Origin of the sequence: Streptomyces tendae (assembly GCF_008632955.1) — a bacterium.
Lineage (GTDB): Bacteria > Actinomycetota > Actinomycetes > Streptomycetales > Streptomycetaceae > Streptomyces.
In genome coordinates this window covers 3,193,719-3,250,835 of the sequence record NZ_CP043959.1, presented here as the reverse complement: position 1 = coordinate 3,250,835, position 57,117 = coordinate 3,193,719, and the positions used below count along the sequence as shown (strand labels likewise).

General features: G+C 73.2%; 47 protein-coding genes and 1 pseudogene (2 of these 48 running past the window's edge). 21 read left to right on the top strand and 27 right to left on the bottom strand.

What is annotated here, in order from left to right:
- The 5 genes from F3L20_RS14920 to F3L20_RS14900 form a co-directional block, all read right to left on the bottom strand.
- Window positions 1-951: the 5' portion of a BCCT family transporter gene (locus F3L20_RS14920; RefSeq protein ID WP_150154806.1), read on the bottom strand. 771 nt of this gene lie to the left of the window's left edge; 951 of the gene's 1,722 nt are visible here — the first part of the coding sequence; the start codon lies at window positions 949-951; its stop codon lies off the left edge, out of view.
- Window positions 952-1,033: 82 nt separating this feature from the next.
- On the bottom strand, window positions 1,034-2,320 hold the full coding sequence (locus tag F3L20_RS14915) for a M14 family metallopeptidase (protein ID WP_150154805.1): 1,287 nt from the start codon (window positions 2,318-2,320) through the stop codon (window positions 1,034-1,036).
- The gene (locus F3L20_RS14910) at window positions 2,317-4,272 is read right to left on the bottom strand and encodes a Xaa-Pro dipeptidyl-peptidase (protein WP_150154804.1); all 1,956 of its coding nucleotides are present in this window, start codon (window positions 4,270-4,272) and stop codon (window positions 2,317-2,319) included. The genes F3L20_RS14915 and F3L20_RS14910 overlap by 4 nt, the downstream gene beginning before the upstream one ends.
- A gap of 72 nt (window positions 4,273-4,344) precedes the next feature.
- Window positions 4,345-4,821, bottom strand: coding sequence for a macro domain-containing protein (locus F3L20_RS14905; RefSeq protein WP_150154803.1), 477 nt, complete (start codon window positions 4,819-4,821; stop codon window positions 4,345-4,347).
- Between the two features lie 38 nt (window positions 4,822-4,859).
- Window positions 4,860-6,299 carry an amino acid permease gene (locus tag F3L20_RS14900; RefSeq protein ID WP_150154802.1) on the bottom strand — a complete coding sequence of 480 codons (1,440 nt, stop codon included), beginning with the start codon at window positions 6,297-6,299 and terminating at the stop codon, window positions 4,860-4,862.
- Window positions 6,300-6,595: 296 nt separating this feature from the next.
- Between F3L20_RS14900 and F3L20_RS14895 the strand changes: the two genes are divergently transcribed.
- On the top strand, window positions 6,596-7,312 hold the full coding sequence (locus tag F3L20_RS14895; RefSeq protein ID WP_145826208.1) for a MerR family transcriptional regulator: 717 nt from the start codon (window positions 6,596-6,598) through the stop codon (window positions 7,310-7,312).
- Between the two features lie 36 nt (window positions 7,313-7,348).
- On the opposite strand, the gene F3L20_RS14890 is transcribed toward F3L20_RS14895, so the two are convergent.
- The 4 genes from F3L20_RS14890 to F3L20_RS14875 form a co-directional block, all read right to left on the bottom strand.
- Window positions 7,349-9,529, bottom strand: coding sequence for a 3-hydroxyacyl-CoA dehydrogenase NAD-binding domain-containing protein (locus F3L20_RS14890; protein WP_150154801.1), 2,181 nt, complete (start codon window positions 9,527-9,529; stop codon window positions 7,349-7,351).
- Between the two features lie 34 nt (window positions 9,530-9,563).
- Entirely contained in the window at window positions 9,564-10,778 is a 1,215-nt protein-coding gene (locus F3L20_RS14885; RefSeq protein WP_150154800.1) for an acetyl-CoA C-acetyltransferase, read from the bottom strand.
- Window positions 10,775-11,935: a CaiB/BaiF CoA transferase family protein gene (locus tag F3L20_RS14880; RefSeq protein ID WP_150154799.1), complete on the bottom strand. Its 1,161-nt coding sequence runs from the start codon at window positions 11,933-11,935 to the stop codon at window positions 10,775-10,777. The genes F3L20_RS14885 and F3L20_RS14880 overlap by 4 nt, the downstream gene beginning before the upstream one ends.
- A 139-nt stretch (window positions 11,936-12,074) precedes the next feature.
- The gene (locus F3L20_RS14875; RefSeq protein WP_150154798.1) at window positions 12,075-12,479 is read right to left on the bottom strand and encodes an MmcQ/YjbR family DNA-binding protein; all 405 of its coding nucleotides are present in this window, start codon (window positions 12,477-12,479) and stop codon (window positions 12,075-12,077) included.
- Between the two features lie 90 nt (window positions 12,480-12,569).
- Between F3L20_RS14875 and F3L20_RS14870 the strand changes: the two genes are divergently transcribed.
- Window positions 12,570-13,748, top strand: coding sequence for a saccharopine dehydrogenase family protein (locus F3L20_RS14870; RefSeq protein ID WP_150154797.1), 1,179 nt, complete (start codon window positions 12,570-12,572; stop codon window positions 13,746-13,748).
- A 54-nt stretch (window positions 13,749-13,802) separates the two neighbouring features.
- Here F3L20_RS14870 and mmpA read toward each other — a convergent pair whose 3' ends face one another.
- From mmpA to F3L20_RS14850, 4 genes are all read right to left on the bottom strand, one after another.
- Complete coding sequence (mmpA, locus tag F3L20_RS14865) at window positions 13,803-13,985, bottom strand: morphogenic membrane protein MmpA (RefSeq protein WP_150154796.1); 183 nt, start codon at window positions 13,983-13,985, stop codon at window positions 13,803-13,805.
- A gap of 12 nt (window positions 13,986-13,997) precedes the next feature.
- Window positions 13,998-14,702 (bottom strand): endonuclease V, encoded by a 705-nt coding sequence (locus tag F3L20_RS14860; RefSeq protein ID WP_150154795.1) that lies wholly within the window; start codon window positions 14,700-14,702, stop codon window positions 13,998-14,000.
- A 45-nt stretch (window positions 14,703-14,747) separates the two neighbouring features.
- Window positions 14,748-15,071: a hypothetical protein gene (locus F3L20_RS14855; protein WP_024888125.1), complete on the bottom strand. Its 324-nt coding sequence runs from the start codon at window positions 15,069-15,071 to the stop codon at window positions 14,748-14,750.
- Window positions 15,072-15,163: 92 nt separating this feature from the next.
- Window positions 15,164-16,219 carry a WD40/YVTN/BNR-like repeat-containing protein gene (locus F3L20_RS14850; protein WP_150154794.1) on the bottom strand — a complete coding sequence of 352 codons (1,056 nt, stop codon included), beginning with the start codon at window positions 16,217-16,219 and terminating at the stop codon, window positions 15,164-15,166.
- A 344-nt stretch (window positions 16,220-16,563) separates the two neighbouring features.
- On the opposite strand from F3L20_RS14850, the gene F3L20_RS14845 reads away from it, so the two are divergent.
- On the top strand, window positions 16,564-16,977 hold the full coding sequence (locus F3L20_RS14845; protein WP_150154793.1) for an SsgA family sporulation/cell division regulator: 414 nt from the start codon (window positions 16,564-16,566) through the stop codon (window positions 16,975-16,977).
- Between the two features lie 96 nt (window positions 16,978-17,073).
- On the opposite strand, the gene F3L20_RS14840 is transcribed toward F3L20_RS14845, so the two are convergent.
- Window positions 17,074-17,709, bottom strand: a complete 636-nt coding sequence (locus F3L20_RS14840; protein ID WP_150154792.1) for a GOLPH3/VPS74 family protein — start codon at window positions 17,707-17,709, stop codon at window positions 17,074-17,076.
- 326 nt (window positions 17,710-18,035) lie between these two features.
- Between F3L20_RS14840 and F3L20_RS14835 the strand changes: the two genes are divergently transcribed.
- The 4 genes from F3L20_RS14835 (at window position 18,036) to F3L20_RS14820 (ending at window position 24,053) form a co-directional block, all read left to right on the top strand.
- Complete coding sequence (locus F3L20_RS14835) at window positions 18,036-19,661, top strand: ABC-F family ATP-binding cassette domain-containing protein (RefSeq protein WP_150154791.1); 1,626 nt, start codon at window positions 18,036-18,038, stop codon at window positions 19,659-19,661.
- Between the two features lie 10 nt (window positions 19,662-19,671).
- Window positions 19,672-21,936 (top strand): ATP-binding cassette domain-containing protein, encoded by a 2,265-nt coding sequence (locus F3L20_RS14830; RefSeq protein WP_150154790.1) that lies wholly within the window; start codon window positions 19,672-19,674, stop codon window positions 21,934-21,936.
- Between the two features lie 152 nt (window positions 21,937-22,088).
- Window positions 22,089-22,865, top strand: a complete 777-nt coding sequence (ddaH, locus tag F3L20_RS14825) for a dimethylargininase (protein ID WP_150154789.1) — start codon at window positions 22,089-22,091, stop codon at window positions 22,863-22,865.
- A 213-nt stretch (window positions 22,866-23,078) separates the two neighbouring features.
- Window positions 23,079-24,053, top strand: a complete 975-nt coding sequence (locus tag F3L20_RS14820; protein WP_150154788.1) for an acyl-ACP desaturase — start codon at window positions 23,079-23,081, stop codon at window positions 24,051-24,053.
- Between the two features lie 18 nt (window positions 24,054-24,071).
- On the opposite strand, the gene F3L20_RS14815 is transcribed toward F3L20_RS14820, so the two are convergent.
- The 4 genes and pseudogenes from F3L20_RS14815 to F3L20_RS14800 form a co-directional block, all read right to left on the bottom strand.
- On the bottom strand, window positions 24,072-24,320 hold the full coding sequence (locus tag F3L20_RS14815; RefSeq protein ID WP_150154787.1) for a WhiB family transcriptional regulator: 249 nt from the start codon (window positions 24,318-24,320) through the stop codon (window positions 24,072-24,074).
- 138 nt (window positions 24,321-24,458) lie between these two features.
- Window positions 24,459-25,252 (bottom strand): annotated as a pseudogene (locus F3L20_RS14810) (VOC family protein).
- A gap of 109 nt (window positions 25,253-25,361) precedes the next feature.
- Window positions 25,362-26,402, bottom strand: a complete 1,041-nt coding sequence (locus tag F3L20_RS14805) for a LacI family DNA-binding transcriptional regulator (protein WP_150154786.1) — start codon at window positions 26,400-26,402, stop codon at window positions 25,362-25,364.
- A gap of 87 nt (window positions 26,403-26,489) precedes the next feature.
- Complete coding sequence (locus tag F3L20_RS14800; protein ID WP_150154785.1) at window positions 26,490-27,479, bottom strand: multicopper oxidase domain-containing protein; 990 nt, start codon at window positions 27,477-27,479, stop codon at window positions 26,490-26,492.
- Between the two features lie 201 nt (window positions 27,480-27,680).
- Here F3L20_RS14800 and F3L20_RS14795 point away from each other — a divergent pair, with 201 nt between their 5' ends.
- Window positions 27,681-30,188, top strand: coding sequence for a ThuA domain-containing protein (locus F3L20_RS14795; protein ID WP_240810911.1), 2,508 nt, complete (start codon window positions 27,681-27,683; stop codon window positions 30,186-30,188).
- Window positions 30,189-30,202: 14 nt separating this feature from the next.
- On the top strand, window positions 30,203-32,389 hold the full coding sequence (locus tag F3L20_RS14790; RefSeq protein ID WP_150157342.1) for an OmpL47-type beta-barrel domain-containing protein: 2,187 nt from the start codon (window positions 30,203-30,205) through the stop codon (window positions 32,387-32,389).
- 27 nt (window positions 32,390-32,416) lie between these two features.
- Here F3L20_RS14790 and ligD read toward each other — a convergent pair whose 3' ends face one another.
- Window positions 32,417-33,439 carry a non-homologous end-joining DNA ligase gene (gene ligD / locus F3L20_RS14785; protein ID WP_150154784.1) on the bottom strand — a complete coding sequence of 341 codons (1,023 nt, stop codon included), beginning with the start codon at window positions 33,437-33,439 and terminating at the stop codon, window positions 32,417-32,419.
- 104 nt (window positions 33,440-33,543) lie between these two features.
- Between ligD and F3L20_RS14780 the strand changes: the two genes are divergently transcribed.
- Window positions 33,544-34,611, top strand: a complete 1,068-nt coding sequence (locus F3L20_RS14780) for an ATP-dependent DNA ligase (RefSeq protein WP_150154783.1) — start codon at window positions 33,544-33,546, stop codon at window positions 34,609-34,611.
- Between the two features lie 16 nt (window positions 34,612-34,627).
- On the opposite strand, the gene F3L20_RS14775 is transcribed toward F3L20_RS14780, so the two are convergent.
- A complete protein-coding gene (locus F3L20_RS14775) occupies window positions 34,628-35,818 on the bottom strand; it encodes a zinc-dependent alcohol dehydrogenase (protein ID WP_150154782.1) in 1,191 nt (396 codons plus the stop codon).
- A gap of 201 nt (window positions 35,819-36,019) precedes the next feature.
- On the opposite strand from F3L20_RS14775, the gene F3L20_RS14770 reads away from it, so the two are divergent.
- Complete coding sequence (locus F3L20_RS14770) at window positions 36,020-37,036, top strand: DUF3048 domain-containing protein (protein WP_150154781.1); 1,017 nt, start codon at window positions 36,020-36,022, stop codon at window positions 37,034-37,036.
- A gap of 303 nt (window positions 37,037-37,339) precedes the next feature.
- On the opposite strand, the gene F3L20_RS14765 is transcribed toward F3L20_RS14770, so the two are convergent.
- Window positions 37,340-40,027 carry an ATP-binding protein gene (locus tag F3L20_RS14765; RefSeq protein WP_150154780.1) on the bottom strand — a complete coding sequence of 896 codons (2,688 nt, stop codon included), beginning with the start codon at window positions 40,025-40,027 and terminating at the stop codon, window positions 37,340-37,342.
- A 274-nt stretch (window positions 40,028-40,301) separates the two neighbouring features.
- On the opposite strand from F3L20_RS14765, the gene F3L20_RS14760 reads away from it, so the two are divergent.
- The gene (locus tag F3L20_RS14760) at window positions 40,302-41,282 is read left to right on the top strand and encodes a DUF2510 domain-containing protein (protein WP_150154779.1); all 981 of its coding nucleotides are present in this window, start codon (window positions 40,302-40,304) and stop codon (window positions 41,280-41,282) included.
- 144 nt (window positions 41,283-41,426) lie between these two features.
- Here F3L20_RS14760 and F3L20_RS14755 read toward each other — a convergent pair whose 3' ends face one another.
- On the bottom strand, window positions 41,427-42,041 hold the full coding sequence (locus F3L20_RS14755) for a TetR/AcrR family transcriptional regulator (RefSeq protein WP_150154778.1): 615 nt from the start codon (window positions 42,039-42,041) through the stop codon (window positions 41,427-41,429).
- A gap of 229 nt (window positions 42,042-42,270) precedes the next feature.
- Between F3L20_RS14755 and F3L20_RS14750 the strand changes: the two genes are divergently transcribed.
- Both F3L20_RS14750 and F3L20_RS14745 read left to right on the top strand, forming a co-directional pair.
- Window positions 42,271-43,062, top strand: coding sequence for a phosphatase PAP2 family protein (locus F3L20_RS14750; RefSeq protein ID WP_150154777.1), 792 nt, complete (start codon window positions 42,271-42,273; stop codon window positions 43,060-43,062).
- The gene (locus tag F3L20_RS14745) at window positions 43,059-44,144 is read left to right on the top strand and encodes a hypothetical protein (protein ID WP_240810909.1); all 1,086 of its coding nucleotides are present in this window, start codon (window positions 43,059-43,061) and stop codon (window positions 44,142-44,144) included. The genes F3L20_RS14750 and F3L20_RS14745 overlap by 4 nt, the downstream gene beginning before the upstream one ends.
- Window positions 44,145-44,524: 380 nt before the next feature.
- Here the strand turns inward: F3L20_RS14745 and F3L20_RS14740 are convergent, their stop codons facing one another.
- From F3L20_RS14740 to F3L20_RS35610, 3 genes are all read right to left on the bottom strand, one after another.
- A complete protein-coding gene (locus F3L20_RS14740) occupies window positions 44,525-45,400 on the bottom strand; it encodes a glutathione S-transferase C-terminal domain-containing protein (protein WP_150154776.1) in 876 nt (291 codons plus the stop codon).
- Between the two features lie 439 nt (window positions 45,401-45,839).
- Window positions 45,840-47,120, bottom strand: coding sequence for a sulfite oxidase (locus F3L20_RS14735; RefSeq protein ID WP_150154775.1), 1,281 nt, complete (start codon window positions 47,118-47,120; stop codon window positions 45,840-45,842).
- 177 nt (window positions 47,121-47,297) lie between these two features.
- Entirely contained in the window at window positions 47,298-47,381 is an 84-nt protein-coding gene (locus F3L20_RS35610; RefSeq protein WP_356791366.1) for a putative leader peptide, read from the bottom strand.
- 394 nt (window positions 47,382-47,775) lie between these two features.
- Between F3L20_RS35610 and F3L20_RS14730 the strand changes: the two genes are divergently transcribed.
- The 7 genes from F3L20_RS14730 (at window position 47,776) to F3L20_RS14700 (ending at window position 54,219) form a co-directional block, all read left to right on the top strand.
- The gene (locus tag F3L20_RS14730; protein ID WP_150154774.1) at window positions 47,776-48,345 is read left to right on the top strand and encodes a winged helix-turn-helix domain-containing protein; all 570 of its coding nucleotides are present in this window, start codon (window positions 47,776-47,778) and stop codon (window positions 48,343-48,345) included.
- Between the two features lie 13 nt (window positions 48,346-48,358).
- Window positions 48,359-49,588 carry an acyl-CoA dehydrogenase family protein gene (locus F3L20_RS14725; protein WP_150154773.1) on the top strand — a complete coding sequence of 410 codons (1,230 nt, stop codon included), beginning with the start codon at window positions 48,359-48,361 and terminating at the stop codon, window positions 49,586-49,588.
- 39 nt (window positions 49,589-49,627) lie between these two features.
- Window positions 49,628-50,410: a sulfite exporter TauE/SafE family protein gene (locus tag F3L20_RS14720; protein WP_150154772.1), complete on the top strand. Its 783-nt coding sequence runs from the start codon at window positions 49,628-49,630 to the stop codon at window positions 50,408-50,410.
- 66 nt (window positions 50,411-50,476) lie between these two features.
- On the top strand, window positions 50,477-50,935 hold the full coding sequence (locus F3L20_RS14715; protein ID WP_150154771.1) for an RrF2 family transcriptional regulator: 459 nt from the start codon (window positions 50,477-50,479) through the stop codon (window positions 50,933-50,935).
- 443 nt (window positions 50,936-51,378) lie between these two features.
- On the top strand, window positions 51,379-52,485 hold the full coding sequence (locus tag F3L20_RS14710; protein WP_150154770.1) for an aliphatic sulfonate ABC transporter substrate-binding protein: 1,107 nt from the start codon (window positions 51,379-51,381) through the stop codon (window positions 52,483-52,485).
- 38 nt (window positions 52,486-52,523) lie between these two features.
- Window positions 52,524-53,321: an ABC transporter ATP-binding protein gene (locus F3L20_RS14705; protein ID WP_150154769.1), complete on the top strand. Its 798-nt coding sequence runs from the start codon at window positions 52,524-52,526 to the stop codon at window positions 53,319-53,321.
- Window positions 53,308-54,219, top strand: a complete 912-nt coding sequence (locus F3L20_RS14700) for an ABC transporter permease (protein ID WP_150154768.1) — start codon at window positions 53,308-53,310, stop codon at window positions 54,217-54,219. The genes F3L20_RS14705 and F3L20_RS14700 overlap by 14 nt, the downstream gene beginning before the upstream one ends.
- A gap of 59 nt (window positions 54,220-54,278) precedes the next feature.
- Here F3L20_RS14700 and F3L20_RS14695 read toward each other — a convergent pair whose 3' ends face one another.
- Both F3L20_RS14695 and F3L20_RS14690 read right to left on the bottom strand, forming a co-directional pair.
- Entirely contained in the window at window positions 54,279-56,441 is a 2,163-nt protein-coding gene (locus F3L20_RS14695) for a discoidin domain-containing protein (protein ID WP_150154767.1), read from the bottom strand.
- A gap of 48 nt (window positions 56,442-56,489) precedes the next feature.
- Window positions 56,490-57,117: the final stretch of a glycoside hydrolase family 13 protein gene (locus tag F3L20_RS14690; RefSeq protein WP_150154766.1), read on the bottom strand. Its footprint extends 950 nt past the window's final position; 628 of the gene's 1,578 nt are visible here — the last part of the coding sequence; its start codon lies off the right edge, out of view; its stop codon occupies window positions 56,490-56,492.

Below are 57,117 nucleotides of genomic sequence, written 5' to 3'. Positions count from 1 at the left end.
ATAGGCGAAGATCGACGTCGGCACCAGGTCCAGGATGAGGACGGTGGGGCCCGCGACGAACACGAACGCCGCGAGGATCACCGCCAGCACCATGTTGATGTTGGACAGCCACTGGATGCCCTTCTCCACACCGGACACCGCGGAGGCCACGAACGCCACGGTCAGCACCGCGATGATGCTGACCAGTAGTCCCGTGCCGACCTTTTCCAGCCAGCCGAGCTTCTCCACGCCGGAGCCGATCTGCAGCGCGCCCAGGCCGAGGGAGGCCGCGGAGCCGAAGATCGTCGCGATGATGGCGAGCACGTCGATGACCCGGCCGCCGGCCCCGTTGGCGTGCTTCTCGCCGATGAGCGGGGTGAACACGGCGCTGACGGTCTGCCGGCGGCGCCGGCGGAAGGTGCTGTAGGCGATGGCGAGGCCCACCACGGCGTAGACGGCCCAGGGGTGGAGCGTCCAGTGGAACAGGGTGGTGGCCATGGCGGTCGCCATGCGGTCCCCGTCGTCGGCCGGGCTGGTGCCGGGCGGGGGTGTGACGAAGTGCGCGAGGGGTTCGCTCACTCCCCAGAACATCAGGCCGATGCCCATGCCGGCGCTGAACATCATGGCGATCCAGGACACCGTGCGGAACTCCGGCTCCTCGCCCTCGGCGCCGAGGTGGATCCGCCCGTACCGGCTGGCCGCGAGCCACAGCGCGAAGACCACGAAGCCGGATGCGGCCAGCATGAAGCCCCAGCCACCGTTGTGCATCAGTCCGCCCAGCATGCTGGCGGACGCGCTCTCCAGGGAGTCCGTCCCGATGGCTCCCCAGAGGACGAAGGCCAGGGTGAGCACGGCGGTGACGCCGAACACCACCCGGTCGGTGCTGGGACGATTCCGCCCGGGCAGGCCCGCCTCGGAGCCGGGCAGCGGGCCTGCCGTGGAGTCCTTGTCGCTGTGGTGGTCCTGCGTCACAGGCGGCACCCTTTCGTCCGAGCCGTCGGGCGGAGATCCCTCCTCCCGATAGCCCCTTACCACCGATGGCGCAAAACTCACCTCATCGGCAGGATGTGACCGCCTGTCCTACGGCCAGGTGGTAGGTGGCACGGCCGTCCAGGAGCAGCGGGACGAGCGCCCGCAGCGACTGCCGCAGCGGCACGAGCACCCCGTCCCCGTCCTTGCGGACGTGTACGCCGTGCAGTGCCAGCTCGTCGCCCACGTCGGCGTACTGAGCGGCCGTGAGACGGTAGGCGCAGGGCGGGTCGGCGATCACCTCGTCCGGCTCCGCCGGGTCGTTGTCGGCGCCGCCCAGGTGGACCGGGCCCCGGTCGGCGTATCCGGCCACGCGGGCCCGGGTGGTGACCCTCTCGACCGTGGCGCGGTGGCCCCCGGCGAACCGGACCAGGCCGTCCAGCGCGGCGAGGTGGGACTCCACCCTGCGCCGGTTGTTGAGCGCCTCGTCGGCCTTCTCCGCCTCGGTGAGGGGGTCGACGCGACTCTCGATGAGCAGGCCCACACCGTGCTTGACGCCGGACATGTTGCGCAGGATGCGTTCCTGGCCGTCGCCCGCGGTCTGGCGGATCGGGTCGCCGGTGGCGGGGTCGGTCCAGATGCCGTAGGTGCCGGTGGAGTACCCGGCGGCCCCGGCGGCGGGACGGACGTGGTCCTCGGACAGGGACCGGGCGGTGTCGTGGACGGCCGGGTCGGTGTTGAGGTTGCGCGGCCAGAGGTCGAACAGGTCCTTGTCGTAGTACGGCGGGGTGGCGCCGTACTCGTGCAGGTCGTAGATCACGTCGGGCCGCCGGTCCCGGACGACGGCGGCCAGGGCGCGGCCCTCGGCGGTGGCGAGGGCGACGTGGTCGCGGTTGATGTCGACGCCGTCGCTGTTGCCCCGGGTGTCGGCGGCCCGGCCGTCGGGGTTGGCGGTGGGGACGACGAGCACCGTGGTGCGCTCCAGGAAGCGCCGGGTCGCCCGGTCCTTCGCGTACGCCAGGTCGCGGATCGTGGTGAGGCAGGCCTCCCGGCCCGAGGGTTCGTCACCGTGCTGGCTGCACACCAGGAGGACCTTGTTCGGGGTCCGGTCCGCGCCGATGCGGACGAGCCGCAGCGGGCGGTCCTGGGCGGTCGTGCCGATGCGGGTGACGTGGACGCGGGCGCTCGCGCGGTCGACGGTTTCGAGGAAGCGCCGCTCCTCGGGCTGGGTGGTCCAGCGGGCCCCGTTGCTCTGTTCGAAGCCGGTGCGCGGCGGGGCCGCGGTGTCGTGGGCCCCGGCCGCGGGCGCGGTGACGAGGGAGGCGGCGAGGGTCGTGAGGGCGGTGGCGGTGAGGATCGCGGCGCGTTTCATCGGGTCTCCCCCGGGACGCGGTGGGCGGTGGCGGCGGGCGGGCGGACGCCGTCCGGGTCGGCGTGCGGTGTCGTGACGGGCGGTCCGGACGTGGCGCGGGTGAAGGCGGCCGGGCCGCCGGTGAACGGGACCCGGGCGGTGGTGCGGGCAAGGTCGAGGGTGAGTGTCGGGGTGTCGGCCGGCGGGTCGATCAGGCCCCGGTCGGTGCCGGCGACGATCAGTGCGAGCCGGTGGCCGCGCGGGACGACGTGGTCGGTGGCGGCCAGGTCGAGGGTGAGGGTGTAGCGCCTGCCCGGGACCAGGGGTTCGCCCCGGCCGGTGCCGGCGTGTTCACCCAGGTCGGCCCAGCCGCGGCTGACGACGGTGTGGCCGACGTCGACGGTCGCGGCGCGGGTCTCCCGGTAGCAGGAGCTGTCGCCCTCGGTGCTCGGTCCCCAGCAGGTGCGCTCGGGCAGGGTGGTGATGCCTTCGCCGGATCCGGCGTAGTCGCGGACGGTGTCGGGGCCGAGGTCGACCAGGACGGCGGAGAGATGGGCCGTCGGCGCGCTGGGCGTGACGGTGACGGTGACCTCGGAGGAGCCTGCCAGGCGCAGGTCACGGGTGAGCGGGCGGGTGACGAAGCCCGCCTTGTCGGGCGTCGGGGTGTCGATCCGGGCGGCCCAGTCGGTCTCGCTCAGCCTCGGGTCGTCGGTGAAGGAGGCGGTGCCGCCGTCCCGGCGCAGGCCGAGGGTGCCGACGCCGTCCTGGGTGCCGCGGGCGGGGCGCAGGGTCACGGGGTGCGTGCCGCGCGGGGGCCAGGCGGTGGAGGTGACCCACTGGTCGGGGCCGCGTTCGATGTCGGCGACGGGTTCGCGGTCGATGCCGTTGTCGATGCCCTTGAGTTCGTGGTCGAACCAGCGGTGCAGGGTGCGCACCCACTCCGCGCGGCGGAAGTCGAAGGGGTCGACGTGTCCGGTCTGGGAGAGCCATATCTTGCGCCGTACGCCGTTCTTCGCGAGGGCGTCCCACCAGGGGCCGACGTGCCCCATGCGCACGTTGAGGTCCTGCATGCCGTGCACCAGGAAGACGCTGGCCCGGACCTTCTTCGCGGCACGCACGTAGTCGCGTTCGGTCCACAGCGGGGTGCGGTCGCCGGTGCGCGGGGCGCCGTCGACGAGTTTCCGGGCCACCTCGGCGCAGTTCTCGCGGGCCTCGGGGGTCTGGACGTAACGGGCGAGCCAGTCCGGGCCTGAGTCGTAGAGCGGGGCGCCCTGGGAGAAGTAGTAGTCGTACCAGGTGGAGATGGCGGCGATCGGGACGATGGTCTTCAGTCCCTTGACGCCGGTGGCGGCGACGCCGTTGGCGATGGTGCCGTCCCAGCTCTTGCCGATCATGCCGGTGCTGCCGTCGGTCCAGTCGGCCCGGACCCGTTCGCTCCCGGTCCGGCTGCTGTACGCCTTCGCGCGGCCGTTCAGCCAGTCGACGACGGCTTTGGCGGACTGGATGTCGGAGCGGCCGCCGACGTCCACGCAGCCGTCGGAGCGGCTGGTGCCGGCGAGGTCGACGCCGACGACGGCGTAGCCGCGCGGCACGAACCAGTTGTCGTAGAACAGCGGCATCCGCACGATGTCGCCGTGTCCGTCGTAGGTCTTGGTCTGGCTCTCGTTGCCCCGCCCGCAGCAGGAGTAGTACGGGCTGGCGTCCATGATGACGGGGACCTTGCGGCCCTTCCGGTCGGCCTCGCGGGGCCGGACGATGTCGACGGCGACCCGGTCGGTGCGTCCGTCGCGGTCCTCGTCGAGGCCGGTGTCCACCCAGACGGCCTCGCGGATCGCGTCGGCGTAGGAGTGGACGGGGCGGCTCTCCCGCGGAGCGGCGTCGGCCGCGGCGGGGGTGAGCAGAGTGGCCGTCAGGGCGGCGGTGGCCGCCGTCGCGAGCGTTCTCCAGGTCGTGGGGCGCATGCGTATCGGCATGCGCCGGACGGTACCCCGGTGAACGCCGGTGCAGAAGAGGGCGTCTGACGGTGCGTGAGGCCGGTGGGGGCGTCAGTCATGGTCGTGGACCGTGACCGGTATGCCCCGCCTGACCAGGCGTTCCTCGACGAGCGGCTCGACGCGGGACCACGTGCCGCCGGCGAGGCCGCAGCCGATGCGGGGTATGGGGACCGACGCGCCGAGTTCCCGCGCGTGAACGGCGAGGCGGTCCAGGGCCGTGTCGATGGCCTCGTGGCGGACGGGGACGCCCTTGCTGCCGGTGCGGACGCCTCGCTGGCCGATCATGTCGGCCACCCACACGTACCGCTCGACCTGGACGAGCTGCACCGCGCCCAGGCCGAAGTCGTTCGCGGCGCGGTCGCGGTGCCAGGCGCGGTACGCCGCCTCCGGCTCGGGCCGGCGGCGGGACAGGGCGAGGACGAAGCCCTTGCCCCACCCGCCGATGTCGTTGCACACATGGGCGATCACCTTGACGCCCTTCACCGACGGAACGGTGGCGTCACCCCGCACGTACCTGATCTCGGCCATGGCGGCACCGTACCGGCCGGCACCGCGCCGCCGGCCATTCACCGCCCGGCCGCGACCTTGCGGCGGACGCCGCCGTACCAGCCGGCGACCAGCGCCACGGCGATCAGCGGCACCAGCAGCAGCGTCCTGCGGCCCACCTCCGGGTCGTTCCACATCAGCACGATCACGGACGCCAGGAAGGCGATGGTGACGATCTCGGTGACCGGGCTGCCGGGCAGCCGGAACGAGGGCCGGGTGAGCAGGCCCGCGCGGGCGCGGCGGACGAACACCAGGTGGCAGATCATGATGATCACCCAGGTGCTGATGATGCCGAGGGAGGCGACGTTCAGCACGATCTCGAAGGCCTGGGCCGGCACGAGGAAGTTGAGGCCCACGCCGAGCACGCACACCGCGCAGGTCAGCAGGATGCCGCCGTAGGGGACCTGGCTGCGGTTCATGCGGGCGGTGAACTCGGGCGCGGAGCCCGCCGCGGCCATCGAGCGCAGGATGCGGCCGGTGGAGTACAGGCCGGAGTTGAGGGACGACATGGCGGCGGTGAGGACGACGAGGTTCATCACGTCACCGGCCGCCGGGACACCGATCTTCGACAGCACGGTGACGAAGGGGCTCTCGCCCGCCGAGTACATCGAGCCGGGCAGCAGCAGGGCGAGCAGGACGACGGAGCCGACGTAGAAGAGGGCGACGCGCCACATGATGGAGTTCACCGCGCGGGGGACGACCTTCTCCGGCTCGGCGGTCTCGCCCGCGGCGACGCCGACGAGTTCCAGGGCCGCGTAGGCGAAGATCACGCCCTGCATGACGAGGACGACCGGCATCACGCCGTGCGGCAGGACTCCGCCGTGGTCGGTGATCATGCCGATGCCGGGGGTGCCGCCGCCCACCTCGTGCCGCGTGGCGAGCAGGAAGATGCCGACCAGCATGAAGGCGACGAGGGTGGCGACCTTGACGATCGCGAACCAGAACTCCATCTCGCCGAAGATCTTCACGGAGATCAGGTTCACGGCCAGCACCACCGCGAGCGCGACCAGTGCGAGCACCCACTGCGGGATGTCGGTGAACGCGCTCCAGTAGTGCGTGTAGAGCGCGATCGCGGTGATGTCGGCGATGCCGGTGGTCGACCAGTTCAGGAAGTACATCCAGCCGGCGACGTACGCGCCCTTCTCGCCGAGGAACTCGCGCGCGTACGACACGAAGGATCCGGACGACGGCCGGTACAGGACCAGTTCGCCCAGGGCGCGGACGACGAAGAAGGCGAAGACGCCGGCGACCAGGTAGGCCAGCGCCAGGGCGGGGCCCGCGTCGCGCAGGCGTCCTCCGGCTCCCAGGAAGAGGCCGGTGCCGATCGCCCCGCCGATGGCGATCATGTTGACGTGACGGGCCTTGAGGTCCTTGCTGTAGCCGGCGTCGCCCGCGTCCGCGGGCGTCGGGGCCGCCGTGGACGATGCGGCCGGTGCCGTGCTGGCGGCGTCCTTGCTCACGGGTGGTTCCACTTTCTGGTGCGCCGGGGCTGATCGCGCCCGGCTGTCCGGTTGACCTGGGCCGGCGCGCTCGATCACGGCACGGACCGAGGTGGCGCCTTTCCGGATGTGCGCCCGCGCATGCGGTGGCCTGCGTCACACGGCTGGTCCGCTCGCGGCGCGGACGGGAACACCGGAGGGCCGTCGCGCGCCGCGGCGGCCCTCCGGCGCGCGCCGCGGCGGCCCTCCGGCGCGCGCCGCGGCGGGATCGACAGCGGAGGTGTCACAGCACCGGTGGGACAGCGATACTGCTGCACATGACGACCGAGACCGAGGCCCTGACGATCGACGAGCTGGCGGCCCGGGCGGGGGTCACCGTGCGCACGGTCCGCTTCTACGGCACGAAGGGCCTGCTGCCGCCTCCGGTGCTCGGTCCCCGGCGGGTCGGCCGCTACGGCCGGGAGCACCTGGCGCGGCTGGAACTGATCGAGGAACTGCAGAGCCGGGGCATGACCCTGGCCGCGATAGAACGCTACCTGGCCCAGCTTCCGCCGGACCTGAGCGTGCGCGACCTGGCCGTGCAGCGGGCGGTGGTGGCGTCCTGGGCGCCGGGCACCGTGGAGACGGTCTCCCGTACGGAGCTGGAGCGCCGGGCGGGGCGTGCGCTGGGTGAGGAGGAGCTGAAGCGGCTGGCGGCGATGGACGTCGTCGAGCGGGCCGACGGGTCCGGCGCCGGCCATGACGACGAGGTCTTCCGGGTCGACGCCGGTCTGCTGCGGCTCGGTGTCGAGCTGCTGGACGTGCCGCTGTCGCACGAGTCGGTCCTGGCCGCCCGCGCGGTCCTCACCGAGCACTCCCGCGCGGCCGCCCGCGAGCTGTCGCGGCTGCTGCGCGACGCGGTGGCGGACCAGGGCACGCGGGACGTGCGGTCCCTGTCCGCCCGCATGCATCCGCTCGTGGTGCAGGCGCTGCTCACCACCTTCCAGCGGTCGCTGAAGGAGGAGCTGCGGGAGTGGCTCGACGAGGAGGGGTGACCCGGCGGGCCTTCCGTCGCGGAAGGCCCGCCGTGATCAGCGGGCGTCCCTGAAGACCTCGCCCTTCTCCGCCTTCTCCACCAGCAGGGCGGGCGGGGTGAAGCGCTCGCCGTAGCGCTCGGCGAGTTCCCGGGCGCGGGCGACGAAGCCGGACAGGCCCCCCTCGTAGCCGTTGATGTACTGCAGGACGCCGCCGGTCCAGCCGGGGAAGCCGATGCCGAGGATGGAGCCGATGTTGGCGTCGGCGACGGAGGTCAGCACGCCCTCCTCCAGCAGCCGGACGGTGTCCAGCGCCTCGGAGAACAGCATCCGCTCCTGCATGTCACGGAACGGGACGGTGTGTCCGGGCCTGGTGAAGTGCTCGCGCAGGCCGGGCCACAGCGGGCCCCGCCTGCCGCTCTCGTCGTAGTCGTAGAAGCCGGCGCCGCCGGAGCGGCCGGTGCGGCCGAACTCGTCGACCATGCGGTCCACGACCGCCTCGGCCGGGTGCGGGGTCCAGGTGCCGCCCGCCTCCTCGACGGCCCGCTGCGTCTCGCGGCGGATCTTGCGCGGGAGGGTGAGGGTGAGCTCGTCCATGAGGGAGAGCACCTTGGCCGGGTAGCCCGCCTGGGCCGCCGCCTGCTCGACCGACGCGGGCTCGATGCCCTCACCGACCATCGCCACGCCCTCGTTGATGAAGTGGCCGATGACCCGGGAGGTGAAGAAGCCGCGCGAGTCGTTGACCACGATCGGGGTCTTGTTGATCTGCCGGACCAGGTCGAAGGCGCGGGCGAGGGCCTCGTCGCCGGTGCGCCCGCCCTTGATGATCTCGACGAGCGGCATCTTGTCGACGGGCGAGAAGAAGTGCAGCCCGATGAAGTCCTCCTGCCGCTCGACGCCCTCGGCAAGCGCGGTGATGGGCAGGGTGGAGGTGTTGGAGCAGAGCAGTGCGTCCGGCGCGACGACGTTCTGCACCTCCTGGAACACCTTGTGCTTGAGGGAGGTGTCCTCGAAGACGGCCTCGATCACCGCGTCGCAGCCGGCGAGGTCGGCGGCCTCGGCGGTGGGCGTGATCCGCGCGAGCAGCGCGTCGGCCTTCTCCCGCGTGGTGCGGCCCCGGGAGACGGCCTTGGCGCACAGCTTCTCGGAGTAGGCCTTGCCCTTGAGCGCGGCCTCGAGCGTGACGTCCTTGAGGACGACGTCGATGCCGGCGCGGGCGCAGGAGTAGGCGATCCCGGCGCCCATCATCCCGGCGCCGAGGACCGCGACCTTGGTGACCTTGCGGGCGGGGACGTCCTTCGGGCGTCCGGCGCCGGAGTTGACGGCCTGGAGGTCGAAGAAGAACGCCTGGATCATGTTCTTCGACGTCTGTCCGGCGGCCAGCTCCACGAAGTAGCGGGCCTCGATCACCTGGGCGGTCTCGAAGTCGACCTGGGCGCCCTCGACGGCGGCGGCCATGATGTTGCGCGGGGCCGGGTAGGGGGCGCCGCCGGTCTGCTTGCGCAGGTTGGCCGGGAAGGCGGGCAGGTTGGCGGCGAACTTGGGGTGCGACGGGGTGCCGCCGGGGATGCGGTAGCCGGGCCGGTCCCAGGGCTGCGCGGACTCGGGGTGGGCGTCGATGAAGGCGCGGGCCTTGGCGAGCATCTCCTCGCGGGTCTCGGCCACCTCGTCGACCAGGCCGTTCTCCAGGGCGCGGCGCGGGTTGTACTGGGTGCCCTGGAGGAGCACCTTCAGCAGCGCGTCGGTGATGCCGAGCAGGCGGACGGTGCGGACCACTCCGCCGCCGCCGGGCAGCAGGCCGAGGGTGACCTCGGGGCAGCCGATCTTGGAGCCGGGGGCGTCCAGCGCGATGCGGTGGTGGCAGGCCAGGGCGAGCTCGTAGCCGCCGCCGAGGGCCGCGCCGTTGATGGCGGCGACGACCGGCTTGCCGAGGGTCTCCATGCGGCGCAGCTGGCGCTTGAAGGCCAGGCCGCCGTCGAACAGCTCCTGCGCGGTGTCGGGGGTGACGCGGATCAGGTCGCGCAGGTCGCCGCCGGCGAAGAAGGTCTTCTTGGCGGAGGTGAGGACGACGCCGCGGATGGAGTCCTTCTCCGCCTCCAGGCGGTCGGTGATCGCGGCGAACGACTCGCGGAACGCCTTGTTGACGGTGTTCGCGGACTGGTTGGGGTCGTCGAGGACGAGGGTGACGACGCCGGTGTCGTCCTGCTCCCAGCGGATGGTGGTGGACTCGCTGCTCATGAGGGTGTGCTCCAGGTGATCCGTCGGGAGGGGGTCAGATGCGCTCGACGATGGTGGCGATGCCCATGCCGCCGCCCACGCAGAGTGTGGCGAGCCCGTAGCGCTTGTCCTGGCGTTCCAGTTCGTCGACGAGGGTGCCGAGGATCATCGCGCCGGTGGCGCCGAGCGGGTGGCCCAGGGCGATGGCGCCGCCGTTGACGTTGACCTTGTCAAGCGACAGGCCCATGTCCTTCACGAACCGCAGCACGACGGCGGCGAACGCCTCGTTGATCTCGACGAGGTCGATGTCGTCGATGGTCAGTCCGGCCTTGGCGAGCGCCTTGCGGGTGGCGGGCGCCGGGCCGGTGAGCATGATGGTCGGCTCGGAGCCGGACACGGCGGCGGAGACGATGCGGGCGCGCGGGGTGAGGCCGTAGCGCTCGCCGACCTCCCTGGAGCCGATCGCGACGAGGGCGGCGCCGTCGACGATGCCGGAGGAGTTGCCGGCGTGGTGGACGTGGTCGATCTTCTCGACCCAGTGGTACTTCTGGAGCGCGACGGCGTCGAAGCCGCCCAGCTCGCCGATGTCCGCGAAGGACGGCCTGAGCTTCCCGAGGGAGTCGGCGGTGGTGCCGGGGCGCAGGTGCTCGTCGTGGTCGAGGACGACGAGGCCGCTGCGGTCCTTCACCGGGACGACGGACCGTTCGAAGCGGTTCTCCTTCCAGGCGTTGGCGGCGCGCTCCTGCGAGAGGGCGGCGTACTCGTCGACGTCCCGGCGGGAGAAGCCCTCGATGGTGGCGATGAGGTCGGCGCCGATGCCCTGCGGCACGAAGTTGACGTCGAGGTTGGTCATCGGGTCGTTGAACCAGGCGCCGCCGTCGGAGGCCATCGGCACCCGCGACATGGACTCCACGCCGCCCGCGAGGACGAGGTCCTCCCAGCCCGAACGAACCTTCATCGCGGCCATGTTGACCGCTTCGAGTCCCGAGGCGCAGAAGCGGTTCTCCTGGACGCCGGCCACCGTGTCGGGCAGACCGGCGGCGATGGCGGCGATCCGGGCGATGTCGGAGCCCTGGTCGCCGACCGGGCCGACGACGCCGAGCACGATGTCGTCGACGGCGGCCGGGTCGAGTCCGGGGAAGCGGGCGCGGATCTCGTGGATCAGCCCGACGACCAGGTCGATGGGCTTGGTGCCGTGCAGGGCGCCGTTCGCCTTGCCGCGCCCGCGCGGGGTGCGGATCGCGTCGTACACATACGCTTCGGTGCTCACGAGGAGGCCTTTCGCTGAGGGTTCGAGGGCGGGGACACCAGGCCGGGTACGCCCCAGTCGCGGGCCACGTCCTCGGTGTCGGCGCCCGGCCGGGCGGGCCCGGTGCGGACGGTGGTGGGCGTCGCGGAGAACCGCGGTGCCGGGGCGGGCTGGGTGATGCCCGCGTGGTCGGTGAAGGTGGCGCGGGCGGCGAGGTGCGGGTGGTGCGGGGCCTCGCGCAGCGACAGCACCGGCGCCACGCACGCGTCGGTGCCCTCGAACAGGGTTGTCCAGGCGTCGCGGGTGCGGGAGGCGAACCGCTCGGCCACCCGGGTGCGCAGTTCGGGCCAGCGGGTGACGTCGCCGTGCGCCCCGGCGAGGTCGTCGAGGTCCAGCAGGCGCAGGAACTCGGCGTAGAAGCGCGGCTCCAGGGCGCCGACGGCCATGTGCCCGCCGTCGGAGGTCTCGTAGGTGCCGTAGTAGGGGCAGCCGCCGTCGAGGAGGTTGGCGCCGCGCCGGTCCTGCCAGGCGCCGGCGGCGAGCATCCCGTGGATCATCGAGGTGAGGTGGGCGGTGCCGTCGACGATGGCGGCGTCGACGACCTGTCCGGTGCCGGTGGCGCGGGCGTGGTGCAGGGCGGCGAGGACGCCCACGGCCAGGTAGAGGGAGCCGCCCGCGTAGTCGCCGAGCAGGTTGGCGGGGGCGACCGGGGGCCTGCCGGGCTCGCCGGTCATGCCGAGGGCGCCGGTGACGGCGATGTAGCCGATGTCGTGTCCGGCGCGGTCGGCGAGGGGGCCGTCCTGGCCCCAGCCGGTCATCCGGCCGTAGACCAGGCGCGGGTTGCGGGCCCGGCAGTCCTCGGGGCCGACACCGAGACGTTCGGCGACGCCGGGGCGGTAGCCCTCGACGAGGATGTCGGCGCGCTCGGCGAGGCCGAGGACGCGGCAGGGGCCGTCCGGGGCCTTCAGGTCGACGACCACGGAACGTTTGTTGCGGTTGGTGACGTCACGCGCGGGGTCGATGCCGAGTCCGGGGCCGTCGGGCCGGTCGACGCGTACGACGTCGGCGCCCAGGTCGGCGAGGAGCATGGCCGCGAACGGGCCGGGGCCGATGCCGGCCAGCTCGACCACGCGCACGCCGGTGAGCGGGCCGTGGTCCGGCGCCGTCGCCTCCGTCATCGAGCCCCCATCGGCTGTGACACTCCTGGTGTAACACCTGCGATGTTAAGAACCTCGCCCACCCGGCACAAGGGCGGGCGAGCAAGCGCTTGGCCACTCTACGGGGGCGGCCTCCGCCCCGGCCCCGGGCCGGGGCGTCTCACCGGGTCTCGACCTGCGCCGTCCGCGCGTCGAGCTCCCCCACCCGGCGCTTCGTGGCGACCGTGCGGTAGCTCTCCTCCACCCAGTCGCACAGCAGCTCGGCCGCCGGGGCGCCCGCGGGCTCCAGCGGGACGCGCACCCAGCCGGCCCGGCCCAGGCCGTACCCGGCGGGCTCGGCGCCGGGGCAGGCGAGCGCGTGGGCGTGCGCCGTCTCGTCGGTGAGCTTCACGGTCACCGCGACCGGATGGCCGCCGTCGCCGCCGCCACCAAGGAAGACGAACACCTTCTTGTCGACCTTGGCGACGGTGTCGCCCCAGGGATGCTCCTCGGTGGCCCCGGGCAGACGAAGTGCCCAGTCGCGCACTTTCTCCCACTTCCTCAGGGCGTTGCGTGGCACGGCCATCGCTTTCCTCCGGGCTCGTCGTCGGGCTCCGCACCCTTCACGCTAGCCTCGGCCACCGACAGCGGCGCGGCTGCACGACCAAGGGGTGTCATGAGCAGGCTGAGCAGGACGGACCGTCCGTACGACATCGTGCTCTTCGGGGCGACCGGTTTCGCGGGGACGCTGACCGCGGAGTACCTGGCCGCGCACGCGCCGGAAGGGCTGCGCTGGGCGGTCGCCGGCCGCAGCGGGCGGAAGCTGGAGGAGCTGCGGGAGCGGCTGCCGGGCGGCGAGAAGGTGGGCGTGCTCCGGGCGGACGTGTCCGACCCGGCCTCGCTGCGCGCCCTCGCCGAGCGGGCGCGCGTGGTGGCCACCACCGTCGGGCCGTACGTCGAGTACGGCGAGGGGCTCGTCGCCGCCTGCGCGGACACCGGCGCGGACTACGTCGACCTGACGGGTGAACCGGAGTTCGTGGACCTGATGTACGTCCGGCACGACGCCCGCGCGCGGGAGACCGGGGCGCGGCTGGTGCACGCCTGCGGTTTCGACTCGGTCCCGCACGACCTGGGCGCGTATTTCACGGTGCGGCAGCTGCCGGAGGGCGTGCCGCTGACCGTCGACGGCTACGTCACCGCCGACGCGGCCTTCTCGGGCGGCACGTTCGCCTCGGCCATGAACCAGTTCGCCCGGCCGGGCCGGCTGCGGGCCGCCGCCCGGGACCGCCGGCGTCACGAACCCCGGCTGGTGGGCCGCCGTGCCTCCGCCCCGACGGGCACCCCGCGCTACGCGCCCGAGGTCGACGCCTGGGCGCTGCCCCTGCCGACGCTCGACGGCCAGGTCGTGCGCCGCTCGGCCAAGGCGCTGGCCCGGTACGGTCCCGACTTCCGCTACCGGCACTACGCCGCCGTGCGCAGTCTGCCGGTCGCCCTGGGCGGGGTGGCGGCGGTCGGGGCGCTGGTCACGGCGGCCCAGATCCCGCCGCTGCGCCGCGCGCTGTCCGACCGGCTGAAGCCCGGCGAGGGGCCGAGCGCCGAGAAGCGGGCGCGCAGCTGGTTCACGGTCCGCTTCGTCGGCGAGGGCGGCGGACGGCGGGTCTGCACGGAGGTCTCGGGCGGCGACCCGGGCTACGACGAGACGGCGAAGATGCTGGCCGAGAGCGCCCTGTGCCTCGCCCTCGACGACCTCCCCCCGACGTCGGGCCAGGTCACGACGGCGGTGGCGATGGGCGACACACTGATCACCCGCCTCCAGGCGGCGGGCATCCGCTTCCGGGTGGCGGCAGTCCGCTGATTCCGGGCGGCGGGGGTCCGCCGACGGCCGCCGGGGTCCTCGCGGGTGCCCGGGTCAGAGCTGCCAGGTGATCAGGGTGTAGATCATGCCCGTCACCCAGCCCAGACCCGCCAGGACCGCGAGGGTCAGACCCAGCGTGACCGCTCGGCCGGTGGGACGTGCGGGAGTGCGGCGGTGTCCTGCGGTGCGGTGTGTCGGCATGCCGATCACCCTGCCGTCGGACGGCAGTTCGGACATCCGTACGCGTACTCACTCCCGGGTGAGTGCCGGTGCGGCCTCGCGCAGGGCGCGGCGGCAGAGGGCGTCCGCCCTGCGGGTCGTCTCGGGGAGGCGGTAGGCGGGGGTCAGGGCGAGCGTGTGGGCGCAGGCGTTGTCCAGGCTCACCCGGTGGCCGACCGAGACGAACACCGGCTTGACGCCGTCCCTGGTGCGCAGGGCGCGGCCGACCTCCTCGGGGCCGGACAGCAGCGGGGACGTGCTGCCGCGCGGGGCGGCGGGTTCGTCGTAGGTGAAGGTGAAGGGGTTCTTGGCCACGCCGATCGTCGGCAGCCCGGTGAGGACTCCCAGGTGGCCGGCGAGGCCGAATCGGCGGGGGTGGGCGAGGCCGTAGCCGTCGCAGACCACCAGGCCGGGCTCACACGGCAGGGCCTCCAGGGCGGCCAGCACGGTGGGGAGCTCGCGGAAGGCCAGCAGCCCGGGGACGTAGGGGAAGGAGATCCGGCCGACGGCCGTGGACTCGGCGACGACGTCCAGGGTGGCCGCGTCCAGCACGACGGCGGCCGCGGCGACGACGTCCCGCTCGTCGTCGTAGGCCACGTCGACCCCAGTGACCCGGCCGGTGCCGGGGGGCGGCCCCGGTTCGTCGAGCACCACCCGCTCACGCAGCGTGTCCTGGACCGCGCGGGCCTCTTCCTCGGTGACGGGCCAACCGGCCGGTGTGCGTACGGTCGTCATGGTGCCCCGAGCCTACGGGGCGGGGCGCTCCGCGCGGAGGCGGGCTCACTTGCCGAGCGCCCGCTGCAGCTGGCTCTTGTTCATGCTCGAACGGCCCTCGACGTTCCGCTTCTTGGCCTCTTCGTACAGCTGGTCGCGGGTGGGGCCCTGGGAGCCCTTGCCGGACCGCTGGCCACCGCGCTTGCCGGACGACATGTCCTGCGTCGACGTCCTGCTGGCGGTCTTGGACTCGCCGGACCGGGCACGTTCCTTGTTCACCGTCCGGGCGGCGATCTCCTCGGCGCGCCCGGTGCTCTCGCCCCGGTCCTTCGCGCTCTCCTTGATGTGCTCGTACTGACGCTCCCGCTTGGGGCTGGAACCGCGTGGCATGTCCGCTCACTTTCTCTCGCGCTTCGCGAGCGCTCGGTCGCGTACAGCGGTCGGGTACCCCGGCCGGCGGGATGTAGGGCAGGGCGGAGACGTCACTGCTCCAGTCGGGCGACCCGCCCCCGCTCCCCCGCCGCCCAGCAGGACCGGTCGGGCGTGCAGTCGACGGTGTCGTACGAGCCGGTGTCGACGGTCCGCCAGGTGCGCCCGCCGTCGGTGGTCAGGTCGGTGCCGGTGGGGCCGACGGCGAGGGCGTCGGTGCGGCTGTGCGGGAGCCAGGCGACACCGGAGCGGTAGGCGGGCGGGGAGCCGGCGGCCGTCCGCCAGGTGCGGCCGCCGTCCGAGGTGCGCGCGGCGGCGTCGGGCGAGGTCTGCCCGGGGTTGAAGTCGCCGCCCACGGCCAGACCGTGGTGGCGGTCGCGGAAGGCGAGGGCGAAGACGCCGCGCGCCGGGTCGCCGGCCGGGATCGTGGTGTCGGTGACCGTCCAGGTGCGGCCGCGGTCGGCGGAGTGCAGCACACGCGCGCGTGCCGCTCCCCCGGTGGCCAGCCAGACGTCCTTCGGCCCGGACGACACCAGGCACTGGCCGCTCGCCGCGAAGCCGGCCTCGCCGTCGAGCGCCGGGGGCATGCCGGTGTCGGGGAGCACCGCCCAGGAGCGGCCGCCGTCGCGGGTCGACAGGATACGGAACTTCCCGTCCACGGGGTCACTCATGGCGAGTCCGTGGCGGTGGTCGAAGAAGGTGAGGCAGTCGTAGAAGGCGCGGGTGTCGGGGTTGCGGAAGGTCTCCGTCCAGGTCGCCCCGCCGTCGTCCGTGCGGTAGACCCGGGAGTCCTCGCCCTCCCCGATGGCCAGCACGACGGCCCGCCGCGCGTCGAACGCCTCGACGTCCCGGAACTGAAGCGCGTCCGCGCCGCGCGGTGAGACGTCCCGCCAGGTCCGGCCGCCGTCCGTGGTGCGCAGCACGGTGCCGAGGGTGCCGGCCGCCCAGGCGGTGTTCCGGCTGACGGCGGCCAGACCGCGGAACCGGACGTCCGGTGCGCCGGTGTCCTTCAGCGACCAGTGCGGGGTGCCGCCCCTCGGGCCCTGCGCCTGGGCCGGCACGGCCGTGAGGGCGGCCAGGGCCGCCGCGCACACGGCAGCCGCGGTCACCCGCCGGAGGTGCCGTCCCACCGGCCCTGTCCGTGCCGTCCGGCTCGTCGGTCCCGTCGGTCCCGTCCGTCGCGTACTTCCCGAGCGCCTCATGGCGGGGGAAGCTAGTCCACCGGCCGGGTGCCGTCCAGAGCGCCTCGTCCCGGGGGCCCGCCCCGCGGTGCCCACGCCCAAGTGGCCCGTAAAGCACGGGAGGAGAGACGGGTCACTCGGGTGCATGAAGGCGGTGACAGAGGTCACTCGCTCTCCATGCGCACGGAATGGCCGATTCCAGCGTCTCTTCCCGTAGCCGACCGACACGATCCGCCCGGAAGCCCGCCCAGCCGTCACGAGGGAGCAAGGCGTTGTCCACCGTCATCGAGCAGCCCGTAGAGGCCCGCCTGGTCGCCGCAGCGCCGCGGATGGCCGACATCCCCGCCACGCTGCACTACGACGGCGACGACCCGTTCGCCGTCCGCATGACCTTCCCCGCTCCCGCGACGCTCGAAGGCGTCGACGTGTGCTGGACGTTCGCCCGTGACCTGCTCGCCGCGGGCATGGAGGCCCCGGAGGGCCACGGCGACGTACGGGTGCGCCCGTACGGCTACGACCGCACGGTGCTGGAGTTCCACGCCCCGGAGGGGACGGCCGTGGTGCACGTCCGCTCGGGCGAACTGCGCCGCTTCCTGGAGGCGACGAGCGAACTGGTCCCGACCGGCCTCGAACACCTCCGCCTCGACCTGGACCACGACCTGGCGGAACTGATACGGGACGCGTGAGCGGTTCCGCGGGACGGGGACGCCCCGCGGAACGGGAGTACGCGCGGAAGCAAAGGGGGCCGGGAGACGGCCCCCTGAGGGAATTGACCGAGGGTTTCAACGCCCCCTGGGCAGTGACGGTGTCGGAGCCGTGTCCCGCAGGGCCGTGCGGAGTTCGTCGAGGACGGCCGCGAAGGCCGGGGACGTCTCCGAGGCGCGGGCGGACAGGAACCCGGTGGGCGGCGTGTCGTCGGCCCCGAGCGGAAGACCGGCCGCGGTCGCCAGGGTCAGCACGGTCGCGGTCGTCGCGGAGACCTCCTCCGCCGCCGCGGACCCGGACAGGATCCGCCGGGCCTCCTCGCGCAGGGCGTCCGCGCGGGCGGTGTCGGCCAGGACGTGATCCACGGACGGGAACACGCCGAGGATCCGGTGCTTCTCGGCCCGCAGGACGCCTTCGGCCACCAGGTGCTCGCGGACCGCGTCCAGGGTGTACCGCGCGTGCAGCGTCACCCAGGTGCGCCAGCGGTGCGGGAAGGATTCGCTGACCAGCTCCAGGAGCCCGTCCAGCGCCGGGTCGCCGGTGCGCGAGTCGAGGTCGCGCGGGGTCGCGATGCCGTCGTCGTCGACGAGCAGCCCGCGCCGGGCGAGGTCGGCGAGCGCGCCGGCCCGCACCACGGGGGCCGCCCGGGTGGGGTCGGTGTCCCAGGCCAGCAGGCACAGGCGGGCCGGCAGGGAGAGCGGGCCGTTGGGCACGGGGCCTCCTCGGTGCGGGGACGCGAGGTGCGTCGATGGGTGCGAAAAACGCGTTGACGGCCGGTGCGGCCGCCCCTAACGTTTCCCTCGGTTCTGTTGCCGTCGATGGGAGAAGGACGTTGCTCGTCTGAGGTTCTGAGACACCGCGTCACACCGTTCTCAGGTGTGTGCGCAGCGTGCGACCTCGGCGTTCGAGCCGTCCTCGCGGACCCTCCGCGACAGGGCTTTTCTCATGCCACGGATTCCTTCCCGGCTGCCGGTCGTCGTCCCGCGGTGTCTCGATACGCGTGTGCCCCTGATCGCCCTCAGCAACCGCGGAGGCCCGCATGTCCGCTTCTCTCACCTGTACCTCCCTGTCCTTCACCTGGCCCGACGGCACCGTCGTCTTCGAGGACCTCGACGTGGCGTTCGGCCCCGGCCGCACCGGTCTCGTCGGCGTCAACGGGTCGGGCAAGTCCACCCTGCTGAAGCTGATCGCCGGCGAGCTCACCCCGACGGACGGCTCCGTCCGGGTGGCCGGCGAGGTCGGCTGGCTGCCGCAGAACGTCACGCTGGACACCGCGCTGACGGTCGACGAGGCCCTCGGCATCGCCGGCAAGCGCGCCGCGCTGCACGCCATCGAGGCGGGCGACGTCGCCGAGGAGCACTTCGAGACCGTCGGCGACGACTGGGACGTGGAGGAACGCGCCCTGGCCACGCTGGGCGAGCTCGGCCTCGGTCACATCGGCCTGGACCGCACCGTCGGCGAGGTGTCGGGCGGCGAGTCGGTGCTGCTGCGGCTGGCGGCGCTGCTGCTGCGCCGCCCCGACGTGCTGCTGCTCGACGAGCCCACCAACAACCTCGACCTGTACGCCCGTCGGCGCCTCTACGCCGCCGTCGAGAGCTGGCCGGGCGTCATGGTCGTGGTCAGTCACGACCGGGAACTGCTCGACCTGGTCGACCAGATCGCGGACCTGCGCGCGGGCGGGATCACCTGGTACGGCGGCAACTTCACCGCGTACGAGGAGGCCCTGGCCGTCGAGCAGGAGGCGGCCGAGCGCATGGTGCGGGTCGCCGAGGCCGATCTGCGCAAGCAGAAGCGCGAACTGGCCGACGCGCAGGTCAAGCTGGCACGCCGCAAGCGGTACGGCCAGAAGATGTGGGACCAGAAGCGTGAGCCGAAGATCGTCATGGGTGCCCGCAAGCGGGCGGCGCAGGAGTCCGCCGGCAAACACCGCATCATGCACGAGGAGAAGCTCGCCGAGGCCAAGGAGCGGCTCGACGACGCGGTGGAGGCGGTGCGGGACGACGACGTGATCCGGGTCGACCTGCCGTTCACCGCCGTGCCGCCGGGCCGGGAGGTCCTCACGCTCATGGACCTGGAGCTGGCGTACGGCGCGCGGGTGACCGGCGGGTTCGACCTGCGGGGCCCCGAGCGGGTGGCGCTGATCGGGCGCAACGGCGCGGGCAAGACGACGCTGCTGCGGACGATCGCCGGGGAGCTGGAGCCGGTCTCCGGCGAGACCCGGGCGCACGTGCCACTGCGCTTCCTGCCGCAGCGACTCGACGTCCTCGACCCGGCGCTGAGCGTCGCGGAGAACGTGGCGCGGTTCGCCCCGGGCGCCACCAACAACCGGATCAGGGCGCGGCTCGCCCGCTTCCTGTTCCGCGGCGGCCGCGCCGACCAGCGGGCGGACACCCTCTCCGGCGGCGAACGCTTCCGCGCGACCCTCGCCGCGCTGATGCTGGCGGAGCCGGCGCCGCAGCTGCTGATGCTGGACGAGCCGACGAACAACCTCGACATGGCGAGCGTCCGGCAGCTCACCACCGCCCTGGAGTCGTACGAGGGGGCGCTGGTCGTGGCCAGTCACGACCTGCCGTTCCTGGAGTCTCTCGGCATCACCCGCTGGCTGCTGATGGAGGGAGGGGAGCTGAGGGAAATCACGCCGGAAGCTGTCGGGTATCCCGCCTAACGTCGGCGGCATGACCCAGCAGGACGCGTATCTCACCCTCACCGGGGCCACGGAGAACAACCTCAAGGACGTCTCGCTCCGCATCCCGAAGGGCCGGCTGACCGTGTTCACCGGCGTTTCGGGATCGGGAAAGTCGTCCGTCGTCTTCGACACGATCGCGGTCGAGTCGCAGCGCCAGCTCAACGAGACGTACACCTGGTTCGTCCGCAACCGGCTGCCCAAGTACGAGCGGCCGCACGCGCGGGCGCTGGAGAACCTGACCCCGGTGATCGTCGTCGACCAGCGGCCGGTCGGCGGCCACTCCCGGTCGACGGTGGGCACGATGACGGACGTGCACTCGGTGCTGCGGGTGCTGTTCTCCCGGCACGGCACGCCGAGCGCCGGCCCGGCGACGGCGTACTCGTTCAACGATCCGTCGGGCATGTGTCCCGGCTGCGACGGTCTGGGCCGGACCGTACGGCCGGACTGGGACCGCATCCTCGACCCGGACCGTTCCCTCGCCGAGGGGGCGATCCGGTTCCCGCCGTTCGCCCCGGGCACCTGGCAGGGGCAGGCGTACACCCACAGCGACGAGCTGGACCCGCACCGGCCGGTGCGGGACTTCACGGCCGCCGAGCGGGAGTTCCTGATGCGGGGACGGCCCGGCAGCAAGGTCACCGTGCGGGGCACCGGCGGCACCTGGACCACCGACTACGAGGGGCTGGCCGACCGCTTCGAACGGCTGTACCTGAAACGGGACCTGGCGGGGATGAGCCAGAGGACCCGGGACACGGTGCGGGAGTTCCTCGCCGAGGGCCTCTGCCCCGACTGCGGCGGGGCCCGGCTGAACACGGCGGCGCTGGCGTCCCGGATCGACGGACGCCACATCGCCGACCTCTCGGCGATGCAGGTGTGCGACCTCGTCCCGGTGCTGCGCACGATCGACGACCCGGTGGCCGGTCCGGTCGCCGCGGCCGCCGTCGCCGCGCTGGAGCGGATCGACCGGATCGGCCTCGGCTATCTGAGCCTGGACCGCGAGACGTCCACGCTCTCCGGGGGCGAGGGCCAGCGGCTGAAGACCGTACGGCACCTGGGCTCCAGCCTGACCGGGATGACGTACGTCTTCGACGAGCCGAGCGTCGGACTGCACCCACGCGACGTGCACCGGCTGGGCGAACTGCTGCTGCGGCTGCGCGACAAGGGCAACACCGTGCTGGTGGTCGAGCACGACCCGGACGTCATCGCGCTGGCCGACCACGTCGTCGACATGGGGCCGGGTGGCGGCGCCGACGGCGGCAGGGTGGTGTTCGAGGGGACACCGCGGGAGCTGGCCGCCTCGGACACGCTGACCGGGCGGTGCCTCGGGCGGCGCACGACGGTCAAGGAGTCGGTGCGTGCGCCGGCGGGCGAGCTGTGGGTGAAGGGCGCCGGGCGGCACAACCTGCGGGACGTCACCGTGCGGTTCCCGGCCGGGGTGCTGACCGCCGTGACCGGGGTGGCCGGGTCGGGCAAGAGCACCCTGGTCGCCGAGTTCACCGCGGCCCACCCGGAGGCGGTGGTGGTCGACCAGTCCTCCATCGGCATCTCCGGGCGGTCCACCCCGGCGACGTACCTCGGGGTCATGGACACCGTGCGGAAGATCTTCGCCCGGGAGACGGGCGCGGAGCCGGGGCTGTTCAGCTTCAACTCCGACGGCGCCTGCGGGACGTGCGGCGGGCGCGGGCTGCTGCACACGGACCTCGCGTTCATGGACCCGGTGACCACGACCTGCCCCGACTGCGAGGGACGGCGGTTCGACGAGGAGGTGCTCCGCCTGACGGTCGGCGGACGCTCGGTCGCCGACGTGCTGGAGATGACCGCCGGCGAGGCGCTGGACTTCTTCCACGACACGGGCGTACGGCGGCGGCTGCGCGCCCTGCGGGACGTCGGCCTCACCTACCTCACGCTGGGCCAGCCGCTGTCCACCCTGTCCGGCGGGGAGCGGCAGCGGCTGAAGCTGGCGACCCGGCTGCACCGGGACGGGGCGGTGTACGTCCTCGACGAGCCGACGACGGGGCTGCACATGGCGGACGTGGACGGCCTCCTCGGCCTGCTGGACCGGCTGGTGGACGCGGGCAACACGGTGATCGTGGTGGAGCATCACCTGGAGGTGGTGGCGCACGCCGACTGGGTGGTCGACCTGGGGCCGGGCGGCGGACGGGACGGCGGCCGGGTGGTGTTCGAAGGGACACCGGCCGGGCTGCTCCGGGCGCCGGGGTCCTTCACAGGGGAGCATCTGCGGCGGGCCGTCGGCTGAGGCCGGGTCACCCGTGGCCCATCTCATCGCGGCCGGGGTGGTCCCGTACGGCGGGGGACTGCATGATGGCTGCGCCGGGCCCCGCGGGCGCCCGGCCCGTACGGGCTCCCGAGCCCCGCCCACACGCACCGTCCGATCCGAAAGGCGTACCCGTGCCCAGCAGGAAGGCCCTCGTCCGCCGTCCCGCCCCCTGCCTCGCCGAGGGGCTGGTGACCCACGTCGAACGGGACGAGGTCGACGTAGACCTCGCCGTGCGGCAGTGGGAGGGGTACACGGAGGCGTTGCGGACGCACGGCTGGGAGACCGTCGAGGTGGCTCCGGCCGACGACTGCCCGGACTCCGTGTTCGTGGAGGACACGGTGGTGATGTTCCGCAACGTGGCGCTGATCGCCCGTTCCGGTGCGGAGTCCCGCCGGGCGGAGACCTTCGGGGTCGAGGAGGCCGTGGCGTCCCTGGGCTGCTCGGTGAACTGGGTGTGGGAACCGGGCACGCTGGACGGCGGCGACGTCCTGAAGGTCGGCGACACGGTGTACGTGGGCCGGGGCGGACGCACCAACGCGGCCGGTGTGCAGCAGGTGCGGGCCGCGTTCGAGCCGCTCGGGGCACGGGTGGTCGCCGTGCCGGTGGCCAAGGTGCTGCATCTGAAGTCGGCGGTCACCGCCCTGCCCGACGGGACGCTCGTCGGGCACATCCCGCACATGGACGCGCCGTCGCTGTTCCCCCGTTTCCTGCCGGTGCCGGAGCCGTCCGGTGCCCACGTGGTGTGTCTCGGCGGCGACAAGCTGCTGATGGCGGCGAGCGCGCCGAAGACCGCGGCGCTGTTCGCGGACCTCGGGTACGAGCCGGTCCCGGTGGAGATCGGTGAGTTCGAGAAGCTCGAGGGCTGCGTGACGTGTCTGTCGGTGCGTCTGCGGGACCTGTATGCCTGACCGGCGTCCGCCTCACCCGGACGGCGCAACGACCTCGGCCATCCGGCGCAGGCACACGGACGAATGTCCCACGTGAACCCCGCTGATCAGCGGCCTTTACGGGGCTCTTAACCTACGGCTACGTAACCTACGGCTACGTAGCCTACGATTCCGTAGGTCCCCCGGCACCGCTCGCCGGCACGTCCGTATGTCCCCGTCCCCCTGGAGTTACCCGTGACGACCACTCCTGCCCACCTCGGCAGCCCTTCCGTCTGGACCGACGCCCGGCTGCTGTACGCCCTGGAGGAAGTGGTCGAGAAGGAGCTGAACCGGCATCTGCAGGTCGCGAAGGACTGGATGCCGCACGAGTACGTGCCGTGGAGCGACGGGCGCAACTTCCCCGGTTTCTTCGAGGACGGCGAGGCCTGGGAGAAGGGGCAGTCGAAGGTCACCGAGGTCGGCCGGATCGCCCTCGTGGTCAACCTGCTGACGGAGGACAACCTCCCCAGCTACCACCACGAGATCGCCTCGCTGTTCGGCCGCGACGGCGCCTGGGGCACCTGGGTGCACCGCTGGACCGCCGAGGAGGGCCGCCACGGCATCGTGATGCGGGACTACCTGCTCGCCTCGCGGGCCGTCGACCCGGACAAGCTCGAAGAGTTCCGCATGTCGCACATGAGCGAGGGCTTCGAGTCGGACAACCGGCACTCGATGCTGCACTCGGTCGCCTACGTCGCGTTCCAGGAGCTGGCCACCCGCATCTCCCACCGCAACACCGGCCACCAGTCCGGCGACCCCGTCTGCGACCGCATGCTGGCGCGCATCGCGACCGACGAGAACCTGCACATGGTGTTCTACCGCAACCTGCTGAAGGCGGCCTTCGAGCTCGCCCCGGACCTGACCATGCAGGCGGTCCGCGACGTGGTGGTGGACTTCCGCATGCCCGGTCACGGCATCCCCGGCTTCGAGCGGGCGGCCGCGCAGATGGCCATCGGCGAGGTCTACAACCTGCGTATCCACCACGACGACGTGCTGCAGCCGGTGCTGCGCCACCTGAAGGTCATGCAGATCGACGGGCTGGGCCCGGAGGGCGCCAAGGCGCAGGAGGAACTGGGTCTGTTCCTCGGCGGTCTCGACTCCGAGGCGAGCAAGTTCGACGAGAAGCTGGCCGCGCGCAAGGCGCGCATGGCGGCCCGCGCCGCCGGCTGACCTCTCACCGGGCGCCGGTCACCGCCGGCCGGCACGCCGCAGTTCGAGGCGTTCCTTCTCCGAGAGCCCGCCCCAGACACCGAAACGCATGTCGTGGGTCAGGGCGTACTCCAGGCAGGCGGCGCGGATCGGGCACAGGCCGCAGATGCGCTTGGCCTCGCGGACCGAGCTGCCGGGTTCGGGGAAGAAGAAGTCTCCCCCCGTCTGCGCGCACAGCGCCTCCTCCTGCCAGGTCAGGTCGGATGGCGTCAACGTGTCGGTGTGCATGGCCGAAAGCGTGCCCGAGGGTGAAAAACGTTCGATCAACGCGGCATCAACGCCCGGCCACCGGGCCCGCCCGGTCCGGCGGGGCGGGCTCGATGACGGCGTCCGGCGGCCCGGCGCGCACGGCGGCGCGCCGGGCCGTCAGGTCTCGCGGGGATCGCCCCGGAGCACCGCGAGGCGGGCGCCGTACGGATCCTCCAGGCGGGCCATCCGGCCCACGCCGGGGACGGAGGTGGGGGCATCCGCACCCGGCCGCCCAGCTCGGCCGCCCGGGCGGCCACCGCGTCCGGGTCCTCGGCGCCGATGTACGGCAGCCAGTGCGGCCGGCCCTCCCGGGCCTCGACGGGGTCGTCGGCCAGCGGCACCATCCCGCCGAACGTGCCCTCCTCCCCCGTCTCCCGAGAGCTGACGGCGGTGTAGACGCCGCCCGGGAAGGTCACGGCGGCGGTCTCCCAGCCGAGGACCGCATGGTAGAAGGCGGCGGCCCGGGCGATGTCCGGGGTGTACAGCTCGGCCCAGCACAGGCAGCCGGCCTCCCCGGCCGCCTCCAGGCCCTCGCGCCGGCCGGGCTGCCAGACGCCGAAGGGGGCGCCCATCTGGTCGGCGAGCAGCGCCGACCTGCCCTGCTCCCCCACCGGGGCCGGCGGCACGGGGACACTGCCCCGCGCCGCGCGGACGGCCTCGGCGGTGGCGTCGGCGTCCGGACTGCGGAAGTACACGGTCCAGGCCGCCCCGCCCTGGTCACCGCCGAGCGGGGCGCAGCCCGCGGCGATCCGGCCGGCATGCTCGAAGAAGCCGTAGCCGCCGCCGTCGGGTCCCGCGGAGCGGTACGTCCAGCCGAACAGGGCGCGGTAGAAGGACGCGGCGCCTTCCGCGTCGGGCGTGCCGACGTCGATCCAGCAAGGTGCGCCGTCGACGAAGCGGGTGGTGAGCATGGTGCCTCCTTCGAGGAGTCCCGACGCCTGCTCCGCCGAGTCTTCCACTCCCCACCGACAATCGCCGGTACGGCACCCGGACGGGTCGCGGCCGATCGGGGCGGGGCGGTCAGGCTGACGCCCTGCGGACCAGTGTGGTCGGCAGCACCACCCCGGACGGTCCGGCGCCCGTAGCCTCGTCCGGCGCGGTGGTGCGGTCCAGCTCGCGCAGCAGCAGGCGGGCCATCAGGCGGCCCATCTCCTCGATGTCCTGACGGACCGTGGTGAGCGGCGGCTCGGTCTGCTCGGCGATCGGCAGCATGTCGTCGAAGCCGACCACCGCGATGTCCTCGGGCACCCGCCGTCCGTGTTCGCGCAGCGCCCGCAGGGCGCCCGCCGCCATGAGGTCGTTGCCCGCGAACACGGCGTCCAGGTCGGGGCGGTGGCGCAGCAGTTCCCGCATCGCCCGCTCGCCGCTCGCGGCGGTGAAGTCGCCCTCCACGACGAGCCGGGGGTCGGGGTCGGCCATGACGTCCCGGAAGCCGTCGAGCCGGTCCACCGCCGAGGTCTGGTCGAGGGCGCCGGTGATGTGGGCGACCCTTCGGCGGCCGAGTCCGAGCAGATGGCGTACGGCGTCGCGGGCGCCGCCCCGGTTGTCGGTGTCGACGTAGCGGACGGCGTCGCCGCCGCCGTTCCAGTGCGGCCGGCCGCCGAACACGGCCGGCAGTCCGGCCCGCTGGATCAGTCCGGGCAGCGGGTCGTCGATGTGCAGGGAGAACACCAGGGCGCCGTCGACGTGGCCGCCGGCCAGGTAGCGGCCGACGCGCGCGTGGTCGTCGCGGTCCTCGGTGAGCAGCAGCACCAGCTGGTTGTCGTGGGCGGTCAGCTCCTTGCTGATGCCGCGCAGCTGCCGGGCGAAGAAGGGGTCGGCGAAGACCCGGGTCTCGGGTTCGGCCACGATGACGGCCACGGCGTCGTGGCGCCGGGTGACCAGGCTGCGGGCGGCCTGGTTGGGGACGTAGCCGAGTTCGTCCACCGCGCGCCGGACCCGCTCGGCCAGGGGTTCGCGAACCCCGTCGAAGCCGTTGACCACGCGGGACACCGTGGCCCGGGAGACCCCTGCCCGTGCGGCCACGGCCTCCAGCGTCGGTCGTGGCACTGTCTCACTCACTTCGGGGCTCCTCCCTGCGGTTGGCCGAAAGGATAGCCCTGGCCGGCCCGGCCGCCGAGAGCGCTCTCGGATCACCCGGGCCGCCCGTCAGTGCTCGTGCGCCGGCTCCTTCGTCCCGGTGGCGGTGTGGGCGTGTTCGTGGGGGTCGTAGCCGGGGATGGTGCCGTCCGGTTTCTTCACCAGGAACAGGCCGACCATGCCCATGTCGGAGTGGCTCTGGACGTGACAGTGGTACATCCAGGCGCCCGCTCCCACCCCCTCCCCCGCGATCACCTGGAAGCCGAAGGAGTCGGCGGGGCCGCAGATCTTGGTGTCGACGACCCGGGTGGGGTCATCGGGGCCGGTGAGCATGCCCGTGCGGTTGTCGGCCCAGCGGTGCCCGTGCATGTGGAAGGTGTGGTAGTACTCGCCGTGCGTGATCATGACGATCTCGACCCGGTCGCCCACGGTGGCCTCGAAGTCGGGGCCCGTGTGCGCCGGCTTGTTGTTGATCGTCATGTCGTTGAAGACGATGGTGTGCGTGGCGTCGGGAAGGACGTCGCCCTTGCGGCGCACGATCACGGGGCCGTACAGGCCGCCCCGGATGCCTCCGGTGCCGTGCACGGTGCCGACGACGTGGTCGTGGTAGTGCCAGTACCCCGCGCTGCCCGCCCGCCAGGTGCCGTCCGCGCGCCGCCCGGGGGCGTGGGTGCGCCAGGTGTAGGTGCGGGTTCCGCCGGGCTCGACGGCGCTCTTGTTCTGCTGGGTGCCGTCGCTGGAGATCTCGTAGTCGACGCCGTGGACGTGCAGGCTGACCGGCACGTCCATGGTGTTCTCGAACTCGATGTGCAGCGTGTCGCCCTCGTTGAGCTCGATCAGCGGGCCGGGGATCGTCGCCTTGCCCTTCTCGAAGCCGTAGCCCATCTGTCCGCCGGCCAGGCGCTCGGCGTACATCTTGATCCGGCGTACCTCGCCCCCGGCGGGCGCGGTTCTCGCCGTCGCGGTCGTCGCGCTCACGGCCTCGGGTGCCACCGACAACGATGTCGCCGCGGCCACGCCGCCCAGAAGTACCCGTCGGTTGAAACCGCGTCTGTCCATGCCGAACTCCCCATGTGGCTGTCATGAACCTGTGAAACCGTAGCGGTGACCCGAGGGTTTATCCACACTCAGGACAAAGTTCGTTTCTTTGCTGCGATAGGTCTTGGCGTCTGACGCAAAGAGGTCTAGCTTCCTTGACGCTGTTGCCGCGACCGAGGAGGGGTGGGTGGCCACGTGCGGTCCACATCGCATCACGAACCCATGGGATTAGGAGGGTTGGACACGTCCAGCACCTCGAACGCGCGAAGGACGAGAACCGGGCGACGCGCCTGGGCGGCCACCGTGGCCGCCGGCGTCGTCGCCGCCGGCCTGCTGTCGGGACCCGCCGCCAGCGCGCGCCCGGCCCCGGATCCGTCCCTGACAACGATGTCCATCACGTCGCCCCCGGGCGGCGCGAACGTACGTGTGCTGCTGTTCTACGGCTCGGCGGCCGGCGGTGAGGAGTCACCGCTGGTGAACGCCGGGATCGCGGCGATCGAGCGGATCGGGCAGACCGGACCGGAGGACCAGCGCTTCACGGTCACCGCCACCGGCGACGCCTCGGTCTTCACCAACGACAGGAAGCTGAGCCGGTTCAACACGATCGTGTTCCTGACCGGCGGCGGTGACGTCCTCGACCCGGAGCAGGAGGCGGGTCTGGAGGCGTACATGGAGGCCGGCGGCGGTTTCGTCGGCCTGCACGACGCGGCCCGCGCGGAGCCCTACTCGGACTGGTTCACCGGTCTGATCGGCGCCCGGCCCGCCGCGGGAGCGCCCACGGTGCAGCGCGCAACCGTCGAGGTCGGCGACCGGGTGCACCCGGCGACCAAGGGCCTGCCGCCGGAGTGGAAGCGGCCCGACAAGTGGCTGAACTGGGCCAAGAACCCGTCCGGTGGCGTCCACACGGTCGCCCGGGTGCGCGAGTCGACGTACCGGCCGGGCGCCGGTGCCAACGGCTGGGACCACCCGATCAGCTGGTGCCGTGACTACGACGGCGGCCGGTCCTTCTACACCGGCATGGGCGGCACGGTGTCGTCGTACGACGAGACCGACTTCCGCGAGCACCTGCGCGGCGCCCTGCTGTGGACCACCCGTCTGGTGCGGGCCGACTGCAAGGCGACCATCACCGGCAACTACAAGGCGGAACGGCTCACGCAGCCCAACCAGCCGGGACGGAACGACCAGATCGGCGAGCCGCACGGGCTGGTCACCGCGCCCGACGGCCGGGTGTTCTACATCGGCCGGGGCGGCGCCGACGCCTCGCAGCCCGTGGTCACCGACTGGAACAATCCGGATGTCGGCAAGGGCACGGGCGAGATCCACGTCTACGACCCGGAGACCAAGAAGGTCACCCTCGCCGGCGCGCTCACCGTCTTCGGCAACAAGGGCGGCGGCGACGAACTGGTCAAGGTCGAGGAGGGCCTGCTCGGCATCGAACTGGACCCCCAGTTCGAGCGGAACGGATGGGTGTACCTGCACTACACGCCCCACTCCGGCATCGACCGGGACAGGCGCATGGCCGAGCGGCGGGTCTCCCGCTTCACCCTCGACCAGGCCACGAACAAGCTGGACCTCGGCAGTGAGAAGGTGCTGCTGAAGTGGCCGGTGCAGATCCACAGCTGCTGCCACGCGGGCGGCGGGATGGCCTGGGACTCCAAGGGGAACCTGTACATCGCCACCGGTGACAACAACTCCAGCGGCTTCAGCGACGGTTACTCCGGCAACAACCCCCAGCCCAACTACAAGGGCGTGTCCTTCGCCGACGCGCGCCGCACCGCCGGCAACACCAACAACCTCAACGGCAAGATCCTGCGCATCCACCCGGAGCCGGACGGCACGTACACCCTCCCCGAGGGCAACCTGTTCACCGGCAGGGAGACCGACGAGGGCGGCGGCAAGACCCGCGGCGAGATCTACGTGATGGGCGTGCGCAACCCGGCACGGATCTCCGTCGACAAGGAGACCGACGTCCTCTACGCGGGCTGGGTCGGCCCGGACGCCGGCGCCCCGTCGACGACCTGGGGACCGGCGAAGTACGACACGTTCGCCGTCATCACCAAGGCGTCCAACCGCGGCTGGCCGTACTGCATGGGCAACAAGCAGCCCTACCGGGACCGCAATCTGCCCGACCCGTCCAAGCCGCTGGGCTGGTACGACTGCGACCACCCGAAGAACGAGTCGCCGAACAACGACGGCCTGGTCAACCTGCCGCCGGTGACCGGCAACAACATCTGGTACTCGCCGCAGGGCGGCGGTCCGGACTTCCCGCGCGACGAGAACGGCGTCCCGTCCTACAAGCAGGACGAGGCGACGTACCGGCTGCCCTGGCTGAAGGGCGGCGGGCAGGCCGCGATGAACGGCCCGGTCTACCGCTACGACGACGCGAACAGCAGCGACGTCAAGTGGCCCGCGTACTGGGACGGCAAGTGGTTCGTCGGCGACTTCTACGACGCCGACCAGCCGCGCAACGCGGTGCTGATGGATCCGAGGACCCAGGGCGACGGCGGACTGCCGGTCCACTCGGAGTCCCTGAAGAAGATCGTGCCCATCGGTAACGACGGCATCAAGAACCTGATGGGCTGGACGTTCGGTCCGGACGGCGCGCTGTACGTGCTGGACTACGGGCGCGGTTTCTTTACCTCCGACGCCAAGTCCGCACTGTGGCGGGTCACCTACACGGGCGGCGGGCCGACCCCGGCCGCCGGTCAGCTGGCGAGGGGGACGCAGTGATACGACGACCAGGAGTGTGGGCCGTACTGCTGGCCTGCCTGATGACGGTGCTCGGCCTGCAGGCGCTCCCCGCGGCGGGACAGCCGAAGGCCGACGCCGGCCGCACGGCGGCACAGGTCCTGACCTGGACCGCGGGCGACAGCATCACCGCGTACGCGTCCGCGCCGGCCACCGCGGTGGCCGGTCCGGCGACGATCGTCTTCGAGAACAGCGCGGCCACCGGCAACACCACCGGCATGCCGCACACCCTGACGTTCGTCACCTCCGACCCGGAGTACAACAACGACGTCCAGCTGAACATCCTGGCCAACCCGGCCGACGCGCAGGGCGGGCGGCACACCGCGGAGGTGACGCTCACCCCGGGCCGCTACTTCTACCACTGCACCATCCCCGGCCACGGGGAGATGAAGGGCGTCCTGACGGTCACCGAGGGCGGCGGCGAGGACACCACCGCCCCCGAGGCCACGGCCGACGTGACCGGCACGCGGAACGACCAGGGCGCGTACGTCGGCTCCGCGAGCGTCACCCTCGCGGCGACCGACGAGGGTTCGGGTGTCGACCGGATCGAGTACGCGCTCGGTGACGACGACGCCTGGCAGCCGTACACCGCCCCGGTGGTGGTCGACCAGGTCGGCACGCACACCGTCCGCTACCGCGCGCTGGACAAGGCGGGCAACGTGTCGGAGGAGCGGAGCGTCGCGTTCACGGTGGTCGCGCCGCCCACCGACGACACCACGGCGCCGGAGACCTCGGCGACCGTGGACGGCGAGAAGAACGCCGACGGTCACTACATCGACATGGCGACGGTCACCGTCACCGCGTCCGACACCGGCTCCGGCGTCAACACCATCGAGTACGCCATCGGCGCGGACGGCGCCTGGCAGACCTACGGCGGCCCGGTGATGGTGCACGAGGCGGGCACGCACACCGTGCGCTACCGGGCCACCGACAAGGCCGGCAACGCGGCGGCGGAGAAGAGCGTCGAGTTCACCGTCGTCGCCGCTCCCCCGCAGGACACGACCCCGCCCGCCACCGGTGTCACCGTCCACGGCACGAAGAACTCCGACGGCGCCTACGTCGGCCGCGCCACGGTGACGGTCACCGCGGACGACGGGCACGACGGGTCCGGTGTGGCACGCGTCGAGTACTCCCTCGACGGCGGGCCGTACCTGGCCTACACCGCGCCCGTGATCGTCGACCGGGCGGGCCGGCACACGGTGGCCTACCGGGCCACCGACAAGGCCGGAAACACCTCCGAGCCGCTCACGGTGAGCCTCACGGTGGTGTCCGGCGGGGTGCCCGCGCCCCCGTGCCCCGAGTACGACGAGCGGTTGACGGTCATCGTGGGGACGGTCGACTCGGGCGTGCCGAACCGCGTCACCAACAACCGGTGCCGGATCGGCGAGCTGATCGAGGACGAGAAGGAGTGGACCTCGCAGGCGCTGTTCCTCAAGCACGTCACCACCGTGCTGGACGCGCTGCGGAAGGAAGGCGTCGTCGACAAGCGGGAGTACCGGGCGATCAACAAGGCGGCCCGGCAGTCCGGCATCGGCACGCCCGGCCAGACCGAGGGCTACCGCACGATCCTCGACGGCACCCCGGAGTCGTTCGCCAAGTGGGAGCAGGTGGGCGGCGGTTCGTTCACGCTGAACCCGGACGGATCGATCACCTCGGGCACCGCCCGGGACGGGCTCGGCATGCTGTGGTTCCCCGAGCGCACGTACGGCGACTTCTCGCTGAAGCTCCAGTGGCGTGACGACGCGCCGGGCACCGCCAACGCCAACGGCGGTGTGTTCGTGCGGTTCCCGCAGATCCACGACCACCCGGAGGAGTCCCGGCCGGAGTGGGCCGCGATCAAGTTCGGGCACGAGATCCAGGTGTTCGACTCACCCACCGGCGACATGTACAAGACGGGCTCGGTCTACGGCTTCGACCGTGTGGGCCTGGCCGGTGCCGGTGTGACGCAGAAGGGCACCTGGAACGACTACGAGATCCGTGTCGTGGACCAGCACTACTCGGTCTACCGCAACGGCGTGCTGATCAACGAGTTCGACAACATCGGCGGCCAGGACTTCACCCCGCCGCGCTCGGACGACCCGGGCACGGACGGGCGGCGGTTCGCCTCCGGTTACCTCGGACTGCAGGTGCACAGCACGACGGACGTCATCTCCTACCGCGACGTCCGGATCAAGGAGCTGTAGCCCGCGCGAACGCGGCGGGGAGCCGGGTCAGGAGGTCGTGGGTTTTGGCTTCCTGGCCCGGCTCGGCTGTACCCGGCTGGGCTCCCCCGGCATCTTCGGGTACTCGGGCGGGTAGGGCAGGTCGCCGAGGCCGTGGTCCTGCTCGTCGCGCCGGGCGAGTTCCAGCAGAGGTTCCAGGGAGAAGGCGTGGTCGTCCATGTCCGCGTGCACGTCGCCGAGTTCGGCGAAGCGCGCGGGCATGGTCGTGATGTCGAAGTCCTGCGGACGGGCGACGCCCACCTCCTCCCAGCGCAGCGGCGCGGAGACGGGGGCGTGCGGCCGGGGCCGCACCGAGTAGGCGGAGGCGATGGTGCGGTCGCGGGCGGTCTGGTTGTAGTCGATGAAGATGCGCTCGCCGCGCTCCTCCTTCCACCACTTGATGGTGACCTGCTCGGGCATCCGGCGTTCCATCTCCCGGCCCACGGCGATGGCGGCGCGGCGGACCTGGGTGAAGGTCCACCGGGGTTCGACCGGCACGAAGACGTGCAGGCCCCGGCCGCCGGAGGTCTTGGGCCAGCCGCGCAGTCCGTACTCGCCGAGGACGGCGCGCAGTTCGAGGGCCGCGCGGGCGGCGTCGTCGTAGTCGGTGCCGGGCTGCGGGTCGAGGTCGATGCGCAGTTCGTCGGGGTGGTCGACGTCCGTGCGGCGCACCGGCCAGGGGTGGAAGACGAGCGTGCCGTACTGGGCCGCCCACACCACGGCGGCCTCCTCGGTGGGGCACATCTCGTCGGCGCTGCGGCCGCTGGGGAAGGTGATGTGCGCGGTGGGGATCCAGTCCGGCATGCTCTTGGGCGCGCGCTTCTGGTAGAACCACTCACCCGTGATGCCGTCGGGGTAGCGCTGCAGGGTGGTGGGCCGGTCGCGCAGGGCGCGCAGGATGCCGGGGGCGACGGCCTGGTAGTAGCGGGCGACGTCCAGCTTGGTGTAGCCCCGTTCCGGGAAGAAGACCTTGTCCGGGCTGGACAGCCGCACGCTCCGGCCGCCGACCTCCAGTTCCACCGCTTGCGCCATGCGGGCCACGCTAGGCGCGCGCTCCCTCCCCCGCACGTCCGGACACCCGCCCGGGGGCGGCCGCCCGACGGGCGCGGCCCGGGCGGCGCTCCTAGAGTCGGAGCATGGATCTGCCCGTCATGCCGCCCGTCAGGCCGATGCTCGCCAAGTCGGTGGCGAGGATCCCGCCGGACATGCAGTACGAGGCGAAGTGGGACGGCTTCCGGGCGATCGTGTTCCGTGACGGCGACGAGGTGGAGCTGGGCAGCCGCACCGGCAAACCGCTCACCCGGTACTTCCCCGAGCTGGTCGAGGCGCTGCGGGAGCGGCTGCCCGGGCGGTGCGTGGTGGACGGGGAGATCGTCATCGCCCGGGACGGGCACCTGGACTTCGACGCGCTGACCGAGCGCATCCATCCGGCGGACTCCCGGGTGCGGACGCTCGCCGAGCGGACACCGGCCTCCTTCGTCGCGTTCGACCTGCTGGCGCTGGCGGACGAGTCGCTGCTGGACGTGCCGCTGACAGACCGTCGGGAGCTGCTCGTACGGGCGCTGCGCGACGTCACCCCGCCCGTGCACGTGGCGCCGGCGACCACCGACATCGAGGTGGCCCGGGGCTGGTTCGAGCAGTACGAGGGCGCCGGTCTCGACGGTGTGGTCGCCAAGCCGCTGACCCTGCTCTACCACCAGGACGAGCGGGCCATGTTCAAGATCAAGCACGAGCGCACGGCGGACGTCGTGGTCGCCGGGTACCGGCTGCACAAGAGCGGGCCGGTGGTCGGGTCGCTGCTGCTCGGCCTGTACGACCGGGGCGGCGCCCTCCAGCACGTGGGGGTGTCGGCCGCATTCACCATGAAGCGGCGCGCGGAGCTGATCGAGGAGCTGGAGCCGCTGCGGATGGACGACGCGTCGGACCACCCGTGGGCGGCCTGGGCGGACGAGGCGGCGCACGCCTCGGCGCGGCTGCCCGGGGCGCCCAGCCGCTGGTCGGGGAAGAAGGACCTGTCGTGGGTGCCGCTCAGACCGGAGCGGGTGGCCGAGGTCGCCTACGACCACATGGAGAACGGGCAGCGCTTCCGGCACACCGCCCGTTTCCGCCGCTGGCGCCCCGACCGCACCCCGGAGAGCTGTACGTACGCGCAGCTGGAGGAGCCCGTGCGCTACGACCTCACGGAGATCCTCGGCGGGCCGTGATCCCCGGCGGCCCGGGTCAGGGCTTGATCAGCACCTTGACCGAGCCGTCCCGCTTGTTCTGGAACATGTCGTACGCCTGCGGTGCCTCGTCGAGCGGCACGCGGTGGGTGGCGAAGTCGTCGACGCCGAGCGGGTCCTCGTCGGTGAGGAACGGGATGATCTCGTCGCTCCAGCGGCGCACGTTCGCCTGCCCCATGCGCATCTGGATCTGCTTGTCGAACAGGGTGAGCATGGGCATCGGGTCGGCCATACCGCCGTAGACGCCGCTGATCGAGATGGTGCCGCCGCGGCGGACCAGGTCGATGGCGGTGTAGAGGGCGGCGAGCCGGTCGACGCTGAAGCGTTCGGCCATCGGTCCGCTGATCTTGCGGGGCAGCAGCGCCGAGGCGTTCTGCACCATGCGGGCCGCCGCGCTGCCGTGTGCCTCGGTGCCGACGGCGTCGATCACCGCGTCGGGGCCGCGGCCGTCGGTCTGGTCGCGGATCGCCGCGACGAGTTCCTTCTCGTCGTCGAAGGAGCGCAGGTCGAAGGTCTCCACGCCGCGTTCCTTCGCCCGGCGCAGCCGTTCGGGGACGAGGTCCACGCCGAACACCCGTCCGGCACCCTTGGCCTGGGCGACCCGGCAGGCCATGTCGCCGATCGGGCCGAGGCCGAGCACGGCGACGCTGCCGCCCTTGGGGACGTCCGCGTAGGCGACGGCCTGCCAGGCGGTCGGCAGGACGTCGGAGAGGTAGACGAAGCGGTCGTCCGCCGGGCCCTCGGGCACCTTGATCGGGCCGTACTGGGCCTGCGGCACCCGCAGGTACTCGGCCTGCGCGCCGGGGACCGCGCCGTACAGCCGGGTGTAGCCGAACAGGGCGGCGCCCATGCCCTCGGAGCTGACCTGGGTGGTCTCGCACTGGGTGGGCAGTCCGGTCAGGCACATCCAGCAGTTCCCGCAGGCGATCTGGAAGGGCACCACGACCCGGTCCCCGGCCTGGAGGTCGGGGACGGCGGCGCCGACCTCCTCGACGATGCCCATCGGCTCGTGGCCGAGGATGTCGCCCGGGGTCATGAAGGGGGTGAGCACCTCGTACAGGTGCAGGTCGGATCCGCACAGTCCGGTGGAGGTGACGCGGATGATCGCGTCCGTCGGCTCCTCGATCCTGGGATCCGGAACCTTCTCGATCCGTACGTCCCGCTTCCCCTGCCAGGTCAAAGCCTTCATCGCCGCCTGCTCCCTCCGTGCCGACCGGTGTGTGACGCCCGTACGCGCCCGTGCGTCGCTCGTGCGGTCGGCTCCGGGTACCCGAGTGGCCGGACGCCGAACCGCCGATCACTGGGCCGATCGGCGGAACCCACTGCGCGGGACGCCGTCCGATCCGACAGAGGCGGAGACGATCGGAAAAGCGCACAATCGAAACAGCGGATGATACGAGGATGGCCGGTGGCGACGGTGGGCACAGAACGAGGGGCGCGCCGGCGGCGCGGCGGCAGGAGGGCCGGAGTGCTCGTGGCCGCCCTGCTGGCGGCAGGTCTGGCGGCGGGCTGCACGTCGGGCGGGTCCGGTGACGACGGACGCGGCTCACCCCAGGAGTCGCCGACCGCGACGGGCCCGGACGGGCGGCCGCTGCCCCCCGTCCTCGCCGTGAAGATCGACAACGCGCCCGAGGCCCGGCCCCAGACGGGTCTCGACGAGGCCGACGTGGTGTACGTCGAGCAGGTCGAGGGCGGGCTGAGCCGGCTGATGGCCGTGTACGCGACACAGCTCCCCGAGTCGGTCGGCCCGGTGCGCAGCGCCCGCGAGTCCGACCTGGAGCTGCTGCGCCAGTTCGACCAGCCCCTGCTCGCCTTCTCCGGGGCCCAGAGCAAGCTGCTGCCGCTGATCGACCGGGCACCGCTCACCCCCGTGGAGCCCGGGTCGAAGGACGACGCCTTCACCCGGGACTCCGCACGGGCGGCACCGCACAACCTGTACGTCCGCCCGCACCGCCTGCTGGACGACCCGCCCGGTGAGGCCGCGCTGACCACCGGCTTCCGGCACGGCCCCGCGCCCGCGGGCGGCACGCCCGAGGACGAGGTCTCCGTGCGCTTCCCGGCGGCCCGCTTCACCTTCACCTGGTCGGACGCCGACCGGGCGTGGAAGGTGTCGATGGACGGCGCCCCCGCGACCGACGGGGACGGCGACCGGCTGACGGCGTCCACGGTGGTCGTGCAGGACGTGACCGTGCGCCGCTCGGGCTTCAGGGACTTCCTCGGCAACAACACCCCGTACACCGAGACGGTCGGCTCGGGGAAGGCCACCGTGCTGCGTGACGGGCGTACCTACCCGGCCGCCTGGGACCGGGCGACCGCCGAGGACGGCACGTCGTTCACCACCCGGGACGGCGAGCCGCTGAACTTCGCGTCCGGTCCGGTGTGGGTGGTGCTGGCTTCGGGGGACTGAGCGCGCGTCACCGGGCGGCGGACGCCCGCTCCGGGTCGCGCGGCGTCCCGGCGGCGTCGGCCACCCGGCGGATCAGGCCGTGAACGGCTCCCGCTCGGCGGGGTCGAGCGGGGCGAGGACCGCGCCGGTGGCGTACGGCCATCACGACGAGCCGGCTCCGCAGATGCGGGCGGCCCGCACAACGGGCTGTCGGCCGGGGAGACGGTACCGCTGCGGACGGCCGTCTGCTGCGGCGTCCCGGCGGCCGACGCGGCCTTCGCCACGGCCGGGCGGGCGCCGGCCGGGGGGACGAGGGCCGGACGGTCACCGGTGGCCGGCGTACGTGGCCAGTTCGCTGCGGGCCTGTGCCACCAGGCCGTCCGCGCCGCAGGAGCGGGCCAGTGCCAGGCCCCGCTCCAGATCGGGCGCGGAGCGGGCAAGGGTGCCGTACTCGATACGGGCCGCGGCGTGTTCGTACTGGCAGGGCGAGGACTCCAGGTAGGTGACCGCCTGGGCGGCGAGGCGCACCGCGCGCTGGCCGGTCTCCAGGGCGGCGGCGACCCGCAGGGCCTCCCCTATCGCGGTGTCGGTGCCCAGGCGTTCGGCGCGGCGGCGTACGTCGACGGCGAGCCGGGCCGCCCGGGCGGGGTCCTCGGTGGCGAGCGCGCGGGCGAGGTCGGCGGCGCCGAAGACGTGCACCGGGTTGTGGTGGCCGCGCGCGGCGGCGGCCTTCTCCGCCGCCTCCAGTTCGTTGATGCCGTCCTTGGTGCGGCCGACGGCCAGCAGCAGCCGGCCGCGCACCGAGCGCGGGTCGGGCAGTACGACGGTGGACGGGTAGGGCGGTGCGAAGCCGTGCCGTTCCGCCACGGCCCATGCCTCGTCGACGTGGCCGCGGGCGAGCAGGGTGTCGACCAGGTTGCAGGTGGCCGTCCAGTACAACGGCAGTCCGCGGCCGACGCGTTCGGCGTGGCGCAGCGACTCGCGCAGGGAGGTCTCCGCGGCCTCCAGCCGGCCTCGCCTGCGGTGCGCGAGACCCACGTAGGCGTGGGCGAGGACCAGGTGGCCGCCGCTCCAGCCCGCCGTGTCGTAGGCCTGGAGGGCCTCGCTGTAGAAGCTCTCGGCGCGGTCGAGGCGGTCGGTGTAGGCGTAGCTGCCGGCCAGCATCAGCAGCAGTTCGACGCCCCACTCGGAGTCGGTCCAGCCGAGGCCCGGTGCGAGCCGGCCGTTGACCAGGGCGCGGTCGCAGATCTCGACGATCTCCTCGGCGTTCTCCCCGCGCATCATGCCGTCGAAGCCGCGCAGGATCAGCAGCGCGCGCTCGGAGTTGTCGCGGCCGGTGCAGGTGGCGGCGAGCTCGGCCAGGCGTTCGGAACGGCCCGGTGTGATGGTCTCGCCCGCGTGCACGCCCTCCCACATGAACTGCACGGCCTGGAGCCGCATCCGGGCGGGTCCGGCGGGGAGCCGGGCGGCCTCCGCCTCGACGGTGCGGACGGCCTCCTCCATCTGGTCGTTGTGCAGCAGGGCCTGGGAGAGGCGGATGACGGCGTCCAGCCGGCGGTCGCCGTCCAGGCCGGGCATGCCGAGGGCGGTGCGCAGATGGCCGATGGTGCGGGCGGGTGCGGTCAGGAACGTGGCGCTGCCCAGTTCGTACAGGACGTGCGCGTGGACCTCGGGCCGGGGCGGTTCCTCCAGGGCGCGTTCCAGGCAGCGGCGGGCGGCGTCCGGGGCACCGACGGCGAGGTGTTCGCGGGCGGCCTCGCGCAGTTGCCAGACGAGTTCCTCGTCGTCGTCCGGGTGCACTTCGAGGAGGTGGCGGGCGGCCGCGGCGGCGCCGCGCCCGGAGTCGGTGACGATCCGGGCGGCGATGCCGTGCATGGCCCGGCGCAGCGCGTCGGGGATGGAGTTGTAGACGGCGGTGGCGATCAGCGGGTGCACGAACTCCAGCTCGGCCTGCCCGGTGCGGCGGGCGGCGGCCGGGTCGGGGACGGTGAGGATGCGGGCGCTGCGCAGGCGTTCGGCGCAGCGGGCGGCGTCGTCGGGGCCGAGGGTGGCGAGCCGGGCCACCAGGTCGACGGTGATGCCGTCGCCGAGGATCGCGGCGGCCCAGGCGAACCGGGTGGCGTCTATGCCGAGTTCCTCCAGGCGGGCGACGAGGCCGCCGCCGCGGGCGGAGCGGTTGAGTTCACGCAGCTCGCCCGCGTGCGCCTCGACCGGCTCCAGCTCGCTGTCCTGGACCTTGGCGAGGAGTTCGACGGTCTCGTAGGGGTTGCCGCCGGTGACGGCCCACACCTCGCGGCAGAACGCGGCGTCGGCGTTCTCCCCCAGGGTGGCGCGGGTGAGGCCGGCCGCCGCCTCGGGGGTGAGGGCGCTGAGGTTGGTGACGGGGCGGTCGGCCGCGGCGGCGACCGCGTCCAGGTGGCGGGCGCTGACGCCGGAGATATCGCCGGGCCTGCGGGCCACCACCACGAGCACGGACAGGTCGGCGAGGCGCTCGGCGAAGGCGGCGAGCCAGTACAGGGTCTCCTGGTCGGCCCAGTGGGCGTCGTCGACGAGGAGGACCAGCGGCCAGTCCCGGCGCGCGAGCCGGCGCACGGCGGCGACCAGACCCTCGCACACGCCCTGCGGGTCGGCGTGCCCGTCACCCGGGTCCGTGATGCCGAGGGCCGGGCCGGCTATGCCGTACCAGTCGCCGAGATACTCGCGGGCCTCCTCGGGCAGCAGCGACACCAGTGCGGGCTGCAGGAGTTGGCGCACCACGTTGAACGGCACCGTGCGCAGCGTCTCGCCGCCGCGGGCGGACCAGACGGTGCAGCCACGCCGTTCGGCGATGCGTCGGGTCTCGGCGAGCAGGGCGGTCTTGCCGAGTCCCGCCTCGCCGCGCAGCACCATCAGCGTGCCCGGCGAGGAGCGGTCGGCGCACAGGACGTCGACGGCCTCCGCGATGGCGGCGAGTTCCTCGTCCCGCTCCCACAGGGCGGCCGAGGGTGCCGCCGGGGGCCGTACCTCCGTCATCCCGCTACCTCCCCGAGTCGCCCGAATGACGTACCGGACCCGAGCGTAGTCCTCCGTCCGGCCGAGCGGAGCCCGCTCGGCGCACGTGTTGCCGTGACGAGTGACACCGGGTACGGGGAGTCGACGCGGGCAGCCTCTCACCAGGGACCTGTCGGTCAACAGCTGTTCCCGAACGGGCCGTTGACGCGGGTCGCGCCGAACGGGTAAGGGGGCGGCGCCGGGCGCACGGGGACTCTCTCATCCGGCTTTCACCGTCGCCTCATACGGTGGGGGCATGACGCAGGTGACTCCTCCCGGGTGGTATCCCGACCCCGGGCAGACGCAAGACGGACCGGCCACCGAGCGCTGGTGGGACGGCGCGGCCTGGACGGACCGGATCCGGCCGGCGGCCCGTGACGCCGCCGCGGACCAGGCCGCCGCCTGGGCTCCGCCGGGGCCGGGTGCCGAGGCCGCAGCGGGACATCCCGCCTACCCGGCGTACCCGGCCGCGCCGCCGTCCGGGCGGGGGCGCGGGGTGCGCACCGGGATAGCCGTCGTGGTGGCCGCCGCCGTCCTGGCGAGCATCGGTGTCGGCGTGTACGCGCTGACCGACGACGGCGGGGACCGGACCACCGCCACCTCGCAGCAGGGCGGGCAGGACGGTGACCGGGGCGCGCCGCCCGAGGGCGCCCCGGACGGCCCCGAGGGCGACGAGCCCGGGGCTGACGGCGACGGGCCGCCGCGGGTCGAGAGCGGGTCGGTGACCGACGCGCTGAGCGGGATCAGCCTGCCCGTCCCCAAGGGCTGGTACGGCGAGGAGCTCGAGGTGGGCGCGGCGGTGACGTCGAAGGACACCTACGACTGCCCCGGCGACACCTCGAGCACCTGCACGAAGGGCGGGGCGTACTCGGCGCCGGCGGTGGCGCTGGGCACCCGCGGCTCCAGCGCCGAGGAGGTCGCCAAGGCGGACATCGCGGCGAACGCCGAGGAGAGTTACGGCGGCGACTCGTACGGGCGGATCGCCTCGCACGACGTCCTCGCCTCCAAGGCGGTGACGGTGGCCGGGCAGAAGGGGTACCTGGTCCGCTGGAAGGCGGTCACCAGCACGGGCTCGGACGGCTACGTGCAGTCCCTCGCCTTTCCGTCCCCGGCCCGCCCGCAGCAGATCGTGGTGGTGCGTTTCGGCGTCGACACCGATCAGGGGCAGACGGTCCTCGACGAGATCACCGAGGGCATCGCGGTGTCGAAGGGCGGCGGCAACGGGCAGGACGTCTGACCGTCCCGCACGACGACGGCCGGGTGGGGCACCCCTCCGCTCAAGAGGTGTCCCACCCGGCCGGGTGGCGCCGCCCCCGTCCCCACGGTGCGGCGCGTCTCGGGCCTCCGTCCGGTCGTCCCCTTGACCGGCGGGGCCCGGGTCTCATTCCAGCCCGAGGGCCGGCAGCACGGCGGCCTCGACGAAGCGCACCACGTACTCCGGGTCGGCGTTGCGGCCCTCCAGCATGGGCCGGACCCGCAGCACCCCGAAGATCTGCGCCGGGATGTACTCCAGCGCCGCGTTGTCCGAGGCGACCTCGCCGCGCTCGACCCCACGCCCGAGGATCTTCCGCAGCGCGGCGATCTCCGGGTCGACCAGCGCCTCCCGCAGCGCCTGCGCCAGCTCCCGGTCCTGGACGACCGCGTGGCCGAGGGCCTGGAGCAGCGTGGCGTCCTTCGGTGACCACTCCCCCGCGCAGCGGGCCGCCTCGCGCAGGTCCCCGGCGAGGGTGCCGGTGTCGATCCGGGCGAACCGCGCCTGCCGGTTGGAGCGCAGGGCGGCGGCGACGAACTGCGGCTTGGTCCGCCACTGCCGGTAGAGCGTCGACTTGCTGCAGCGTGTGCTGGCGGCGACGCCCTCCATGGTGACCGCGTCGTAGCCGCACTCGCGGATCTGGTTCAGCACGGCGTCGAAGAACTCCCGCTCACGCTCGGGCGTGATCTTGGAGCGGCGCGAGGTTCCGACCGGTCCGGGCCGGTCCGCGTCCTGCGACGTCATCGGCTCCCTCTCCCTCGACGGAGTGTGTCGTACGTCGGAGTGTGTCGTAGCTAATCGAAACACGAGTGTACCGGTACTCGAACGTATCGGTACACTGGCGTATCGGTACTGAGCCGTATCGGTACGTTCGCGTCTCGATCCGGTCGGTACCGATGAGCTGGACCCGGTCCCCGAGTCAGCAGCTCCGACTGCACCAGAGAGCACCACCGTCAGCGAAGGGGCCGGGGGAATGCACACGCGCGAGGAGTCCGAACCGCCGGTACCCGGTACCCGCGGACGCCCGCCACTCGTCCGTGAACTGCTGCTGGTGGCGGGGCTGTTCCTCGTCTACAAGCTCGGCAGGCAGCTGGCCACCGGCCACACCGCCGAGGCCTTCCGCAACGGCCGTGAGGTCTGGGACCTGGAGCGCGCCCTCGGCCTGCCCGGCGAGGGGGCGGTCCAGTCCCCGCTGCTGCACGGCGACACCCTCGCGCAGATCGCGAACACCTACTACGCGGCCGTGCACTTCCCCGCCACGGTGGCCTTCCTGGTGTGGCTCTATCTGCGCCGGCCCGGCCACTACGTCTGGGCCCGGCGGGTGCTGGCGGCACTCACCACGGCGGCGCTGGTGCTGCACCTGACGTATCCGCTGGCTCCGCCGCGGATGCTCCCGGCCACCGGTCTCGTGGACACCGCGCGGCTGTACGGGCCGTCGGTCTACGGCCCGCCGGGCGCGGACCAGTTGTCGAACCAGTTCGCGGCGATGCCTTCGCTGCACTTCGGCTGGGCACTGATGGTGGCCGTCGGACTGATCGTCGCCACCCGGTCGGTGTGGCGGTGGCTGTGGCTGCTGCACCCGCTGCTGACCCTGCTGGTGATCGTGGGCACCGCCAACCACTTCTGGCTGGACGCGTTCGCGGCGGCGGCGTTGCTCGGACTCGCCCTCGCGGTGCTGCGCCGGCCGCGGCCCGCCCCCGCCGCGACACGGGTCCGGCCCCGGCGGCCGGTGCGCCGCCACTCCCTCGTGGGGGCGGGCCGATGAGCGCCCTGCTGGTGGCGGTCCTGCTGTCCCTCGTCTCGGCCGTCGCCTACGCCGTCGCCGCCGTGGCCCAGGCCCGGCTGGCCGCCCGCAGCTCCGGCGCCGGTGCGTTGCGGCTGCTGGGCAGCGGTGCCTGGTGGGGCGCGGTCACACTGAACGCGCTGGCCGCGCTGCTGCACGTCGTCGCCCTCAAGTACGGCCCGCTGACCGTGGTGCAACCGCTCGGCGCGTTCACCCTGGTCGCCGCCGTGCCGCTGGGGGCCCGGATGGCGGGGCGGCGGGTGAGTGTCGCGGAGTGGCGGGGCACGGCCCTCACCCTGGCCGGTCTGGCGGCGATCCTGGCCACGGCGTCCGGTCCCGCGCCCGACGACGTGCTGAGCGTGCCGGAGGCGCTGGCCGTCGCGGGCGGTACGGCGTCGCTGATCGGCCTGCTGTCCTGGCCCGGCTCCCGGCCCGGCCTGCGGCACGCGACCGCGTCCGGTATCGCCTCGGGGGTCGCGTCCGCGCTGACCCAGACGGTGACGGTCGCGGCGACCGACCGGACCGGACCGCTCCTCGACGTCCGCGTGGTCGGTGTGGCTTTGCTGGTGGCCGTGTTCGCGGCGGGCGGCCTGCTGCTCGCCCAGGCCGCCTACCGGGGCGGCCTCGGAGCGCCGCTCGCGGTGGTCACCCTGGCCAATCCCCTGGCAGCGGCGGTCATCGGCCTCGGCCTCCTCGGCGAAGACCTGCGCGGCGGCGCGACGGGCATCCTCCTGGGCCTGACCGGGGCGGGGTTCGCTTCGTGGGGGGTGCTGCTGCTGTCACGCGTGACTCAGGAGCCGGCGGGGGCGGCCGAGGCGGCTGCCGCCGGCCCGGCGGGTCCGTGGACGGCGGTTACGGCAGGTGCGTGGCAGGCAGCCCCGGCCCACTCGCGGGCGGCGGTGCCCGGGAGGCCGGGAGCGCCCGGCTCGGTGTCCGTGCGGGAAGGCGAGCCGGCAGAGGCGCGGGCGGCTGAAGCGGTGGGGCGCGGGGGTCGGGTGCCGCGGCGGCGCGGGTGCGGGAGCCGGCTCAGGTCGTGGTGGGTGCGCGGGCGCCCGAGGCCGTGAGGGTGCAGGCGTCGGGTTCCGCGGGGACGGGAGCGACAGGCACCGTGCGGCGGGCGCGGAAGTCGGCGGGCACACCGGCATCCGATGCCGGCGGCGCGACGGTGGCGCGGTTTCCGCGCCGGCGGGTCGCGCGGCCCTCGGGGCGCGCGGGCACCGTCCCTGTGGTCGGTCCGGCCGGCGAGCTGCCGGCCCCGGGCGGCCCGGCACCGTCCTCCCCCGAGCCCGCCCAGGGCAGGGCCCGTGAGCGGGACCGCCGTCGGCTGCGGGGCGGGCGGCGGATGCGCCACCCGTGCCGGGGGCGGGACGCCGGGCGGCGCCGAGCCGCCTGAGGGGCGGGTGCCCTGCGCGCGCGGCGCCCGGCCGGCCCCGCTCGCCCGGCGTCAGCCGGACCTGTGCGCCGGCTCCGCCGCCTCCTGACAGACGTACGCCGGCCAGTCCAAGATCGGCACCGCCGCGCCGGCCGCCTCCGTGCCCCGGCAGTGGGCGTGGTGCCTGCGCGCGATGCCGTCCAGGTCGAGGTGGAGGCCGAAGGCGGGGTGCGCGGTCAGCCGCCGGGCGTGGGCCCACAGACGCGGGTGTCCGGTGATCCGGTGCACCGCCGCCGCGTCGAGGTGGTGACGGTGCACGGTGTCCAGCTGCACCAGCGTCACCCACAGCCGGACGTCGGCGAGCGTGAGGTCGTCACCGAGCAGGTACCGCCGGGAGGCGAGCCGCAGCTCCAGCACGTCCAGCGCCCGCAGCAGCGTGGCGAGCGCGGTGTCGCGCTCCGTCCGGTCGCCGCCGTGCAGGCCGGCCCGCTGGGCGGTCGCGTCGACGCCCTGCTCGCAGAGCCGTTCGACGGCCGCCAGGGCCTCGTCGGTGCCCCTCGGGTACAGCGAGGGTCCATGACCGCCGAACCGCCGGGCCAGGTCGCGCAGGATGTCGGGGGCGTGGGTGCTGACGATCCTGCCGGTCCAGTTGTCGTGCAGGACCGGTGCCAGGGCCGGGCCCGGGTACAGGTGCGCACCGGCCTCGTACAGCGGGCGCAGCGCCCGGTGTCCGCCGTCGGGTGCGTCGGGCACGGCGGGCAGCGGCGCCACCGGGAGGACGTCGCCGAGGCCGAGCAGGCTGTGGGTGACCGCGATCTGCAGGCAGTGCGGACAGGCGGGTGAGAGGTGAAGCCGGTAGCGGTGCGGGGCTGCGTAGTACCCGCTGTGCGGGTCGTCGCCGATCCGGCCCCGGAACGGCGGCACGGCGGTCGGGGATGTGGCGGACATGCGTCTCCCAGGGTGCTCGGTGACGGGGCGTACGGGCGTGGCGTGGCGCACGCGGGGGCCGTCGGGCCCGGCCGGGATGCGGTGTCGGGGCGCGGGGCGGGAACGGGGTGAGGGGAGGGAGGGAGGGAGGGCTCAGCGGCGCGCGGGGACAGCGTCGTCCGGGGCGCCCGTCGCGCCGCACACCCGCGCGAGGTCGATGTGGCGACGGGATGTCAGCAGAGGCCGCTGCCCGAGGGCGACACGCACGGTGTCCCCGCCGAGGTCCGGAGCAGCATGGCCCATCGCGTTCCGTTCCCTACCAGTTCACTAGGATTCCCGTACAGGAGTCTCGGGCCGGACACCGTCCGCGTCAAGAGGGCAGGAGGCCCCCGCACCGGACGTCTCAACACGTGAGAGGGGCGCGGGGGCCGTACACGGGAAGGCACGTGCCGCGGCCGGGTCAGACCACGGTCACCTCGTGCCGTACCACCGCGTCGAACAGGTAGCCCTCGGTGTTGAACACGGAGACGTCCGGCTGGGTGCGGCCGGCGGTGTCGGTGGCGCGGGCCAGCAGCTGGGTCGTCCCCCGGGTGCGGGGCTTCCAGTCGACGGACCACCGCGTCCAGGTGTCGGGACGCGGCCGTTCGTCCAGCCGGGCCGGCCGCCAGCTCGCCCCGCCGTCGGTACTGACGTCGACCCGCGCGACGGGACCGGCCCCCGACCACGAACGGCCGCGCAGCACCTGGCTCCGGCCCGCCGGGAACGTGGCGCCGCTCGCCAGCTCGAAGGCGCTCTTCAGGGTCTGCCGGGACAGCGGCACGCTGCCGCCCTCGGGGTGGGCGGGCCCGAACAGCCGGTAGAACGTGGTGTTCCAGGGCGAGAAGAGCGGCTGCCGGGACACCTCGATGTCGCCGACCCACTTGATCGACGCGATCCCCACCCAGGAGGGCACCAGCACCCGCACCGGGTGGCCGTGGTCGGGCGGCAGCGGCTCGCCGTTCATCTCGTAGGCGAGCAGGACGTCGTGCAGCGCCTTGGACAGCGGCAGCGGCCTGCGCACCCGGCCGAGGCTCTCCCCGCCGCTGACGTACTCGGCGTCCAGTCCCCGCGGCTGCACGTCGACGGCGTAGGGCGACAGGCCCGCCCGGCGCAGGACGGTCGACAGGGGAACGCCACGCCAGCGGGCGACGCCGATCGCGCCCAGCGTCCAGGCCGTGCCGCCGACCGTCTCACCCTGCTGGGTGGTGTAGCCGCTGCGCCCGTTGCCGGCGCACTCGACGAACGCGGTGCGGGTGACGGACGGCAGCTTGCGCAGGTCGTCGTACCCGAACTCGATCGCCCTGTCCTCGGCGGGCCCGCCGCGCAGCCCGCTCCCCCACAGTCTCAGCCGCCAGTCGTGCGCCCGAAGGGCGGGCGTGGCCGTGTGGTTGCGTACGAAGAACAGGTCGTTGGGGGTGTGGTGGCCGGTTCCGCGCAGGGCCTCCCAGCGGGTCTCGGCGTTGGTGCCGCGGCGGACGAACTTCTCGGGCGGCAGCGGTTTGACGATGGTGTCGCCGTCGGCGGCGTGGGCCGGTGCGGACAGGGGCAGCGCGCCGGCGGCACCGGTGGCGGCGAGCAGGGTGAGCAGACGGCGGCGGCTCACCCCGTCCGCCCTGGCCTGCCCTGCGAGCCACTGGCGCAGCCGGTGCCGGTCGTAGGCGGTCTCGTCGGGATGGGAGGAAGACGCGGCAGATGAGGGCATGGTGGGTCCTCGTCGTCGTAGGGCCGGGAAGTGACGGGGCGTGGCGGGCCGGAGCAGCGGGAGACGCCCGGCGGGCCGGGCGGGAGCGGGAGACGCCCGGCGGGCCGGGCGGGGGCGGGAGGCGCCCGCCGAGTCCGGCGGAGCGGCGGGAGCGGTGGAAGCGGGAGGCGCGCCGGTTCAGCCGGGGAGCCGACACAGCGCCGAGGCCACGCGGACCAGGTCCACGGTGCGGCGGCGCGTCAGGGGCTCCAGCGGTGGCATGGCGGGATGCAAGCACGCACCGTTCGGGGGTGTCAACGGACCGTCAGATCCGCTCGGTCACCGCTCGGCCGTCGCTCGAGCCGACCTCGAGGTCCCAGGGAGCGGCCCCGCACGCTCAGCATGTGAGACATTCCCCCCTTTTCCTACAGACTTACTAGGGAAAGCTTGACGGTGTCCTCGGAGGGTGCGCAGCATGAGGACCATGTCCCTCACGCAGCTACGACTCGTACGTCGTCGGCATGTCGACTTCGGTCACGTCGTCAGCGCCGCCTGCTGTCGCGCTTGAGGCACGGCCCGCGCCACCGCCCGTGCACCCCGGCTCGCCCCTCCCCGGTCCGACGCACCATCCCCGCGTCCACCGGGGCCCCGCCACCTTCTCCGAGGGACCACCGCCATGACCACGGCTCTTCCGCACCCGCCCGCCCCGCTCCGCGCCTCGCTGCACGACGCGCGCCACCTCCACCTGGTGGCCGACGCCGTGCGGCGGAACGGCGAGGACCCCGCGTCCGCCCCGCTCGTCGGTTACCTCCTGCTGGTCCCCCGGGGCACCGACCCCACCGAACTCTTCGTCAAGGACCGGCCGCGGCCGGAGTTCCGGCTGGTGGCCGCCGACGACGCGGCGCCCGTGCGGCAGCCGGCCGACGACGCCGTCCGCGTCGACACCGCGCGCCGCGTCGCCGAGGTCGACGGGCGCGAACTCGACCTGACGTACCTGGAGTTCGAGCTGCTGTCGCACCTCGTGCGACGCCCTCACCTGGTGCAGTCGCGCGAGCGGCTGGTCGCGGCCGTCTGGGGCTACGACCACGTCGGCGACGGCCGCACGGTGGACGTCCACGTCGCGCGGCTTCGCCGCAAGCTGGGCGCGGCCCACCGGCGCCGCATCGTCACCGTCCGCAGCATCGGCTACAAGTACGTCCCCGATCAGCAGGACAGCCCCCACGCCGCATCCCGCGGCCGATCCTGAGGAGAGCACCGCCATGTGCCCTGCCGCCGCGCCGTCCCGCCCCGCACCCCCGGCCGAACCCGCCCCGACCGGACGGGCGCACTGGCTGCGTGTGGCGCGCGAGGCGGCGGACGACCTGGCCACGGACACCGTGGTCAGGGAACAGGCGGGCAAGGCGCCCCTGGACGAGGTGTCCCGGCTGCGCGAGGCGGGGCTGCTGACCCTGCCGGCGCCGGCCGGGTCGGGCGGGGGCAGCGCGGACTGGGCCACGGCGTACGCGGTCGTCCGGGAGATCTCCACCGCCGACGGCGCGATAGGCCAGCTCCTCGGCTCGCACTACTTCCTGTCGTGGAGCGCCCGGTTCTTCGCGGACCCCGGGGTGGCCCGTCGGACGGCGGAGCGCTCCGCGGCGGAACAGTGGTGCTGGGGCGGCGGGTTCGCCCCGCAGGAGCCGCCGCTGACGCTGTCCCGGACGTCCCGGGGCCTCGTGCTCGGCGGCCGTCAGAGCTACCCGACCGGGGTGCTGGTGGCCGACCGCGTCGCCGTGCGCGCGGTGCGCGGGGACACGGGCGAACCGCTGGCCGTCGTGGTGGACCCGGCCCGCCCGGGGGTCGTGGTCGACGCGGCCGGCGACACCTTCGGGCAGCGGCTCGCGGCCGGCGGCAGCGTGGAGTTCGACGACGTGCCGGTGGGCGGCGACGACATCCTCGGCTCGCTGTCCGCGGACGAGGACCACCTGGTCCCCCGGGCCGCCCTGGCCGCGCCCGTCGGCCGGCTCTTCTCCGTGCAGTTGCTGCTCGGCATGGCCGAAGGGGTGCTGGCGGAGGTGCGTGAGTACAGCAGGACCGGCCACCGGCCCTGGCAGCCCGTCCCGTCGGCCGGATCGCCCGACGACCCGCAGGTGCTGACCGCGTACGGCGAGCTCACCGTCCTCACCCGCTCCGCCTCCGCCCTGTGCGACCAGGCGCTGGACTCCGTACGGCACGGGCTGGAGCGCGGCGAGGAGCTGACCTACGACGAGTACGCGGACGTGTCCGCGCTGGTGTCCATGGCCGAGACCGCGGCCTCCCGGGCGGCGCAGGAATCGACCACCCGCGCGCTGGACATCATCGGTCCGCGCTCCGCGTCCGCGCGGCTGGGATTCGACCGCTTCTGGCGCAACACCCGTACGCATACCCTGTACGAGCCCGTCACCCACCGGCTGCGCGACGTCGGGGACTACTTCCTCAACGGCGCCCACCCTCCGTTCGTCCTGCCCGCCTGACCTCCGGGTGAGCCGGGGGACTCTACTCCAGGACGTCTCGTGAACTGGTCCACCGGACTCGCCGGGCTGGCCGCGGGCCTGCTCATCTCTGTGGTGACCACGCCGGCGGGAGTGTCGGGCGCGGTGTTCCTGCTGCCGGTGCAGCTGAGCGTCCTCGGCGTGCCGAGCCCGGCGGTCACCCCCACCAATCTGCTGTTCAACGTGGTGGCCGGGCCGGGGGCGCTGCTGCGGCACCACCGCGCGGGGCTGCTGCGCGACCCGCTGACCCGCCGTCTGGTGAGCGGCACCCTGCCCGGTGTGGCGGTCGGCGCCGCCGTACGGGTGTTCGCGGTCCCGGGGGCCACCGTGCTCCGGCTGCTGATCGCCGTGCTGCTGGTGCCGCTGGGACTCTGGCTCGTGCGGCGCACCCTCCGCCCCTCCCGTCCGGCCGCGGAGGCGGAGCCCTCCGCGGGGACGGTGACCGGACTGGCCCTGGCGGTCGGGGTGGTCGGCGGGATCTACGGCATCGGCGGCGGCTCGCTGCTGGGGCCCCTGCTGGTGGGGCGGGGCATGGCCGTGGCGCGGGTGGCGCCGGCCGCGCTGGCCTCGACGTTCGTCACCTCCGTGGCCGGCGCCGCCGTCTTCGCGCTGCTGTCCCTGGCGGGCACGGGCGACGTGGCCCCGGACTGGTACCTCGGCCTGGCCTGCGGGCTCGGAGGGCTGGCCGGCGGGTACCTGGGGGCCGTTCTGCAGCCGCGGCTGCCCGAGACCGGGCTGCGCCTGCTGCTGGGCGGGCTGGCCACCGCCGTGGGCACCCTCTACGCCGTGCAGGCGCTCGGCTGACCGTCCCGGCCGCACGCCCCGGACCGCGGGTGGAGTGCGGCGCGGGGCGTACGGGATAATGACGGCATGCGGATCTCAGCCAGGGCGGACTACGCGGTACGTGCCGCGCTGCAACTCGCGTCGTCCCGGGACGACGGGCCGCTCAAGGCCGAGGCGATCGCCGACGCGCAGGAGATCCCGCACAAGTTCCTCGAAAGCATCCTGAACGACATGCGCCGGGGCGGGCTCGTGGTCAGCCAGCGCGGCGGCAACGGCGGGTACCGGCTGGCGAAGCCCGCGGAGTCGATCAGCATCGCCGACGTCATCCGTGTCGTGGAGGGGCCACTGGTCTCGGTGCGTGGTGTCCGTCCGCCGGAGCTGTCCTACTCGGGTCCCGCCGAGTCGCTGCTCCCGCTGTGGATCGCGCTGCGGTCCAATGTGCGCCAGATCCTGGAAGGCGTGTCCCTCGCCGATGTGGCGTCCGCGCAGCTTCCCGCCGGGGTCGCCGAGTTGGCGGACGCTCCCACGGCCTGGGTGAATCCCTGATCCAGCCATCCTGATCCAGCCGCCCGACCAGGCGTTTCTCACCATGCGAGAAGGCGGCGTCCATCATATGAGCTGCCTCTTGGGGTGAGGGCTGCTTTCTGCCACGATCCCTATCAGCCAGGTAGGAAAACTAGGGTTCACAGGGGGAGGCCATGACCACGCGTCCGTACGCCGTCGTCGCGCTGCTCCTGCTGACCTCCCGCCGCCACATCGACTTCGGCCGCACGTCCAGCGCCCTCTGTCAGCGGGCCTGAGGCCGCGCCGGTACCGCAGCCGCGACCGGCTCCGCCTCCGCCCGCCCCCGTTCCCGCACCTGCGCACCGACGCCGCGGCCGCCTCCCTCCGTCCGGAGGCCGGCCCGACGGTCGCGCGGGCGCACGCCCCTGGGCTCAGCCCGTACGCCGGCATCGTCCCGATCCTTCTTTCTCCGAGAGGACACCTCCGTGTCTGCCGCACGACCGCTCACCATCCTGCGCACCGTCGCCGCCATGACGGCCCTCCCGCTCCTGCTCACCGCCTGCGGCTACGGATCCGACGCCGAGGACGACGCACCGAAGGCGGAGGTCGCGGCCGGCGCCGAGAAGCTGTCCGCCTCCGAGGTGAAGATCGGCTACTTCCCCAACCTCACACACGCCACCGCCCTGGTCGGCGTCCAGGAGGGCCTGCTGCAGAAGGAACTGGGCGGCACCAAGATCAAGGCGTCGACGTTCAACGCCGGGCCGTCCGAGATCGAGGCGCTGAACGCCGGGTCCATCGACATCGGCTGGATCGGCCCCTCGCCGTCCATCAACGGGTACACCAAGTCCCAGGGCAAGAACCTGCGCATCATCAGCGGTTCCGCGTCCGGCGGCGTGAAGCTCGTGGTGAACCCGGACAAGATCAAGACCCTGGACGACCTCAAGGGCAAGAAGATCGCCACCCCGCAGCTCGGCAACACCCAGGACGTGGCGTTCCTGCACTGGATCGCCGAGAAGGGCTGGAAGGTCGACGCGCAGAGCGGCAAGGGTGACGTCTCCGTCGTCCGCAGCGACAACAAGATCACCCCGGACGCCTACAGGTCCGGCTCCGTCGACGGGGCCTGGGTCCCCGAGCCCACCGCGTCCAAGCTCGTCGCGGACGGCGCGAAGGTGCTGCTCGACGAGTCCGACATCTGGCCGGACAAGAAGTTCGTGATCACCAACATCATCGTGTCGCAGAGCTTCCTGAAGGAGCACCCGGACGTCGTCGAGGCCGTGCTGCGCGGCTCGGTGAAGACCAACGAGTGGATCAACGCCGACCCGGACCGGGCCAAGGCCTCCGCGAACAAGGCGCTCGAGAAGCTGTCCGGCAAGGCCCTGCCGGCCGAGGTGATCGACCCGGCGTGGAAGTCCATCGCCTTCCTCGACGACCCGCTGGCCTCGACCCTCGACGCCCAGGCGGAGCACGCGGTGTCGGCCGGTCTGCTGGAGAAGCCCGACCTGAAGGGCATCTACGACCTCGCGCCGCTGAACAGGGTCCTCAAGGCCGAGGGCAAGCCCGCGGTCGACGACGCCGGGCTCGGCGTCCGCTGACGACTCCGCACCCGACGAGACCCCAGGAGGTGACGACCATGGCCACCACGATGGCCGGGACGGCCGCGGACACCGGGACGGCGCGGTATGCCGCACGGGTCGAGCACGTCTCGAAGTCCTTTCCCGCACCGGGCGCGCCGGGCGGACGGCAGCTCGTCCTGGACGACATCACCCTCGATGTCGCACCCGGCGAGTTCGTCACCCTCCTGGGTGCCTCCGGCTGCGGCAAGTCCACCCTGCTCAACCTGGTCGCGGGACTGGACCTGCCGTCCGCCGGCACCATCGGCACCGACGGCAGGCCGGCCCTGATGTTCCAGGAACACGCCCTGTTCCCGTGGCTGACCGCGGGCAAGAACATCGAACTCGCCCTGAAACTGCGCGGGGTGGGCAAGCCGGAGCGTCGTCAGGAGGCGGAGCGGCTGCTGGAACTGGTGCGCCTGAAGGACGCGCACGGCAAGCGGGTGCACGAGTTGTCCGGCGGCATGCGGCAGCGCGTGGCACTGGCCCGCGCGCTCGCCCAGGACAGCCGGCTGCTGCTGATGGACGAGCCGTTCGCCGCGCTCGACGCCATCACCCGGGACGTCCTGCACGCAGAACTCACCCGCATCTGGCGCGAGACGGGCCTGTCGGTGCTGTTCGTCACCCACAACGTGCGCGAGGCGGTCCGGCTCGCCCAGCGCGTCGTGCTGCTGTCGTCGCGGCCGGGCCGCGTCGCCCGGCAGTGGACGGTGGACCTGCCGCAGCCGCGCCGCCTCGAGGACGGCGCCGTCGCCGAGCTGTCCGCCGAGATCACCGAAGAACTGCGTGGGGAGATCCGCCGCCATGGCCAGCACTGAGAAGACCGGCCTCACCCAGGACGCCGCCGCGCCCCAGGACCCGGACGACCTCGCGGGTCTGGAGGCCGGTCTCGACGCGCTGGACTCCGCGCGGACCGTCCGCACACCGCTGAGCCAGACCCTGCTCCGCAAGGTGCTGCCGCCGGTCACCGCCGTCCTCCTGGTGCTGGTGGTGTGGCAGATCCTCGTGTGGGCGGAGGTCGCGCCCGCGTACAAGCTCGCCTCCCCGTCCGACGTGTGGGCCGAGCTGCGCACCGCCTGGCTGCAGGGGAAGCTGCTCGACTACATCTGGACGTCCGTCTCACGCGGCCTGCTCGGCTTCCTGCTGGCGCTCGCCATCGGCACCCCGCTCGGGCTGCTGGTGGCCCGGGTGAGCTTCGTCCGGGCGGCCATCGGCCCGATCCTGTCGGGACTGCAGTCGCTGCCCTCGGTCGCCTGGGTGCCGCCGGCGGTGATCTGGCTGGGCCTGAACGACTCGATGATGTTCGCCGTCATCCTGCTCGGCGCCGTCCCGTCCATCGCCAACGGCCTGGTGGCGGGCATCGACCAGATCCCGCCGCTGTTCCTGCGCGCCGGTCGCACCCTGGGCGCGACCGGCCTGCGCGGGGCCCGGTACATCGTGATGCCCGCCGCGCTCCCCGGCTACCTGGCCGGACTCAAGCAGGGCTGGGCGTTCTCCTGGCGCTCGCTGATGGCCGCCGAGATCATCGCCTCCTCCCCCGATCTCGGCGTCGGTCTCGGGCAGTTGCTGGAGAACGGGCGCAACAACAGCAGCATGCCGCAGGTGTTCCTTGCCATCCTGCTGATCCTGCTCGTCGGCATCGCCGTCGACCTGCTGATCTTCAGCCCGCTGGAGCGGCGGGTGCTGCGCGGGCGGGGGCTGCTGGTCAGCCGCTGACCCCGCCCGCGCCGCGCCGGTCCGGTCCGGTCCGGTCCGGTCCGGTCCGGTCCGGTCCCTTAAGACCCGTACACCTCCACCTCACTGAACTGGGCGGCCGGCCAGCCGGTGTTGCCGGTGACGTGCAGCCGCAGATGGCGCGGTGTGCCCTCGACCGGGATGGTCACCGTGTTGCCGGTCGCCGGATCGAAGCGGTGCTCCCGCGCGGCGGCCAGCGTCGTGTACGCGGAGCCGTCGGTGCTGCCCTGCACGGACAGGGTCTGGGTGCGGGCCTGCCACGCGGCCTGCGGCGGCAGCTTCAGCACCACCCGGCGCACGGTCCGGGCGGCGCCGAGATCGATCGTCAGGGACTGCGGGAAGGCGTGGTTGGCGGACTCCCAGTACGTGTTCGGATCGCCGTCGACCGCCTTGCCGGGGGTGTACACGTCCTGGGAGCCGGTGGCGGTCGCCGGGCGGCCCAGGGCAAGGTTGCGGTCCGGGTCGGGCTGAGGGTTCTGCTCGCCGGGCTGCGGCCAGCTCGCGCAGTCCGACCAGGTGCTGCTCCAGCCGGAGTTGCCGCCGCCGTCGGTGACGGTGAAGGTGCCGGAACCGGCCGGGTAGGGGCAGTTGTAGATCCCGGCCGAGCCGACGCCGGTCGCGGTGACGTTCCGGAAGGTGGCCGCGCCCTGCGTCTCCGCCTGCACGACGACGGTCCCCACCCGGTTCACGGTGGCGCCGTCGACGGTGATGTTCCGGGCGGCGAGGCCGCGTCCCCCGCCGGAGACGAACTCGAAGGCGCTGTACGGGCTGTCGGTGATCGTGGTGTTCGTGATCCGTACCTGGGCGTCGACGGCGCTGTCGTAGGAGTCGACACGCAGGGCGCCCATCGGATGGTTCCAGTTGGGGTTCATGGCGCCGGTGCGCACCAGGGTGTTGCCGTCGACGGTGATGGTGCCGGACAGCGGGTGGAACGGGTCGAGGAACTTCTGGTTGGAGATCGCGATGCCGCTGCCGAGGGCGTTGGTGTCGGAGATCAGGTTGCCGCGGACGGTGATGTCGGTGCCGCCGTAGATCGCGATGCCGTTGGCGAGGTTCGGCTGGGTGATCGTGTTGTTCTCGAAGCTGCTGTCGACGTCCGGCGCGTTGAGCGACCACATGGCGAGGGCGTCGTCGCCCTGGTTGCGCAGGAAGTTGTTGCGGACCCGCACCCCGCGGGCGTTGCCGTTGAGGTTGAGGCCGTCGGCGGTCATGTCGAGGAAGCGGTTGTTCTCGACGACCAGGTTGTCGTTGTTCCCGGTCAGCCAGAGGCCCACCTTGAGGTGCTGGAGCCACATGCCGGAGACGGTGGAGTTCGGGCCGAGCGAGCCGTTGACGAAGTTGTCGGGGCTGGAGTCGACGCGTTCGGTGACCTCGCCGATGACCGCGAAGTCCTTGATGTGGACGTTCCCGGCCGAGGAGCCCTGGTCGACGAAGCGGGAGGTGCGCACGATCGAGTGCCAGTGGCCGGCGCCCTGGAGGGTGACGTTCTGGATGCCGCTCAGGGAGGAGGTCAGCCGGTACTCGCCCGGCGGGATCCACACCGTCCCGCCCTGCGCGGCGGCGACGGCCTCGCGGAACGCCTGGGTGGAGTCGCCCCGCCCGGTCGGGTCGGCGCCCTTGTCGGTCACGGAGACGGAGCCTGCGGGGCGGGAAGCGGCGCCGGGCGCCTGCTCGAAGTCGGCCACGTCCACGGTGACAGGGACGTTCGTGGCCTGGAAGGCGACGGTGGCACCGGCCCGGACGTCCCGGCCGAGCAGCATCCGCGCGTTGGCGTAGAGGTGGTGGGTCCGGGCGCCCGGGATCCACGGGGTGTCGACGTAGGAGTACTTGGAGGTCACCGGGAGGGTGCGGTCGAGCCGTTGCCCGTCGACGTACACGGCCAGGGATCCGGACTGGCCGTCGGGCACGCTGTAGGCCACGGTCACGGCGTTGGCGGCGCGCGGCACGGGGAACTCCACGCGTTGGCCCGGGTTCAGCCGCACCGCCTGGCGGCCCGAGGCCTCGGAGGCGAGCGTGCCCTGGGTGTGGTCGGGGCCGATGCGGGTCCCGGTTCCGGTGGCGGACTCGGCCTCGACGGAGGTAAACGGGAGGGTGGCGCCGGCCGCGGCGTGGGCGGGCGCCGGGGCGAGGGCGACGAGCAGGCCGGCGGCTAGGACGACGGCCGTGCCCGCGGCCGACACGCTTCTGACGGTGGGGGTGGTCATGGTGCTGGTCCCTTCGTGGTGGGGGCGGGGGAACAGACGGGGCGCGGTTCAGGCGCGCAGCCAGACCGCGGTGTCGCGGGGCAGCCTCCCTGCGGTGTCGAGCGGGCCGCTGGCCAGGAGCAGCGCGGTGTGGGCGGGGAGGCCGACGGACCGGCCGGAGAGGTTGACGACGCACAGGGCGTCGGAGCGGGCGAAGGCGAGCACGCTGTCCGGAGCGGGCAGCCAGGTCAGCGGCTCGTCGCCGAACCCGGGCCGCAGGCGGATCGCCTCGCGGTAGAGGCTGAGCATGGAGCCGGGGTCGCGGGCCTGCCGGTCGGCCGCGTACGCGGGCCAGGCGGCGGGCTGCGGCAGCCAGGGGTCGCCGCCGAACCCGGCGTGCGGGGCGTCGGCGGTCCAGGGCAGCGGCACCCTGCATCCGTCGCGTCCGGGGTCGGTGCCGCCGGAGCGGGCGTGCATGGGGTCCTCGATGCGGTCGAGCGGAATGTCGGCCTCGGGCAGCCCCAGCTCCTCGCCCTGGTAGACGTAGACCGCGCCGGGCAGGGCCAGGGAGAGCAGTGCCGCCGCCCGGGCCCGACGGGTGCCCAGCGTCAGGTCGGTGGGGGTGCCGAAGGCCTTGGTGGCGAAGTCGAAGCCGGTGTCGGCGCGGCCGTAGCGGGTGACGGTGCGGGTGACGTCG

Bases quoted from the DNA above. Each gene is read 5' to 3' on its own strand.
- F3L20_RS14800 (WP_150154785.1), bottom strand. From the start codon at position 27,479: ATGGACAGACGCGGTTTCAACCGACGGGTACTTCTGGGCGGCGTGGCC.
- F3L20_RS35610 (WP_356791366.1), bottom strand. From the start codon at position 47,381: ATGCCACCGCTGGAGCCCCTGACGCGCCGCCGCACCGTGGACCTGGTC.
- F3L20_RS14765 (WP_150154780.1), bottom strand. From the start codon at position 40,027: ATGACGGAGGTACGGCCCCCGGCGGCACCCTCGGCCGCCCTGTGGGAG.
- F3L20_RS14870 (WP_150154797.1), top strand. From the start codon at position 12,570: ATGAGCAGGCTGAGCAGGACGGACCGTCCGTACGACATCGTGCTCTTC.
- F3L20_RS14700 (WP_150154768.1), top strand. From the start codon at position 53,308: ATGGCCAGCACTGAGAAGACCGGCCTCACCCAGGACGCCGCCGCGCCC.
- F3L20_RS14740 (WP_150154776.1), bottom strand. From the start codon at position 45,400: ATGTCCGCCACATCCCCGACCGCCGTGCCGCCGTTCCGGGGCCGGATC.
- F3L20_RS14695 (WP_150154767.1), bottom strand. From the start codon at position 56,441: ATGACCACCCCCACCGTCAGAAGCGTGTCGGCCGCGGGCACGGCCGTC.
- F3L20_RS14770 (WP_150154781.1), top strand. From the start codon at position 36,020: ATGATACGAGGATGGCCGGTGGCGACGGTGGGCACAGAACGAGGGGCG.
- ligD (WP_150154784.1), bottom strand. From the start codon at position 33,439: ATGGCGCAAGCGGTGGAACTGGAGGTCGGCGGCCGGAGCGTGCGGCTG.
- F3L20_RS14835 (WP_150154791.1), top strand. From the start codon at position 18,036: ATGTCCGCTTCTCTCACCTGTACCTCCCTGTCCTTCACCTGGCCCGAC.
- F3L20_RS14755 (WP_150154778.1), bottom strand. From the start codon at position 42,041: ATGACGTCGCAGGACGCGGACCGGCCCGGACCGGTCGGAACCTCGCGC.
- F3L20_RS14895 (WP_145826208.1), top strand. From the start codon at position 6,596: ATGACGACCGAGACCGAGGCCCTGACGATCGACGAGCTGGCGGCCCGG.
- F3L20_RS14735 (WP_150154775.1), bottom strand. From the start codon at position 47,120: ATGCCCTCATCTGCCGCGTCTTCCTCCCATCCCGACGAGACCGCCTAC.
- F3L20_RS14890 (WP_150154801.1), bottom strand. From the start codon at position 9,529: ATGAGCAGCGAGTCCACCACCATCCGCTGGGAGCAGGACGACACCGGC.
- F3L20_RS14705 (WP_150154769.1), top strand. From the start codon at position 52,524: ATGGCCACCACGATGGCCGGGACGGCCGCGGACACCGGGACGGCGCGG.
- F3L20_RS14815 (WP_150154787.1), bottom strand. From the start codon at position 24,320: ATGCACACCGACACGTTGACGCCATCCGACCTGACCTGGCAGGAGGAG.
- mmpA (WP_150154796.1), bottom strand. From the start codon at position 13,985: ATGTCCGAACTGCCGTCCGACGGCAGGGTGATCGGCATGCCGACACAC.
- F3L20_RS14910 (WP_150154804.1), bottom strand. From the start codon at position 4,272: ATGCCGATACGCATGCGCCCCACGACCTGGAGAACGCTCGCGACGGCG.
- F3L20_RS14725 (WP_150154773.1), top strand. From the start codon at position 48,359: ATGTGCCCTGCCGCCGCGCCGTCCCGCCCCGCACCCCCGGCCGAACCC.
- F3L20_RS14730 (WP_150154774.1), top strand. From the start codon at position 47,776: ATGACCACGGCTCTTCCGCACCCGCCCGCCCCGCTCCGCGCCTCGCTG.
- F3L20_RS14715 (WP_150154771.1), top strand. From the start codon at position 50,477: ATGCGGATCTCAGCCAGGGCGGACTACGCGGTACGTGCCGCGCTGCAA.
- F3L20_RS14760 (WP_150154779.1), top strand. From the start codon at position 40,302: ATGACGCAGGTGACTCCTCCCGGGTGGTATCCCGACCCCGGGCAGACG.
- F3L20_RS14915 (WP_150154805.1), bottom strand. From the start codon at position 2,320: ATGAAACGCGCCGCGATCCTCACCGCCACCGCCCTCACGACCCTCGCC.
- F3L20_RS14855 (WP_024888125.1), bottom strand. From the start codon at position 15,071: ATGCCACGCGGTTCCAGCCCCAAGCGGGAGCGTCAGTACGAGCACATC.
- F3L20_RS14745 (WP_240810909.1), top strand. From the start codon at position 43,059: ATGAGCGCCCTGCTGGTGGCGGTCCTGCTGTCCCTCGTCTCGGCCGTC.
- F3L20_RS14860 (WP_150154795.1), bottom strand. From the start codon at position 14,702: ATGACGACCGTACGCACACCGGCCGGTTGGCCCGTCACCGAGGAAGAG.
- F3L20_RS14775 (WP_150154782.1), bottom strand. From the start codon at position 35,818: ATGAAGGCTTTGACCTGGCAGGGGAAGCGGGACGTACGGATCGAGAAG.
- F3L20_RS14795 (WP_240810911.1), top strand. From the start codon at position 27,681: ATGGGATTAGGAGGGTTGGACACGTCCAGCACCTCGAACGCGCGAAGG.
- F3L20_RS14880 (WP_150154799.1), bottom strand. From the start codon at position 11,935: ATGACGGAGGCGACGGCGCCGGACCACGGCCCGCTCACCGGCGTGCGC.
- F3L20_RS14750 (WP_150154777.1), top strand. From the start codon at position 42,271: ATGCACACGCGCGAGGAGTCCGAACCGCCGGTACCCGGTACCCGCGGA.
- F3L20_RS14830 (WP_150154790.1), top strand. From the start codon at position 19,672: ATGACCCAGCAGGACGCGTATCTCACCCTCACCGGGGCCACGGAGAAC.
- F3L20_RS14780 (WP_150154783.1), top strand. From the start codon at position 33,544: ATGGATCTGCCCGTCATGCCGCCCGTCAGGCCGATGCTCGCCAAGTCG.
- F3L20_RS14875 (WP_150154798.1), bottom strand. From the start codon at position 12,479: ATGGCCGTGCCACGCAACGCCCTGAGGAAGTGGGAGAAAGTGCGCGAC.
- F3L20_RS14905 (WP_150154803.1), bottom strand. From the start codon at position 4,821: ATGGCCGAGATCAGGTACGTGCGGGGTGACGCCACCGTTCCGTCGGTG.